This window comes from Streptococcus parasanguinis (genome assembly GCF_001073155.1).
Taxonomy (GTDB): Bacteria; Bacillota; Bacilli; order Lactobacillales; family Streptococcaceae; genus Streptococcus; species Streptococcus parasanguinis_D.
Genome location: NZ_JVEE01000032.1, coordinates 1 through 57,671, shown reverse-complemented (window position 1 = coordinate 57,671; position 57,671 = coordinate 1). Strand labels below are relative to the sequence as shown.

General features: G+C 42.5%; 57 protein-coding genes, 2 tRNA genes and 1 pseudogene (1 of these 60 running past the window's edge). 3 read left to right on the top strand and 57 right to left on the bottom strand.

What is annotated here, in order from left to right; translation table 11 throughout:
• From sufD to ADH92_RS05385, 6 genes are all read right to left on the bottom strand, one after another.
• Positions 1-152, bottom strand: partial view of a Fe-S cluster assembly protein SufD gene (sufD, locus tag ADH92_RS05410; protein ID WP_049497678.1) — the beginning only. It extends 1,111 nt beyond the left edge of the window; 152 of the gene's 1,263 nt are visible here — the first part of the coding sequence; the start codon lies at positions 150-152; its stop codon lies off the left edge, out of view.
• 66 nt (positions 153-218) lie between these two features.
• Complete coding sequence (gene sufC / locus ADH92_RS05405; protein ID WP_049497693.1) at positions 219-989, bottom strand: Fe-S cluster assembly ATPase SufC; 771 nt, start codon at positions 987-989, stop codon at positions 219-221.
• A 134-nt stretch (positions 990-1,123) separates the two neighbouring features.
• Positions 1,124-2,281 (bottom strand): glycosyltransferase family 4 protein, encoded by a 1,158-nt coding sequence (locus ADH92_RS05400; RefSeq protein WP_049497676.1) that lies wholly within the window; start codon positions 2,279-2,281, stop codon positions 1,124-1,126.
• The gene (mecA, locus tag ADH92_RS05395) at positions 2,278-3,015 is read right to left on the bottom strand and encodes an adaptor protein MecA (RefSeq protein WP_049473266.1); all 738 of its coding nucleotides are present in this window, start codon (positions 3,013-3,015) and stop codon (positions 2,278-2,280) included. The genes ADH92_RS05400 and mecA overlap by 4 nt, the downstream gene beginning before the upstream one ends.
• A 135-nt stretch (positions 3,016-3,150) precedes the next feature.
• On the bottom strand, positions 3,151-3,987 hold the full coding sequence (locus ADH92_RS05390; RefSeq protein ID WP_049497674.1) for an undecaprenyl-diphosphate phosphatase: 837 nt from the start codon (positions 3,985-3,987) through the stop codon (positions 3,151-3,153).
• 108 nt (positions 3,988-4,095) lie between these two features.
• A complete protein-coding gene (locus ADH92_RS05385) occupies positions 4,096-6,003 on the bottom strand; it encodes a DUF2207 domain-containing protein (protein ID WP_049497672.1) in 1,908 nt (635 codons plus the stop codon).
• Positions 6,004-6,120: 117 nt separating this feature from the next.
• On the opposite strand from ADH92_RS05385, the gene ADH92_RS05380 reads away from it, so the two are divergent.
• Together ADH92_RS05380 and ADH92_RS05375 are read left to right on the top strand one after the other, a co-directional pair.
• The gene (locus tag ADH92_RS05380) at positions 6,121-7,683 is read left to right on the top strand and encodes an ABC transporter substrate-binding protein/permease (RefSeq protein WP_049497670.1); all 1,563 of its coding nucleotides are present in this window, start codon (positions 6,121-6,123) and stop codon (positions 7,681-7,683) included.
• Positions 7,683-8,423 (top strand): amino acid ABC transporter ATP-binding protein, encoded by a 741-nt coding sequence (locus ADH92_RS05375; RefSeq protein WP_003010256.1) that lies wholly within the window; start codon positions 7,683-7,685, stop codon positions 8,421-8,423. Before ADH92_RS05380 ends, ADH92_RS05375 begins: the two co-directional genes overlap by 1 nt.
• 119 nt (positions 8,424-8,542) lie before the next feature.
• Here the strand turns inward: ADH92_RS05375 and ADH92_RS05370 are convergent, their stop codons facing one another.
• The 50 genes and pseudogenes from ADH92_RS05370 to ADH92_RS05120 form a co-directional block, all read right to left on the bottom strand.
• Positions 8,543-8,758 carry a capsule biosynthesis transcriptional regulator gene (locus ADH92_RS05370; protein ID WP_003004771.1) on the bottom strand — a complete coding sequence of 72 codons (216 nt, stop codon included), beginning with the start codon at positions 8,756-8,758 and terminating at the stop codon, positions 8,543-8,545.
• Positions 8,759-8,866: 108 nt separating this feature from the next.
• The gene (locus ADH92_RS05365) at positions 8,867-9,760 is read right to left on the bottom strand and encodes an SPFH domain-containing protein (RefSeq protein ID WP_049490463.1); all 894 of its coding nucleotides are present in this window, start codon (positions 9,758-9,760) and stop codon (positions 8,867-8,869) included.
• 110 nt (positions 9,761-9,870) lie between these two features.
• Positions 9,871-11,121, bottom strand: a complete 1,251-nt coding sequence (gene ilvA, locus ADH92_RS05360) for a threonine ammonia-lyase IlvA (RefSeq protein ID WP_049497667.1) — start codon at positions 11,119-11,121, stop codon at positions 9,871-9,873.
• 76 nt (positions 11,122-11,197) lie between these two features.
• On the bottom strand, positions 11,198-12,220 hold the full coding sequence (ilvC, locus tag ADH92_RS05355; protein WP_003004157.1) for a ketol-acid reductoisomerase: 1,023 nt from the start codon (positions 12,218-12,220) through the stop codon (positions 11,198-11,200).
• A 68-nt stretch (positions 12,221-12,288) separates the two neighbouring features.
• Positions 12,289-12,765 carry an acetolactate synthase small subunit gene (gene ilvN / locus ADH92_RS05350; protein WP_023919316.1) on the bottom strand — a complete coding sequence of 159 codons (477 nt, stop codon included), beginning with the start codon at positions 12,763-12,765 and terminating at the stop codon, positions 12,289-12,291.
• Positions 12,758-14,458 (bottom strand): acetolactate synthase large subunit, encoded by a 1,701-nt coding sequence (locus ADH92_RS05345; protein ID WP_049497666.1) that lies wholly within the window; start codon positions 14,456-14,458, stop codon positions 12,758-12,760. The genes ilvN and ADH92_RS05345 overlap by 8 nt, the downstream gene beginning before the upstream one ends.
• A 340-nt stretch (positions 14,459-14,798) precedes the next feature.
• Positions 14,799-15,398, bottom strand: coding sequence for a response regulator transcription factor (locus ADH92_RS05340; protein ID WP_049483533.1), 600 nt, complete (start codon positions 15,396-15,398; stop codon positions 14,799-14,801).
• A 1-nt stretch (position 15,399) separates the two neighbouring features.
• Positions 15,400-16,497 (bottom strand): sensor histidine kinase, encoded by a 1,098-nt coding sequence (locus tag ADH92_RS05335; RefSeq protein ID WP_049475098.1) that lies wholly within the window; start codon positions 16,495-16,497, stop codon positions 15,400-15,402.
• Positions 16,494-17,234, bottom strand: a complete 741-nt coding sequence (locus ADH92_RS05330; protein WP_049483531.1) for an ABC transporter permease — start codon at positions 17,232-17,234, stop codon at positions 16,494-16,496. Before ADH92_RS05330 ends, ADH92_RS05335 begins: the two co-directional genes overlap by 4 nt.
• Positions 17,203-18,120: an ABC transporter ATP-binding protein gene (locus ADH92_RS05325; RefSeq protein WP_049497664.1), complete on the bottom strand. Its 918-nt coding sequence runs from the start codon at positions 18,118-18,120 to the stop codon at positions 17,203-17,205. Before ADH92_RS05325 ends, ADH92_RS05330 begins: the two co-directional genes overlap by 32 nt.
• A 72-nt stretch (positions 18,121-18,192) precedes the next feature.
• A complete protein-coding gene (locus ADH92_RS05320; RefSeq protein WP_014712940.1) occupies positions 18,193-18,384 on the bottom strand; it encodes a hypothetical protein in 192 nt (63 codons plus the stop codon).
• 135 nt (positions 18,385-18,519) lie between these two features.
• Positions 18,520-19,074: an SP0191 family lipoprotein gene (locus ADH92_RS05315; protein ID WP_049497663.1), complete on the bottom strand. Its 555-nt coding sequence runs from the start codon at positions 19,072-19,074 to the stop codon at positions 18,520-18,522.
• 284 nt (positions 19,075-19,358) lie between these two features.
• Positions 19,359-21,023, bottom strand: a complete 1,665-nt coding sequence (locus tag ADH92_RS05310) for a DAK2 domain-containing protein (RefSeq protein WP_014712937.1) — start codon at positions 21,021-21,023, stop codon at positions 19,359-19,361.
• A gap of 2 nt (positions 21,024-21,025) precedes the next feature.
• Positions 21,026-21,391: an Asp23/Gls24 family envelope stress response protein gene (locus tag ADH92_RS05305; protein WP_003004393.1), complete on the bottom strand. Its 366-nt coding sequence runs from the start codon at positions 21,389-21,391 to the stop codon at positions 21,026-21,028.
• Between the two features lie 141 nt (positions 21,392-21,532).
• Positions 21,533-21,721: a 50S ribosomal protein L28 gene (gene rpmB / locus ADH92_RS05300; protein ID WP_001140948.1), complete on the bottom strand. Its 189-nt coding sequence runs from the start codon at positions 21,719-21,721 to the stop codon at positions 21,533-21,535.
• 118 nt (positions 21,722-21,839) lie between these two features.
• Positions 21,840-22,535, bottom strand: a complete 696-nt coding sequence (locus ADH92_RS05295) for a LiaF transmembrane domain-containing protein (protein WP_013904689.1) — start codon at positions 22,533-22,535, stop codon at positions 21,840-21,842.
• 4 nt (positions 22,536-22,539) lie between these two features.
• The gene (locus ADH92_RS05290; RefSeq protein WP_049497660.1) at positions 22,540-22,986 is read right to left on the bottom strand and encodes a LytTR family DNA-binding domain-containing protein; all 447 of its coding nucleotides are present in this window, start codon (positions 22,984-22,986) and stop codon (positions 22,540-22,542) included.
• 300 nt (positions 22,987-23,286) lie between these two features.
• Positions 23,287-23,598, bottom strand: coding sequence for a LiaF transmembrane domain-containing protein (locus ADH92_RS05285; RefSeq protein WP_049497691.1), 312 nt, complete (start codon positions 23,596-23,598; stop codon positions 23,287-23,289).
• Positions 23,599-23,795: 197 nt separating this feature from the next.
• Positions 23,796-23,868 (bottom strand) — tRNA-Thr (locus ADH92_RS05280).
• 46 nt (positions 23,869-23,914) lie between these two features.
• Positions 23,915-24,376 (bottom strand): annotated as a pseudogene (locus tag ADH92_RS10595) (GNAT family N-acetyltransferase).
• 38 nt (positions 24,377-24,414) lie between these two features.
• Positions 24,415-25,200 carry an ABC transporter permease gene (locus ADH92_RS05265; protein ID WP_003017328.1) on the bottom strand — a complete coding sequence of 262 codons (786 nt, stop codon included), beginning with the start codon at positions 25,198-25,200 and terminating at the stop codon, positions 24,415-24,417.
• A gap of 1 nt (position 25,201) precedes the next feature.
• Complete coding sequence (locus ADH92_RS05260) at positions 25,202-26,020, bottom strand: ABC transporter permease (protein ID WP_023919334.1); 819 nt, start codon at positions 26,018-26,020, stop codon at positions 25,202-25,204.
• Between the two features lies 1 nt (position 26,021).
• Positions 26,022-27,014, bottom strand: coding sequence for an ABC transporter ATP-binding protein (locus ADH92_RS05255; protein ID WP_013904684.1), 993 nt, complete (start codon positions 27,012-27,014; stop codon positions 26,022-26,024).
• A 361-nt stretch (positions 27,015-27,375) separates the two neighbouring features.
• Positions 27,376-28,314, bottom strand: coding sequence for an alpha/beta fold hydrolase (locus tag ADH92_RS05250; RefSeq protein ID WP_049497656.1), 939 nt, complete (start codon positions 28,312-28,314; stop codon positions 27,376-27,378).
• Positions 28,315-28,399: 85 nt separating this feature from the next.
• Positions 28,400-29,281, bottom strand: coding sequence for a class II fructose-bisphosphate aldolase (locus ADH92_RS05245; RefSeq protein WP_003004573.1), 882 nt, complete (start codon positions 29,279-29,281; stop codon positions 28,400-28,402).
• A gap of 189 nt (positions 29,282-29,470) precedes the next feature.
• A complete protein-coding gene (locus tag ADH92_RS05240) occupies positions 29,471-29,923 on the bottom strand; it encodes a hypothetical protein (RefSeq protein WP_049497653.1) in 453 nt (150 codons plus the stop codon).
• An 80-nt stretch (positions 29,924-30,003) separates the two neighbouring features.
• Positions 30,004-30,089 (bottom strand) — tRNA-Leu (locus tag ADH92_RS05235).
• A gap of 123 nt (positions 30,090-30,212) precedes the next feature.
• Positions 30,213-31,826, bottom strand: coding sequence for a CTP synthase (locus tag ADH92_RS05230; protein ID WP_021154457.1), 1,614 nt, complete (start codon positions 31,824-31,826; stop codon positions 30,213-30,215).
• Positions 31,827-31,999: 173 nt separating this feature from the next.
• Entirely contained in the window at positions 32,000-32,695 is a 696-nt protein-coding gene (locus ADH92_RS05225) for a B3/B4 domain-containing protein (protein WP_049497650.1), read from the bottom strand.
• A 261-nt stretch (positions 32,696-32,956) separates the two neighbouring features.
• Positions 32,957-33,541: a DNA-directed RNA polymerase subunit delta gene (gene rpoE, locus ADH92_RS05220; protein ID WP_003010182.1), complete on the bottom strand. Its 585-nt coding sequence runs from the start codon at positions 33,539-33,541 to the stop codon at positions 32,957-32,959.
• A 225-nt stretch (positions 33,542-33,766) separates the two neighbouring features.
• Complete coding sequence (gene tig, locus ADH92_RS05215; RefSeq protein ID WP_003017990.1) at positions 33,767-35,050, bottom strand: trigger factor; 1,284 nt, start codon at positions 35,048-35,050, stop codon at positions 33,767-33,769.
• Between the two features lie 128 nt (positions 35,051-35,178).
• Positions 35,179-35,742, bottom strand: coding sequence for a TIGR01440 family protein (locus ADH92_RS05210; RefSeq protein WP_049497648.1), 564 nt, complete (start codon positions 35,740-35,742; stop codon positions 35,179-35,181).
• 3 nt (positions 35,743-35,745) lie between these two features.
• Positions 35,746-36,216: an ECF transporter S component gene (locus ADH92_RS05205; RefSeq protein WP_049497646.1), complete on the bottom strand. Its 471-nt coding sequence runs from the start codon at positions 36,214-36,216 to the stop codon at positions 35,746-35,748.
• Positions 36,206-36,967, bottom strand: coding sequence for a bifunctional hydroxymethylpyrimidine kinase/phosphomethylpyrimidine kinase (locus ADH92_RS05200; protein WP_049497643.1), 762 nt, complete (start codon positions 36,965-36,967; stop codon positions 36,206-36,208). The genes ADH92_RS05205 and ADH92_RS05200 overlap by 11 nt, the downstream gene beginning before the upstream one ends.
• On the bottom strand, positions 36,960-37,706 hold the full coding sequence (gene truA, locus ADH92_RS05195; RefSeq protein ID WP_021154450.1) for a tRNA pseudouridine(38-40) synthase TruA: 747 nt from the start codon (positions 37,704-37,706) through the stop codon (positions 36,960-36,962). The genes ADH92_RS05200 and truA overlap by 8 nt, the downstream gene beginning before the upstream one ends.
• A gap of 289 nt (positions 37,707-37,995) precedes the next feature.
• The gene (locus ADH92_RS05190) at positions 37,996-41,532 is read right to left on the bottom strand and encodes a family 20 glycosylhydrolase (protein WP_049497641.1); all 3,537 of its coding nucleotides are present in this window, start codon (positions 41,530-41,532) and stop codon (positions 37,996-37,998) included.
• A 161-nt stretch (positions 41,533-41,693) separates the two neighbouring features.
• Positions 41,694-42,827 (bottom strand): molecular chaperone DnaJ, encoded by a 1,134-nt coding sequence (gene dnaJ, locus ADH92_RS05185; protein ID WP_003004734.1) that lies wholly within the window; start codon positions 42,825-42,827, stop codon positions 41,694-41,696.
• A gap of 153 nt (positions 42,828-42,980) precedes the next feature.
• Positions 42,981-43,613: a DJ-1/PfpI family protein gene (locus ADH92_RS05180; RefSeq protein ID WP_049497640.1), complete on the bottom strand. Its 633-nt coding sequence runs from the start codon at positions 43,611-43,613 to the stop codon at positions 42,981-42,983.
• A gap of 214 nt (positions 43,614-43,827) precedes the next feature.
• Positions 43,828-45,651 carry a molecular chaperone DnaK gene (gene dnaK / locus ADH92_RS05175; protein WP_049497638.1) on the bottom strand — a complete coding sequence of 608 codons (1,824 nt, stop codon included), beginning with the start codon at positions 45,649-45,651 and terminating at the stop codon, positions 43,828-43,830.
• A gap of 253 nt (positions 45,652-45,904) precedes the next feature.
• Positions 45,905-46,429 (bottom strand): nucleotide exchange factor GrpE, encoded by a 525-nt coding sequence (gene grpE, locus ADH92_RS05170; RefSeq protein ID WP_306790306.1) that lies wholly within the window; start codon positions 46,427-46,429, stop codon positions 45,905-45,907.
• A 24-nt stretch (positions 46,430-46,453) separates the two neighbouring features.
• Positions 46,454-47,488 (bottom strand): heat-inducible transcriptional repressor HrcA, encoded by a 1,035-nt coding sequence (gene hrcA, locus ADH92_RS05165; protein WP_003004578.1) that lies wholly within the window; start codon positions 47,486-47,488, stop codon positions 46,454-46,456.
• A gap of 167 nt (positions 47,489-47,655) precedes the next feature.
• On the bottom strand, positions 47,656-48,429 hold the full coding sequence (locus ADH92_RS05160; RefSeq protein WP_049497634.1) for a M15 family metallopeptidase: 774 nt from the start codon (positions 48,427-48,429) through the stop codon (positions 47,656-47,658).
• A complete protein-coding gene (locus ADH92_RS05155; protein WP_045759108.1) occupies positions 48,419-49,120 on the bottom strand; it encodes a histidine phosphatase family protein in 702 nt (233 codons plus the stop codon). The genes ADH92_RS05160 and ADH92_RS05155 overlap by 11 nt, the downstream gene beginning before the upstream one ends.
• Positions 49,121-49,243: 123 nt before the next feature.
• On the bottom strand, positions 49,244-49,933 hold the full coding sequence (locus ADH92_RS05150; protein ID WP_049497630.1) for a histidine phosphatase family protein: 690 nt from the start codon (positions 49,931-49,933) through the stop codon (positions 49,244-49,246).
• Between the two features lie 81 nt (positions 49,934-50,014).
• Complete coding sequence (locus ADH92_RS05145; RefSeq protein ID WP_049497629.1) at positions 50,015-51,352, bottom strand: PFL family protein; 1,338 nt, start codon at positions 51,350-51,352, stop codon at positions 50,015-50,017.
• Between the two features lie 18 nt (positions 51,353-51,370).
• On the bottom strand, positions 51,371-51,637 hold the full coding sequence (locus tag ADH92_RS05140; protein WP_003004214.1) for an ACT domain-containing protein: 267 nt from the start codon (positions 51,635-51,637) through the stop codon (positions 51,371-51,373).
• 129 nt (positions 51,638-51,766) lie between these two features.
• Positions 51,767-52,888 carry a VanZ family protein gene (locus ADH92_RS05135; protein ID WP_049497627.1) on the bottom strand — a complete coding sequence of 374 codons (1,122 nt, stop codon included), beginning with the start codon at positions 52,886-52,888 and terminating at the stop codon, positions 51,767-51,769.
• A gap of 190 nt (positions 52,889-53,078) precedes the next feature.
• Positions 53,079-53,714, bottom strand: coding sequence for a TetR/AcrR family transcriptional regulator (locus ADH92_RS05130; protein ID WP_049497625.1), 636 nt, complete (start codon positions 53,712-53,714; stop codon positions 53,079-53,081).
• Positions 53,715-53,727: 13 nt separating this feature from the next.
• On the bottom strand, positions 53,728-54,735 hold the full coding sequence (locus ADH92_RS05125; protein ID WP_049497623.1) for an NADP-dependent oxidoreductase: 1,008 nt from the start codon (positions 54,733-54,735) through the stop codon (positions 53,728-53,730).
• 184 nt (positions 54,736-54,919) lie between these two features.
• Positions 54,920-55,519, bottom strand: coding sequence for a rhomboid family intramembrane serine protease (locus ADH92_RS05120; RefSeq protein ID WP_049497621.1), 600 nt, complete (start codon positions 55,517-55,519; stop codon positions 54,920-54,922).
• A gap of 318 nt (positions 55,520-55,837) precedes the next feature.
• Between ADH92_RS05120 and ADH92_RS05115 the strand changes: the two genes are divergently transcribed.
• Positions 55,838-56,041 carry a CsbD family protein gene (locus ADH92_RS05115; RefSeq protein WP_003016236.1) on the top strand — a complete coding sequence of 68 codons (204 nt, stop codon included), beginning with the start codon at positions 55,838-55,840 and terminating at the stop codon, positions 56,039-56,041.
• 774 nt (positions 56,042-56,815) lie between these two features.
• Here ADH92_RS05115 and ADH92_RS05110 read toward each other — a convergent pair.
• The coding region (locus ADH92_RS05110) for a Spy0128 family protein (protein WP_049497618.1) at positions 56,816-57,671 on the bottom strand (856 nt) is incomplete at its 5' end.

The following is a 57,671-nucleotide window of genomic DNA, read 5'->3' as shown; positions in this document are numbered from 1 at the left end:
CCGTCCCCAAGATTCCAACGGTGGAATTTGACGCGTTCAATCGCTGGTAATTCCAACTGATCGATCTTGTCAAAAGCTTGTTTTCGTAAATCTTGCAGCCAACTTGGTTCAGCATGCAGTTCCGAAAAGAGGGTAATATTTTCAATACTCATTTTTTTCTCCTAATAAAGATACTATCTGTTTGATTTTATGACAACATTAGATCACTAGTCATCAGGTTATAGTTCTTCTTTATAGTCGTAACCGAGTTCTTCTGCAAGTTGGGCGTATCCTTCCCGTTCCAAGCGTGCAGCCAATTCTGGTCCACCTGAAAGCACGACACGACCTTCCATCATCACATGAACTACGTCAGGAGTAATATAGTTCAACAAACGTTGGTAGTGGGTGATGATCATTGCTCCAAAACCTTCACCCCGCATCGCATTAACCCCTTTAGATACGACCTTAAGAGCATCAATATCCAAACCAGAATCAATTTCATCCAAAAGAGCAAATGTTGGCTCCAACATCAATAATTGAAGGATTTCATTCCGTTTTTTCTCACCACCAGAGAATCCTTCATTGAGGTAGCGTTCTGCCATCTCTTCTTTCATGTTGAGCAATTCCATCTTTTCATCCAATTTGTTAATGAAATCACGAATGGAAATCTTCTCGTCCTCTTCTTTACCAGCATTCATGGCTGCACGTAAAAATTCTGCATTGGTAATTCCTGGGATTTCTGAAGGGTATTGCATAGCAAGGAACAAGCCCATCCGTGCCCGTTCGTCTACTTCCAATTCCAAGATGTTGACACCATCAAACAGAATCTCCCCTTTGGTCACTTCATAATTTGGGTTTCCCATAATCGCTGCTGACAAAGTAGATTTCCCTGTTCCATTTGGTCCCATGATGGCTGCGATCTCACCAGTTTTGAGGGTTAGGTTTACACCTTTTAAAATTTCTTTGCCTTCAATTTCAACGTGAAGGTCTTTGATTTCTAATGTCGACATTGCATTCCCTTTCTTTTTACTTTGAAGCATAGAAGGTTCTCAAAGTAAAGATTCCTTCATCACAAAGTATTTTTTTACCTTTCAAGTATATCAAAAAAAAGCCTAAATGGCTTTTCTTTTGATTAGAACTATTCTTATTTAGTTTTTTCTTTTCGTTTTTGACGAACTTCCTCCCGGTAGGAAGAATTCCCTATATAGCGCAGAACATTTAACAAAGGACTATGACTTGGCCCCAGAACCCCAATCAATTCTGCTAACAGCTCTACTCCAAACAAGAGCCCGATCACAAGTAAGACGCCCCCGATGCGAGTAGAGATATTAAGCAGCAAAGAGATCATCGAAAAGATCATCGAAATTCCATAGATTACCAATACGGTTCCTCGATGGGTTAACCCCAAGGAGAGCAGACGATGATGCAAGTGATTGCGATCCGGCTTGTAAAATTTTTGACCAGAAAGGGTCCGACGGATAATCGCCAAAAAGGTATCTGTAATCGGCACTCCAAGGATAATCATAGGGGTGACTACTGCAACTGCCGTCGCATTTTTTAAACCTTGCAAGGATAAAACAGAAATCATAAATCCTATAAACAGAGCACCGGTGTCTCCCAGATAGAGAATGGCCGGATGGTAATTAAAAGGAAAGAATCCAGCGATGGCTGCAACCAAGACAAAGATGGTCATGGTCAAAAAGAGATTGGGTACTGGTAGAAAGAAATAGGACACAATCCCCATTGTCACTAGAGAAATAATAGAGACCCCACTCACCAAGCCATCCAATCCATCAATCAGATTGACTGCATTGGTAATGGCAACAATCCAAATCACTGTCAAAAGATAAGAAAGCCACGGTTCAAAATGAAGTAAGGGACCACCAAATGGAATCTTGAAATCATTCAGCCGAAAATCTGTCAAAAACCAGACTAGACTCGCTGCAAGCAGGATACCGATCATCTTTTTCTTGGCTGACAACTCTTTGACATCATCAATCAAGCCTGTGAGAGCAATAATCCATCCCGCTCCTACGACCGGCAAGGTATAGGATAGGTAACTTTTGATTGGGGCAGTGGTGGATGTCAGCATAGGAATAAAGATGAGAGTCGCAATTGAAAAAGCGATCACAATAGACAGTCCACCCGCGCTTGGCATGGGCTTGGTATTGATCCGACGCGCATTCGGATAATCCACTGCATCAATCTTAAAGGAGAATAAGCGAACCAAGGGCGTCAATACCAAGGCAATCATAAAAGTCCCAATCAGCACCAGAACAAATTGCAAGGAAAAGGACATCATAAGCTAGCAACTTTCTTCAAATTCTCAATCGCACCAGACACCATTAGTAAGTGGCCATGTTCCTGCAGAACGGCTCGTGTCACTTCTGAATCGTCTGCATACTCCCGAATGATGGCCAGTAACCAGGTCGGATATTGAGTTGGTTGATCCTCTGTATCGATCAAGACGGTTAAATAATAATCGGATCCCATTTTGTATAATTCAGAGGTATCCACTGGAAAACTGACCATTTTTGAAAAGGCAACTGCTTGCTGGATATTTGAAAAACGCAAAATGTAATAAATATACTGACTTACTGGTGCTTCAGATGTAGGATCTTGTTCTTGATTGTCACGTAACTCTTCTTGTTCCAAATGGTGAATAGCTTCTGCATCCCCTTTTGTCTTATCAGAGATTGTTTTTTCCAAGGTTTTGATAAATTCATCTGGCGTCATGCGCGACAACTCTTCCATATCAGGAAGATCTGACAAATCCTCAAAATCCAATTGTTGATCAATTTTTGATTTGGTAACAAAAACATCCAATTTATCCGGTTTTGGTGTCACACGAAAGCTCAGCATCCCGCTATCCAGGAAGCTTTCTGGCATTTCGAGTTCATCCAAAATGGCATAGAAAAATTCTTCTGTTTTTTCTTGTGGGACAAGGAAATCAGCAATTTCCATTCCACGTTCTTCTAAGTCTTCTAGTTGGATCGTGATCTTAATTGTTGAATCACTAATTTGCTTCATCTTCATAGCATAACCTCATACTTCTAGTCTTACTATTATACTAAAAAAATGGATAGAATTCAAAAAAAGGATGCATAGAAAAGAGGTCGGGACAAAAGTCTCCAACCTCAATAAACAATTTGATCGAGTTCAACCGTTCTCTTAGAAAATTACACGGAAGAGACCATACAATAACAAGATGGAACCAAGAACAATACGGTATTTCCCAAAGACGGTGAAATCATGGTTTTTCACATAATCTGTCAAGAAGCGGATGGCGTACATGCTGACTACGAAGGCCACTCCCATCGCTACCAGTAGAATAAAGAGTTGCCCTAGTGCAAGTGAATGCCCGCCAAAAGCGAATTTCCCAACCTTTAAGAGACTAGCCCCAAACATAGCCGGGATACCCAGATAAAAGGTAAACTCTGTCACCACTGGACGGCTAACACCATTGATCAAGCCTCCTACAATCGTAGCACCTGAACGGCTTGTACCTGGAAATAGCGATAAGACTTGGAAAAGTCCGATATAAAGAGCGGTTCGATAAGGTAGCTTATGCAATTCCGTCACTGCAGGTTCGACTTGTTCCCGTCTTTCCAAATAGATAAAGGCAATCCCGTAGGTGATCAACATAATTGCAACGGAAATCGAATTGTGAAAATGCGCCTCAAACCAATCATCTAATTTAAAAACAAATACAAGAGGGAGGGTTGCAACTGCAACTTTTGCCCATAATTGCCAGGTCCGACGTACTTCTAGTGGAGATTTACCAGGTTTGAAGGGGTATAATTTATCAAAATAAATTACCACAACCGCTAGGATCGCACCCAATTGAATTACAACATTGAACATCTCCATAAAGGCTGGATCTTGGTTTTTAAACTGCACAAAATCCTGTAGTAGAATCAAGTGACCTGTACTTGAGATCGGTAGCCATTCTGTAATCCCCTCGACAATTCCAAAAAGGATCGCCTTGATTAATTCGATCAGAAACATCTTTTTCTCCTAAACTTACATTTGCTCTATTATATCATAAATCTATGGACTGGACCAGGCCTTCCAAACTAGAAGGGAAAGAGAGACTAAGACCATTCTTAGTACTGCTTAGAAGGCACCAAAGCCTCCTCCGCCTCCTCCGCCAGAGAAGCCTCCTCCACTACCAGAAGAAACTGTGAAATGACTAGCTGTCGATGCTGTCGATCCATAAGTAGACATGGCATGACTTGAGTGGGTCACATCATGATAGAATGGGGTGTAAACGAAGGCGTTTAAGGCTTGATTTTCTAACTGAATATTCCGAAGTTTCATGACCTTTGTGACCTGATCGGCTACACCATACAAGGCCGCATAGACCAATAATCGGTTCCATAGGACAAGAGACTGCAACTCTGCATCGTTGAGGTGAGCAATCTCTTTTAACATCCGACCAAAACTATCCCAGTAATAGCGTTGCTCCGCACCCGCAAGATTGACAACCCCATCTCGTAAGCATGCTTTAAAGACACCATTGAAGCGCACTGGCATAAACCAAAGTATGAGGATCCCTATCAAACAAGGAACCGAGAACCAACCCATCCCAAAGATGGCAAAGATTTCTGCTCCAAGGGCGATAAACCAAGCAGCCCAACCAAAGAAGAGGCTTCGTCTAGCTTGCGCTTCTTCATTTGCCTCTAAAGGGCGATAGTAGCTTGGCAAATGGAGATCTTCCACCTTGCGATGAACATCTTTGGCTACCTGGTTGACAGCAGCATCAAAGCGACCCTGAGCCCTACTTCCTAGCGAACGAATAGCATCTTGATCTGCTTTTTTGGCATGTTTGTATACGTCATCACTAAATTCATAATTCTTAAAGAGATCTTTAACGGTACAGGAAACCTGATCCCCAAAAGCCATATTCATAAAAGAGCGTTCAAAATCATCCACATGTCCATGAGACTTCCTGGTCAAAACGACTTCATTTCCTTGTTGCTCGTAGACAATCACTCCACGATCCATCAAATCCAGCAAAGTGGCTTGAAGCATTTTTTCAAATGTAAATACCGGAGGAGTCGCCTTCTCTTTATTGGTAGGGGAAGCCTCATCTAGTTCAGCTGAATAAACAACCGAACTCATAATCAGAGGTGCAATGTCCTGTGGAATCTCATAAAGACGAGTATCGGTTGGGTAGGTAACACCAGGCCAGATCATTTTTTTGAACCGATTGCGACCCAAGAGAGAAAGAAGCCAGAGTGCAATAATTAAGGCTGGCAAGATCCATTTCCAAAACATGCGTGTCCAGTATTTTTCTTGTTCAATTTTGGCTTGGTTCTTATGAAATTCATCCAATTTGGTCAATCCTGTATTTCGACCAGAATCATACAAAGTAGATAAGTCTGACTTCAACCAGTATCCATACAACTCCACCGCTTTTCCCTTGCCTAAGTTATAGAAAGTAGCAGAATAGATTCCATCTTCTTTTTTTACAGTCACATCTGGTCCCATAAAGGCTGTATGGATATACAGTTCCGATTGGGCATTGGCTGGTGCGAACTTAGGAATGACACGAAATTGAACTTCATCCACCTTCTGATCGCCATCTGTGATTGGTTTCCAGTTTAACTGCAAGATATCCTTGTGTGAATAAAGAAGATTTTTTAATTTCCATGTGACTTTAACCTTGACTGTATCTGTCGCTACCCCACCGTTATAAATTTTCACTCGGTAGCCATCACCTAGATTCGTAATCTCGGGTTCTCTTTGAAGATCACGGCCTTCCACCTCAACCTTTGGTGGCATCTCAATTGCGAAGCCTTGTGGCATATTCCCCGCCGTTCCTAGACTAACATACTGCCCTCTGTAAGAATCTTTGAAATAATAGACCAACTCCTCCTCATAGGTGGCGTCGTCCCAGTTGTCCAAGGTCAAGGTTCCACCATAGTACAATACATCATAAGAGGGGCTAGATGCATGGACGTTCTGACTGACAAAAAGGCAGGCCAGAAAGGCGAAAAAAACATACAAATACTTTTTCATTTGATCACGCTCCTTTGTATTATTATAGCATTTTTTAAATAAAAAGAGGAGCATGCTTGAAATGCAACCTATTTTACCGTACAATAGGAGGAGTTAAAATAAGGAAGAGGAGAAAAAATGAAAAAAACATTATTCGCGCTCTTAACAGGGCTTTTCATTTGCCTAGGCATCACACAGGTTGCTCATGCAGATGACTATTTACGAATCGGAATGGAAGCGGCCTACGCTCCTTTCAACTGGACCCAGGAAGATGATTCAAATGGAGCCGTGAAGATTGATGGTACCAACCAATATGCCAATGGGTACGATGTCCAAATCGCCAAAAAAGTTGCTGAGGATTTAGGTAAAAAACCTTTGATCGTGAAAACATCTTGGAACGGTTTAATTCCAGCACTCACATCTGGTAAAATTGATATGATTATCGCCGGGATGAGTCCCACTGCTGAACGTAAAAAAGAGGTCGCCTTCTCTAATAGCTACTATACCAGCGAGCCGGTCATGCTGGTCCGCAGAGACGGAAACTATGCGAATGCTACTAGTCTAGATGACTTTAAAGATGCAAAGGTTACCTCTCAACAAGGGGTCTACCTCTACTCGCTCATTTCTCAACTCAAAGGGGCAAAACAAGAAACCGCCATGGGAGACTTTGCTCAAATGCGTCAAGCGCTTGAATCCGGCGTCATCGATGCTTATGTTTCCGAACGACCAGAAGCCCTAACCGCTGAGTCCGCTAATTCAAAATTTAAGATGATCCAATTCAAAAAAGGATTTGAAGTTGGAGAAGAAGATGCGACCATCGCTATCGGGATGAAGAAGGGTGATACTAGACTTGACCAAGTCAATGCCGCACTAGCTAAGATTTCGTCTGAAGACCAAGTCAAACTCATGGATGATATGATTAAGAAGCAACCAGCTTCCAGTGATGCTAGTGATGATAAGCAGACATTCTTTAGCCAAATGATGAAGATTTTAAAGGATAATGGCCCACAGTTCTTACGGGGAACTGGAATGACCCTCTTAATCTCTATGACTGGAACTATCGCTGGGTTGATTATCGGTTTGTTAATCGGTGTCTTCCGAACAGCTCCGAAGGCTAAAAATAAATTCCTTGCTGGATGTCAAACTGCCTTTGGTTGGTTCCTCAATGTCTACATTGAAATCTTCCGTGGAACTCCGATGATCGTTCAATCCATGGTCATTTTCTATGGTTCCGCTCAAGCCTTCAACATTTCCTTGGATCGTACCTGGGCCGCCATCTTTATCGTATCAATCAATACCGGAGCTTATATGAGTGAGATTGTTCGTGGTGGGATCTTAGCAGTGGATCCAGGTCAGTTTGAAGCAGCGACTGCTCTAGGAATGACCCATGGACAAACCATGCGCAAGGTCGTCCTTCCACAGGTTGTTCGCAATATCTTGCCAGCAACAGGGAATGAATTTGTTATTAACATCAAGGATACATCTGTTTTAAATGTTATCTCTGTAGTTGAACTGTACTTTACAGGAAATACGGTCGCAACTCAAAACTACCAATACTTCCCAACCTTTACGATCATCGCTGTGATTTACTTCGTTCTCACCTTTACCATCACACGAATTCTTCGCTACATCGAACGTCGCTTAGATTCTGATACTTATACTACAGGTGCCAATCAAATGCAAGTCAATGAGGTGAAATAATGGCAGAAAAAATTCTTGAAATCCAACATTTAAAAAAATCTTATGGTCAAAATGAGGTTTTGAAAGATATTTCCCTTACGGTTGAAAAAGGAGAGGTGATCTCCATCATCGGGAGCTCTGGTAGCGGAAAATCAACCTTCCTTCGCTCCATCAATCTTCTAGAAACTCCTACAGCTGGAGAGATTCTCTATCGTGGACAAAATGTTCTTGATCCTGAGTATGATCTTACCCACTACCGCGAGAAATTAGGAATGGTGTTCCAAAGCTTTAATCTCTTTGAAAATTTAAATGTCTTAGAAAATACGATCGTTGCACAAACGACCGTCCTCAAGCGTGATCGTGAAACCGCAGAAAAAGTTGCCAAAGAAAATCTTGAAAAAGTCGGTATGGGATCTCAATATTGGGCTGCTCGTCCGAAACAACTTTCAGGAGGCCAAAAACAACGGGTTGCTATCGCGCGTGCCCTTTCCATGGATCCTGATGCTATCCTCTTTGATGAACCAACTTCCGCCCTGGATCCTGAAATGGTTGGGGAAGTTTTGAAGATCATGCAGGACCTCGCTAAAGAAGGTTTGACCATGATCGTCGTAACCCACGAAATGGAATTTGCCCGCGATGTCTCTAGCCGTGTCATCTTCATGGACAAGGGGGTCATTGCTGAGCAGGGAGATCCAAAAGAAATCTTTAGTAATCCCAAAGAAGAACGGACCAAGGAATTCCTTCAACGCTTCTTACACTAATCTCTTAAAACAGTTTGCTTACCAGTATGGAAGCAAGCTGTTTTTTGTACCTCCTCTTCTTTTAAGGCATAGAAAAAAACCAGAGAGGAAACTCTCTGGTTTTCAATTGGAACAACAAATTAATCTTCGAATTTTTGATGATTTTTGTCATAAAAATCAATCAATCCGAGTGCAGTTTCAAACGAGATGTTTTTCACTTTTGCACGTCCTTGAGCCAAGGCAATGATAGACATTTCACGGGCATTTGTTTCTTTACTGATACGATATCCCGTAATTTTCTTATCGCGTACCCATCCAACAACTGATTCTACTTTTTCAAAGTTCGATTTAGCCATGATCTTTCTCCTATATTATTATTTCCAATACTAATATAAATTGTTTTGCACATTTTGTCAACTAAAATCGCTGAAAATACGAACCTTTTTTAAAAAATGAGAAAAAGTTTACTTTGCTTTCAGGGCTGATAATATTTGTGTACGAATGTTTTCGACGCCATCTGGGTTAGCTGGTAGGAAAATCGTATTATTCCCTTCCTTATCTGCAAAATTATTTAAGGTATCTAAGTACTGATTGGTTAACAGAATAGACATGATTTGCTCTTCGGTCAAGTCTACATTGGCTCCTTTTAACTCTTTAATAGAGTCTGCCAATCCATCGACAATAGCCTTCCGTTGCTCGGCAATACCGACCCCGTGCAAGCGGTCTTTTTCCGCCTCAGCTTCGGCAGCAGTAACGATCTTGATCTTGTCTGCTTCTGCCAATTCCTGAGCTGCCACGCGTTTTCTTTGCGCCGCATTGATCTCGTTCATGGATTGTTTCACTTCGGCATCTGGCTCAACTTTAGTGATCAGGGTTTTTACAATAATATATCCATAAGTTGACATTTCTTCTGCCACTTGTTTTTGAACTTCAAGGGCGATTTCATCTTTTTTCTCAAATAATTCATCCAAGGTCAACTTGGGAACAGAAGAACGCAAAGCATCTTCAATGTATGATTTAATCTGTGATTCTGGACGCATCAACTTGTAGTAGGCATCCTTTACGTTGCTTTCGTTCACTCGGTATTGCGTCGCCACATTCATGGTAACGAATACGTTATCCTGAGTTTTTGTTTCAACCACGATCTCACTCTGCAAGACGCGCAATTGAACTCGTGCTGCAATTTTATCGATACCAAAAGGCGCTCGCATATGAATGCCACTATCGCTAATTTTTTGATAACGTCCGAAGCGCTCGATGATGGCAACGGATTGTTGCTTGACCACATATAGTGAGCTAATCACAATTAATCCTGCAACCAGTAGCAAGAATAAAACAAAGATAATAAATCCAGGCATAAAAAGTTCCTCCTTTTAATTTACGCATATCATATCACAAGTGTTGATAAAAAAGCAATATATTCCTTAAAAATATATTGCTTAAATGGTCGATTGTTTCTGTATGATACTCAGACGAGCATATTATAGAGTGTTTCATTGCCGTTCAAGTTAATGAAAGACGGATCAAAACGCTCGATACGGTTGACCAAGCCTGCATAGTCATGTTTATTGGCTAAAGCAACCCCAATCAAGACAGGGCCTGTTCCCTTACTAGCGCGCTTGATGTATTCAAAACGTGTGATATCATCATTTGGCCCTAAGATATCATTTACAAACTCGCGAAGGGCTCCTGGACGTTGTGGGAAGTTTACGATAAAGTAGTGTTTCACTCCATCGTAGATCAAGGCACGTTCTTCCATTTCAGGCATGCGGTTAATATCATTATTCCCACCTGAGATAATACAACAGATCGTTTTTCCCTTGATGTATTCGCGCAAGATCTCTAGAGATGCCACACTAGCAGCTCCCGCTGGTTCAGCTACGATCCCCTGCTTAGAATAAAGATCAATCAAAGTCTCTGAAATCAAACCTTCATCGACCCCAACCAGAGTTTCCACATGCTGGCGGGTTACTTCATAGGTTAATTGTCCTACTTTTTGCACGGCAATCCCATCTGCAAATTTATCAATTTCTGGTAATTTGACTGGGCCCCCTGCTTCAAAAGCAGCCTTCATGGAGCGCGCCCCTTCGGCCTCTACCCCAATAACCTCAATCCTAGGCTCTGTTTCTTTGATATAGGTTGAGACACCTGAAATGAGGCCTCCTCCACCAACAGGAACGAGGACTGCATCAAAAGCAATCGATTCTTTTCGAGCTTCCTCAAGGATTTCATAGGCTACTGTCCCTTGACCTGCCTGTACATGTGGATCGTCAAATGGGTCAATAAAGGTTCGTTTTTCTGCAAGCGTAAATTCTTGTGCTGCCTTAGCTGAAGCATCGAAAGTATCCCCGACCAACTTGATCGTTACATAGTCCCCACCAAAGAAGCGGACTTGTCCAATCTTTTGTTGCGGTGTTGTAATCGGCATGAAGATAGTCGCAGGAATCTTCATTTCATTACAAGTATAGGCAACCCCTTGGGCATGGTTTCCCGCTGAAGCACAGACAACCCCACGCTCACGCTCCTCTTTTGATAGTTGAGAAATTGCAAAATACGCTCCACGAATCTTGAAAGAACGAACGCGTTGGGCGTTTTCTTTTTTCAAATAAATTTTTGCCCCATATTTTTCTGATAAATAGTGGTCATATTCAAGGGGCGTATTAACAACGACCCCTCTTAATATTTTATGGGCCTTAGTCACATCTTTTGCTGTTATCATTTCATACCTCTGTTGCTGTGTTTTGATGAAAAAAGCAAGCCAGGGTGTCCCAACTTGCTTAGTCTTCTACAGACAATTAGTTGTAGATTTTGAAGGCGTCATCGTCGTTTTGACCAACGAATGGCATTGCTTTACGCAATTCAGCACCAACTTTTTCAATTTCAAGTTCTTCAGCTTGTTTGCGGAAGGCTTTCAAACGTGGGAAACCAGCATCGTGGTCTTCAACGAATTCACGTGCAAATTTACCTGATTGGATATCAGCAAGGGCAGCTTTCATGTTTTCTTTTACTTCTGGACCGATAACACGAGGACCAGTTACAAAATCACCAAATTCTGCAGTATTTGAACATGATTGACGCATTTTCTTGAAGCCACCTTCGTAGATCAAGTCAACGATCAATTTCATTTCATGAAGGACTTCGAAGTAAGCCAATTCAGGTGCATAACCAGCTTCTGTCAAAACTTCAAATCCAGCTTCGATCAAGCTTGTCAAACCACCCATAAGAACAGCTTGTTCACCAAACAAATCTTCTTCTGTTTCTTCTTTGAAGGTTGTTGAAAGGAGACCAACACGTGCTGAACCAACACCTTTTGCCCAGTCCATTGCGATGTCTTTCGCGTTACCAGTAGCATCTTGGTAGACAGCGTAAAGTGCTGGTACACCAAATCCTTCAGTGTAAGTACGACGTACCAAGTGACCTGGTCCTTTTGGTGCAACCATGAAGACATCTACGTCTTCAGGAGCTTTGATGTAACCAAAGTGGATATTGAAACCATGGGCAAAACCAAGAGCTTTACCAGCGCTCAAGTTTGGAGCGATTTCATCTTTGTAGATATCTTTTTGGATTTCGTCTGGTGCCAAGATCATGATGATATCAGCCAATTTAGTTGCTTCTGCAACTGGGTAAGCTTCAAATCCATCTTCTTTTGCTTTATCGAATGATTTACCAGGACGCACACCGATGATGACATCGTGACCTGAATCACGCAAGTTTTGTGCGTGAGCATGACCTTGTGAACCATAACCGATTACGGCGATTTTTTTACCATCAAGTGCTGGTACTTTAACGTCTTTTTCGTATTCCATTTGAACTGCCATAAGTAAAATCTCTTTTCTATTTTATTATTTGCCTTTTTAAGGCGGGGTTAACAATGTTAAGGCGAGAATTAATCTCGAGTAAATCCGGTTGCACCGGTGCGGGCGATGTTTTTAATCCCATAAGGTCGAATAACACGAATGAGGGCTTCGCTCTTTTCTGCATTTCCCGTCATTTGAACGGTGATAGAGCTAGGAGCTACATCGACCACAGTCGCACGGAAAGGTTGAATAATGGCCAAGATTTCCGCCCGCTTCTCAGCAGGTGCAGAAACTTTCACCAGAATCACTTCGCGCTCCAAGTGTGGTTTATCTGTGATATCACGAATGCGAATCACATCAATCTGGCGGTTGAGCTGTTTGATGATTTGCTCTACTTCATCGTGCGAAGCAACATCAATGATAATGGTAATCCGCGATACATTAGGGTTTTCAGTTGCGCCAACAGAGATACTTTCGATATTGACTTGACGTCTCGACAAGACTCCAGTAAAGCGGTTCAGAACACCTGAGCGGTTTTGAAGTTTGGCTGTTAACATTCTACGCATTAAACTTCACCCCCAACATCTCATGATTACTCTTACCAGCTGGTACCATCGGTAAGACATGCTCTTTCCGAGAAATGTCTACTTCGATGAACATTGGTACATCTTCTGTGATGACTTCCAAATCCTTCTCTAGGGTTTCAGGATTATCAAATTTATAATTCTTGATCCCGTAAGCTTGCGCCATCAATTGGAAATCCGGAAGACTATCAAAGACTGACTCTGACGTCCGACCATCATAGAAGGCTTCTTGCCATTGACGGACCATTCCAAGCGAGTGGTTGTTGAGCATAACGACCTTGATCGGAACCTTATAAATATTTAAGATCGCCAATTCTTGGTTGGTCATTTGGAAACCACCATCTCCGACAAAGAGAACAACTTCTTTATCTGGATTGGCAATTTTCGCTCCGATAGCTGCAGGAACACCAAATCCCATCGTTCCTAGACCACCAGATGTTACCAATTGGCGCTCATTTTGGTAAGGATAGTATTGAGCTGCCCACATTTGGTGTTGTCCAACGTCTGTGACGACAATAGCGTCCCCCTTGGTCAACTCTCCAATGCGTTCAATCACAGCTTGTGGTTGCACAACCCGTTCCTTCTTATCGTAAGAACGAACCCGGTTCTTATCTTGGGTCACCTTTTCGATCCACTTTTCAGTGTTGTTATGAACCGTTGGCTCTGCTAGCAACTGTTGCAAGGCTTTCTTTGCATCGCCAACCACAGGAATGTCGATAGCAATGATCTTCCCAATCTCTGCAGGATCAATGTCGATATGGGCAACCTTAGCATTTTTAGCGAAAGTCTTTGGATTCCCTGTCAAACGGTCGTCAAATCGACAACCAACACTGATCATGAAATCCGTCTCTGTCATAGCGATATTGGCCGCGAAGGATCCATGCATTCCTCCCATCCCTAGGAAAAGAGGATGACTGGTTGCAATCGTTCCTTGACCTAACAGACTGGTCACTACTGGAATCTGATAGCTCTCTGCTAGAGCAATCAACTCTTTTGCGGCTCCAGCGTAACTCACTCCACCACCAGCAAGAAGAACTGGTTTTTTAGCCTTACTCAATTGCTTCAAAATCTTTTTGATCTGCAATTCATTGGGTTCAATAGTAGGCTGGTAGCTTGGAAGCTTCACACTTGGTTCATAGATAAAATCTGTCTCTAAAGCAGACACATCCTTTGGAAGGTCAATTACCACCGGACCAGGGCGTCCAGTCGTCGCAATATGGACAGCTTCGGTGATAATTCGCGGAATATCTGCCGTCTCACGTACTTGATAGTTGTACTTGGTGATGGGCATGGTAATTCCCACAATATCTGCTTCTTGGAAGGCGTCTTTCCCGATCCCAGCACGATTGACTTGACCAGTGAAGACTAATAGGGGAACGCTATCGCTCATGGCATCTGCAATCCCTGTAATGGCATTTGTAGCCCCCGGTCCACTAGTGACGACTGCGACACCCAGCTTTCCAGTTGATTTAGCGTAGCCTTCAGCCTCATGCAAGCATCCTTGTTCATGACGACCCAAGATATGCTGGATACCCTCAAAGCTATAGATGGCATCGTATAAAGGCAAAACCGCTCCACCAGGATAACCAAAAATCGTGTCAATACCCAAATCACGCAGGGTTTCAAGAACGAGCTCTGAACCGGTTTTTGCAGTTTCTAAGGTAATTTTCTCCATGTCTCTCCTTTCCAGTACTTTGTATATCAAATTAGCATGCTACTATCATACCATTTTTAGAAAATATTTCAAGGAAAAATAGTAAATTTTCTGAATTTTCTATCCAAATCCGAATAAGAAGAGTTTCTCTAGAATTGCTATGTCTATCACAAAAAAGAGGCTGGGACAAAAGTCCTAGCCTCTTTTTTGTTTTTGGATTGTCGAGCAAGACGCAGTGGTTGAGTGGGCTCTACTACGCTGATTTCATCAGCTTTTACAKYCCTACTCAACTGTGCGGAGGTGGGACGACGAAATCGAATTCTAACGAATTACCGATTTCTGTCCCACTCTCTTTTCTTCCTTATAACCAACCCTTTTCTTGGGCAATTTTTGCTGCCTCGGTCCGGTTTTCCGCATCCAACTTGGTCAGAATGGCTGACATATAATTGCGGATGGTCCCGTTTGAGAGGAATAAGCGATCAGCAATTTCTTGGTTAGAAGCCCCTTTTGCGACTTCTTTTAAAACTGCCTTTTCTTGAGGGCTCAGAGGATTGGGATGGGTCAAGATCCCTTCCATTAATTCAGGCGAATATTCTTTTTGCCCTGCTAAAACTGCATGAAGAGTGGCCATCAAATCCGTAATGCGGCGTTCTTTTAAGACATAGGCATCGACTCCAGCCTTGAGGGCCCGCTCAAAATAGCCCGGTCGCTTAAAGGTGGTAACGATGACGACCTTGAGCTGGGGTTGTTGACTTTTAGCCCATTCCAACACTTCTAACCCTGTTTTGATGGGCATTTCGATATCTAAAATCGCAATATCGGCTGGATGTGTTTCGAGTAAACGAATGGCCTCTTGTCCATCGCCAGCCTGCAAGACATCTTCCACATCCTCTTGCAGGAGCAAGAGCTGGCAGAGAGCATCGCGCAACATACTTTGGTCTTCAGCAACTAATAAGCGCATCTTATTTCCTTTCTTGATAGGGGATCCGTATTTCTATCCTGGTCGGCTTGTGTTGATGACTGATCTCCAGCTCTCCTCCCAACAAGGCAATCCGTTCGCGAATCGAGTGCAGGTCTTTATCGGAGACTGTGGCAAAGCCGATGCCATTGTCTTCTGCGACCATTTCCACTCCTGTCTCGGTAGAGCGATAAAAGAGAAGGGCCTGTGTCGCTTTGGCATGTTTGATCATATTGGTGGCTAATTCCAGAGACACCATGGCTAGAGCAGATTCTAGGATCGGCGAGATGCTGGCTGTATCAAGCTCGTTCTGAATCTCCACTTTGATTTGAGCTACTTCCAGCATTTGCTTGACGGTTTCTAGCTCTCTTGCCAGGGTTCGCTGCTTCAAATTCTCCACAATCTCACGGACTTGGTGCATGGACTCTTGACTGATGGCTTGAATCTCTTGCACCTGCTCCTGGGCCTTCTCAACCTGACCCAATGCCAAGAATTGATCAGCTAGGTCCGCCTTGACACTGAGCATGGCAAAGGTGTGTCCTAGACTGTCATGCAGATCACGGCCAATCCGATGGCGCTCGTTTTCTGCCAGCAAGAGATTGATCTGGGCGTTTTGCTTGGCATGGTCAACTTTCAACTCTTCCATCATCTCCATCCGAACCATACTAAAGGTCATAACCGCGATAAACAAAGAGACGATCAGGACAAAAAGCCAATCATTTTCTCTCATCTCCCTATTAAATAATAGAGCTCCAAAAAGGATCAGTAGTGATCCAACAGCCGTCCAAAGAAAGGGCGAGCGAAAATCGCGAATCCCAAAACGATAGATCAAAATATTGCTCACATAATAGTAAAACCAACAAAAGCTAGTTCCAACAAAAAAGGTATTTCCTGCAATATACAGCAGAAGATAAATCCAAAAAAGCCAGGTCAGTTTCTTATTTTCAGTAATGAGGATACCTAGATAGCTTATCATAAAGAAGATGGCTAAAAAGAAATGCCACCAGGGAATCTGCCCTAAGAAAATAGAAGCAAAGGGAAAGGCCATAAAGATTAAGCCTACGTAAAACATATGGTGAATATGTTTGAGTTTTTCAATCATGAACGAACCTCAGAATGACGACGATAAACGATAACAAGGGCAAACAAGACCAGGGTAAACAAGGTTAAATAGACACTCGCAAAGACATTGACCTGTCCCTTGTTTAAAAAGGTCTTAATCAGTTCCATCAATTGATAGGTTGGAAGGCATTTGCCAATGGCTTGCATCCATTCTGGAAAGAGACTAATCGGCATCCATAGTCCACCCATGACAGCCAGCCCCATGTAAAGGAGATTGCCCACAACAGACATCAATTGACTGGAAGGAAGCAGGGTCAAAACCAGACCGAGAGCCACAAACGCTAGACTTCCTAGGATGAGAATAAAGGCTGCTAAGACCCAATCCTGTAGGGGCATATTCACATGCCGCACCACATGGCCCACGGTAAAGACAACTCCAATCGATAGGAGAAAATCGACAAAGAGACCCACAACCTTTATTAGATAATATTCTACCATAGATACGGGGGTATGGCGCAAGACTTTTTGCCAATTATTGAGTCGATCGGTTTCAAGAACGGTTGGAAAAGAAAAGATAGCCGTAGACATCATAGAAAATGCCGTCATAGAAAGGAGATAATCCCTCATAAAGTGAGCAGGTGCTCCTGGTGTTTCCTGGTACATCCCTGAAAAGAAGAGATAAAAGGCCGTGGGCATCCCAATTGATAACAAGTAATAAATAGCTTGGCGACTGGTCAAATGCCACTCAACCACGCCGAGAGCTTTCATGCGTTTCATCTTCTCTACCTACTTCCTTTGTATTTTCAAAAATAGAATCCAATAAACTTCGATTGGTTACTTCGATTTCTTGGATCGAACATCCTTCTTCTTGTAATCGACTCCACAAACGATTAGCATCCCGTGTCACAACCTGAAGGGCATCGGGTTTAGCGACCACTTCACCAATGTCTTCCATTTCTGCCACTAGAGCTTGGTAGCGCAAGGGCAGGGTGAAATGTTTTTCTACCTCTTCGCTTCTCATAGCGAGAGGTGTCGTATCCCGAAGCAAATGCCCCTGATGCAAGACCAAAATTCGATCTGCCGTGTGCTCTACTTCCTCGATGTAATGCGAAGAATAGACAATGGTCACACCTTCTTCCTTTAAATGCCCAACAATCTCCCAGAAGCGTTGGCGAGTGGAAGTATCCATTCCCGCAGTCGGCTCATCTAAGAAAAGTAAGCTAGGACGACCAATCAAGGTTAGAACAAAGGATAAGAGGCGCTTTTGACCACCAGACAACTTACTAGCCAATTGTTTCTTTTGTTCTGAGCTAAAACGTAATAAATCATCAATTTCTTCCCCTGTTAAGGGGTGGGGATAAATAGAGCGAAAGAAGTTGATCAGTTCCTGCACGGTTAACTTTTGAACGATGGCATTCTCTTGAGGGAGATAGGACACACTAGCCTTTAACTGAGGATGACCAGGCGCCTTCCCCTCTACTTCAATAATCCCAGAAGTCGCCTTCATATCTCCCAGAAGACAGTTCATCAAGGTTGTTTTCCCAGCTCCGTTTGGCCCGATCAAGGACAGACAATCCCCCCGTTCAACTGCAAAAGAAAGATCTTCTAAAATGACTTTTCCTTTGATACTTTTTTTCAAGTTCTCTACTCTAATGACGCTCATGATACTCTCCTTTCAACCAGGCTTAAACGGCCGGAATGATGGCAAAAACAACCAGGGTTACTCCCGTTGTTTTCATTGCTCCATCTCCTTTTTAACCGCCTTGATCATTTTCAATCCTTCTTGAACCGCCCAGCTCATGATGCCAATCCCAGCAAATAATTCCCAAGGAAAATGGTAATAGAGACTATCATCCTTTGAAAAGATCAAATAGACGACCATCCCCACCACTGTTAACGTAAACACTTTATAGAACCATTGTTTCATTTTTCCTTACCTCTTACTTTCTGACTATATTATAGCGAAAGAAAATAACAGCCACTAGATAATTTTGTCACTCGCTCACATGACAAAAGTCACTAAAAAAAGCCAAGTGACTTCACTCGACTTTTTCTATTCTTCTTACTGACCTTCTTCTTTCATGCCATGCAGTTTCAAGGCCTTGACCAAGGCATCTGCCTTCATGTTTTTCAAATCATTGAGACCAGCATCTTTGAAGTAAGAAATTTCTTCTAGAGACTTGGCATCAATTTGGTTGAGGTCAATCACACTGGTTGAGAGCAATTTCTTTTCTGGTGTGACTGTGTATTCCAAACTAAAACCGGGAACGGTTTTTAGCTTCTTATAGTCTTCATTTTGCTCCAGCAAAGCTTGAATGGCTGCCGTGAGCTCTTCAGGTGACTTCTCTGCTGCGATAGTTCTAAGTTGTTGGGGCAGATCAGCTGTCACTTCGATACGAAGGTTTTCAACCTTATCTCCCTTAGATTTGATGATATCCCGGTGTTTTGTTCCATTGATATCTCCTACTAAGGTTGTGGTTTTTTCTTCATTTTTTACTTCTTTTTTAACAGAGGAACTGCTAGATGAGCTAGCGGTTGTAGTTTTCTTTGTTTGGGATTGCGAACAACCAGTCAATACCAAAATGGCTAGCCCAAGGGTTACAAAAAATTTCTTCATTTTTATAACTCTCCTTTCACATACTGATACCAGTATAACATATCGCGTCTTTCTTGTCTAAAAACTCCACTGCTCAAACCATTTCCCCCTCTTTTCAAGCTCTTCCATTTGAATAAAAATCTGATGAATGTGAGACTTTTTGCAGAAACCCCTTTTTCTCACGAATAAAGCTTCCGTGTAGGGGTCGCTTCAATCTCAATCCCTCTGAATCACGCTGCTTTCATAGGGAATCTCCTCGTTTTTCTATATACAAAAAAAGGTTCCGAAAGGAACCTTCTGTTCAATTATTCTACACTAAACAAGTATGGGTAGACTGGTTGGCCACCTTGGTGGATTTCCACTTCTACATCTTCGTATTTTTCAGCAAGGGCTTGGGCCAATTCATTTGCCAACTCCTCACTGCCGTCTTCACCGACATAGATGGTCACAATTTCACTGTCTTCATCCAACATATGAGCGAATGTTTCTTCCAAGGTTTCCATCATATCTGGATTTGAAACAACGATTTTGCCATCGACCATTCCAAGATTATCATTTTCATGGATTTCAAGCCCATCAATAGTGGTATCGCGAACCGCTGTTGTCACACTACCAGACGCAACATCACCCAATGAAGCGCTCATGCGTTCGTAGTTTTCTTCGATCGATTTGCTTTCATCAAAGGCAAGAAGACTAGTCAATCCTTGAGGGATAGTCTTGGTCTCAACAACTGCTGCAGGTTGATCAATCACTTCTGCTGCAGATTGAGCCGCCATCAAGATATTTTTGTTGTTTGGCAAGATAATGATGTTGCGCGCATTCAACTCTTCAACCGCTTTGACAAAGTCTTCTGTTGATGGGTTCATGGTTTGACCACCAGAGATGATGTAATCAACTCCTTGCGCTTTAAAGATATCAGCCAATCCGTCACCAGCAACTACTGCGATGATGGCATATTCTTTTTCTTCAACTGGCTTCGCTTGACGCTCTTCTTTTTCAACTTGCGCTTCGTGTTGGTTACGCATGTTGTCGACTTTGACCTTGACCAAGCTTCCGTACTTAAGACCTTCTTGCATGACAAGACCTGGATCTTCTGTATGGACGTGAACTTTGACAATCTCATCGTCATTCACCACCAATAGGGAATCCCCAAGGTTGTTCAAATAGTTACGGAATTCATCGTAATCGAAGTCTTTGACATAGGTTGGACCTTGTTTCAAAGCGACCATGATTTCTGTACAGTAACCAAACTTGATGTCTTCAGTTGCGACATGGCCAGCGACTGACTTGTGGTGTTCTGCATTGATCATTTCTGACATGGTTGCAGGTGTTGCTTGGAACTCTTCAGAAGCGATGAATTCACCTGTCAAGGCTGACAAGAATCCTTCATAGATGAAGACCAACCCTTGACCACCAGAGTCTACCACGCCAACTTCTTTCAAGACCGGCAACATATCTGGAGTCTTAGCAAGAGCTGTTTTAGCACCTTCAAGAGCTGCACGCATGACTTCTACTGCATCGTTGGTAGATTCTGCTTTTTTCTTGGCACCGATGGCTGCCCCACGAGAAACCGTCAAAATGGTTCCTTCAACTGGCTTCATAACGGCTTTATAAGCAACTTCTACCCCAGATTGGAAGGCTGCTGCAAGTGCTGCTCCATCCAATTCTTCTTTGTCTTTGACACTTTGAGAAAAACCGCGGAACAATTGAGAAGTGATGACTCCTGAGTTCCCACGCGCACCCATCAAGAGACCTTTAGCGAAGATCCCTGCTGCTTCTCCAACAGTTGAAGCAGAACGGTCAGATACTTCTTTAGCCCCATTTTCGATGGTCATTCCCATATTGGTTCCTGTATCTCCATCTGGTACAGGAAAGACGTTCAAAGAGTTTACATATTCCGCTTGTTTATTTAAGCGCGTAGCCCCCGCTTGAACCATTTCTTGAAATAAACTTGTAGTAATATTAGCCACGATTATTCTCCCACAATCTTGATATTTTGAATATAGACATTCACAGTATCCGTAGTGATTCCAAGTTGATTTTCCAAACTAAATTTCACACGTTCTTGAATATTTTTTGAGACTTCGCTAATTTTTGTTCCATAGCTCAAAACAGTGTAAACATCAACTGCGATAGTTCCTGCTTCCGTTGTTTTGACAACAACACCTTTAGAGAAGTTTTCTTTCCCTAGGAGGGCTTGGAAATTATCTTTGATCGCATTTTTGCTGGCCATTCCAACCACACCGAAGATCTCAGTAGCGGCACCGCCTACAACAGTTGCGATAACCTCATCAGTCAATTCAATTTGACCGTCCTTTGTATTGATTTTTACTGTCATAATTCTACCTCAAAAGTATTTTATATTCTATTTTACCATAAAAGAGATCAGCTGTAAAAGGGTAGGGATTATTCTTCTCCCGCTGTGACAGCTGTCTCTAGAGAAAAAGAAAAGAACCTCTATGAGGTTCTATATTCTTTATTAAACGCGTTCTACTTTACCAGATTTCAATGCACGAGCTGAAGCCCAAACTTTTTTAGGTTTACCATCGATAAGGACAGTTACTTTTTGAAGGTTTGGTTTTACGGCACGTTTTGTTTGGTTCATAGCGTGTGAACGATTGTTACCTGATACAGTCTTACGACCTGTGAAATAACATACTTTAGCCATTTCTGTGTTTCCTCCTATTAGATCTAATATAACGGATGTGCTAGCACCACATACCGTACTATATTACCAAAAAAAATCTCTCTTGGCAAGCTTTTGGCCAAAGTTTTTCATTTCCGACTTAAGAAAACGAATTCGCTCCGACATAGATAATTTCCAGATTTCCTAAGGAAACATCGCCCGTAATGTAGAAATCCTTGCTTGTCAGAGCACTTGGATTTTCCTGATGTTGGATCGCTGAGAGGGAATTATCCACATTTACATGGACACGCCAATCACTTGGTACATAGAGACTCAAACTTCCAAGGGAAACATCGACAACAAACTGAGCAGATGGACCCTCGATGCGGCAATTGTCAAAATAAACCGATGCTTCTCCCATACTCACATCTGCACTTCCGCGGGTAAAGTGTTGGTCATTGAGATATTTTGTCACTGTTGAAAAAGTGACATCAATGTCATTGCCATCCGACTTACTCATGGACCCAGCAGAATAGGAAGCTAGGCGGGCTTTTGTTTTCTTAGAGGGTTTAAACAAAATGTTGAGCCCAATCACAGCGAGAATTGAGGAAAGGATGACAACTGAATTTGAAACTGGGAGGAAATGGTATTGCCCATTGAGACAAAAGAGGGCTAAAAGTCCATAGATGAAGCCCCAACCAAAATGGCGTTTTAAGAAACTAGAGAGGGACAGAACGGCAAGCAAGGTAACCCAAGCTAAGGTCCAGATGCTGATGTCCCATTTTACAAAATAGCCCTGTAAAAGGATTAAGGCTGCTAAAAGGATTAAGAATACTCCAATTAATTTTTTTCTCATGATATTACCTCATTTCATTTAGTCGTTCTTTTAAGAGTTGATAGTAGCGTCTAGATACGTGAACCTGCTTATGGGTCTGGTAGAAATTGACCGTGCTGGTCCCTGAAAAAGACTTTTCTAGAGAATAGATCTGCTTTGCGTTGACAATGGTGGATTTGGAAATTCGACAAAAGGCGATGGGAAGTAGCTCCTCCAACTCATAGAGCTTCTGTTTGACCTCATAGGCCTCGTCCTTGGTGTGTCCAAAAATCTTCTCCCCGTCCGTCTCAAAAAAGAGGATCGATGCCACATCCAGAAAATACTCACTTCGATCCTTGTAGAAGGCCAAAGGAGCGACCTTTTGTTCTAGGATTCTCTCTTGCAGCTGGGTCAATTCCGGGGTCAAGCGCGGAGCTCGAATCAAGATCTCAGGCTCATCCGTTGATGGATCCAATTCGATTCTAACTTTCATAAAACTCCTTTCCCAACGTTTTGATAGTACCATTATAACAGCTGTTGAAAACAAAACAAGGGCTTTTCAGTAAGTGGCACGTTTTCCCCATCAAGAGGTCGTATTTGAGAAGTAAAAAAGAGAGTGGGACAGAAATCGGTAATTCGTTAGAATTCGATTCCGTCGTCCCACCTCCGCACAGTTGAGTAGGGCTGTATAAGCTGATGAAATCAGCGTAGTAGAGCCCACTCAACCACTGCGTCTTGCTCTACAATCCAAAGACAATTGAGAGGCTAGGATTTTTATCCCAGCCTCCTTCCTTTATTTATTGCTATTTTTATCCGGTAAAAGAAAACTAAGACCCAGGCAAGCAAACACACCTGCTGTGATGACCATACCATTTGAAACCGGCAGGACATCGTAAATCGCATTTGCGATCATAAATGCGATCAAGGCGCAGATAACACTTGCCTTGTAATCTTTTTTCAAGAGATTTTCAAGTGTAAAGAAAGCAAATAAGAGAACAGGGAACAAAGGCCAGATATTCACATCGATCTTTGGAAAGCCAACCATTCCCATTACCACAACTGCAAGAGCAGCAAGAATCAATGCAAGTCCAAGTAATTTTTTCATCATATACCTCATTTTGATTATTCGGAAGTATTTCTTCCTTTGATGATTCTATGATAGCAGAGAGCTCCTACGGAGACAAGGACTTTTGACTAAGCGGTCAAAAATGGTGCCTATGCGGTCAAAAAAAGAAACGAGACCGAACGAATATGTGATGAACATCATTCGTCGTCTCGCTCCTTCAAAGTCGTTTCTTCCTATGCCGATTGCAGGGATCGAACCTGTGACCTACGCGTTACGAGTGCGTTGCTCTACCAACTGAGCTAAATCGGCGATTACCTTCTTAGTATAGCACTCTGATAGCGGATGTCAAGCACTTTTAGTTGATCTTTTTAATCAGAATCTGACATGGATTCTGTGGATCCCATAGTTGCGGAAAAATCTCTAATTTTTTAAAACCAAGACTGCGATAAAAGACATTTGTTCGGTCATAATCTTTATTTGAACCTTCTGCGACTGTTTTGACCTGTAGGTAGGCCACTTGTTTGACTGCTTCTCTTTCTATAGTCGTAACTAATTCCCTTCCAATTCCTTGACCTTGGAATGATTTTTTCACGCCTAGACAGTCAATTTCAGCACAATCTTCACTCGAATATGATAAACTTATAAACCCTACTACATCACTTTCTTGATAAGCAGCTCAAACTCGTAAATCCTTAGCTCCTTCAATGTAGGCTTGCGTGCTTTCTGGTATTCCAAACCATTCTGGCAAATCCCTTAAAATCTCAGCGACAACTGCCATTTTTTGATCTTCACCCTTGACTTCTTTAATTACAAACATCATAAGTTCCTTTCTTGATTTTAGTCTTACTTTACCTCTTACGAACCAGCACTTTCGTAGGCATCCAATCCCCTGTCCCAAAGTTTGAGGGAAATAACAAAGAAAACAAGGGAAATCAGAATCAAACCACCAATATTAAAGAGTCCATCCTTGTCCTGCAAGAAATAGCTGGCAGGATAGTAGGCCGTAAAGGCGAAAGGTACAATAAAGCTAATTAACCAACGAAGGAGCGAATTGTAAATAGAAATAGGATACTTGGCAAAATCATTAAACATATAGAAAATGTAAATCATGGCACCTGACTGCTTGGTCCAAAAAGCGATGCTGGCTGTAGCAATTTTCAAGGAAGTATAAATCAAGGTCGCAAAAGGAATACAAACTAGAAAAATCAGGAATTTTGGAAGAGTCCAAGCAATGCTAGTCGCCGTTGTCGCTAGTAAAATTCCACCGACCAAAAGTTCACCCAAGGCATCAATCTGAAAGGTCTCAACGAGGATGTGAAAGAGAGGATTGATAGGACGAGTCAGATACTTGTCAAACTCCCCTTTTCGAACTAGTCGTTGACCTAAAGCCCAGAGATTGTCAAAAAAGAGATGATCTAGTCCCTTTGGAATTAAGGAAAATCCATAGATAAAGGCAATTTCTTGAAAAGTCCAACCTTCTAGGGAGGGAATGTGTTGAAAGATGACATTGAGAAACAAGAGGTTCAGGCCTTGAGTCAGAAAGACTCCCAACACACCAACCACAAAATCTACCTTGTATTCCATGATTTGCTTGATGTACTGTCTGATAAAAATCAGATGCATGCGTTGATATTTTTTCATACTAACCTCCCTGAATGGTGATAAATGACTGGACTCGTTTCCAAATCAACTGAGACAAGCCCACCATCACTATAAGCCAGAAAAGCTGAAGCAAAAGTGCTTGAAGAATCTGACTAGCATCGTATTTCCCAACAATAATCATGACCGGAGTGTAAATTAAGGATGAGAAAGGTAAGAAGGACAGAATATCTGAAATGACCTTTGGAAAGAAAGCCAAGGGAATCAAACTCCCAGACATAAAGGCCACTATGGAAGTCTTAAGTAGGTTGGAACCCCAAAGATTTTTAAATACAAAGGCTGAAAATCCAAAGCAGATATTAAAGAAAAAGTTAATCAGATAGGCCAGCGTTAAGCTAAAAAGATAAAGGGTAGTTAGTCCCAGCACTTCTACAATTCCTTGCCCAGACAAGATTTTCATCAAAACAATGACACTTAAAAATGGCAGTCCAACAGAGATAAAAATCAACCACCTGGAACCAAGCTCCGTAAAGAGGTAAGAAGCCGCAAAATGCACTGGTCGCAACAAGCGCATGATAATGGAACCATCCTTGACCTCATCACCAATCATAAAGGAAGAATCCGACCTAGTCAGAAGATTAGTCACAAAACTCATGATGATGTAGAGGGTGATATCCGCCATACTGAAGCCCTGAATCAAAGGCTCCTGGGAGGAATCAAAGACAGCCTTCCATAGATAAAAAGCCACAAAAGCACCCATGACATCGCCAATCCGATAAAGAATAAAGTTGACTCGATAGCTAATCAACTCCTGAATCCCTGCATTGATAAAGGGTTTATAACGTCTCCACAATTTGACCATCTTAGAGCTCCTTTCGATAGAAGCGACGGATAATATCTTCAATATCCGTATCTACCATCTTCAAATCACGGACCTCAAAATCAGATAAGGTTTGCTTGATAATATCGGCCGACTGGTAGCGGGAACTATCGAATTCAATATTGAGAGTATTTCCTTGTCTATCAATGGACATATCAGGCAAGCCCTCATAATGAGAGACGAGATGATTTTGACCTGGCGTCAGGTCAAAGGAGAGAGTCTTCATCTTTCCAAAGGTCTCCTTGAGCTGGCTAACCGTTCCATCAAAAATCTCTTGCCCCTTATCAATCATAAAAATCCGATCACAGAGTTGCTCAATATCACTCAAATCATGAGTAGTCAAGAGAATAGTTGTCTCTTCCTCCTGATTAATCTGGGTAATGGCCCGACGAATGTTGTCCTTGACCGACACATCCAAACCAATAGTCGGTTCATCTAAAAAGAGAACTTTGGGATTGTGAAGCAAGGAAGCCGCAATATCCGCCCGCATCCGTTGACCTAGTGAAAGAGTCCGCACAGGATCCTTGATAAATTCCTTCAAATCCAAAACTTCATTCAAAAAGTCCATGCGCTTATGGAAAAGCGAGTCCGGTACATCATAGATCTCTTTCAAAACCGTGTAGGTCTCTTGCAGAGCCAAATCCCACCATAACTGGGTGCGTTGTCCGAAAACGACTCCAATATCCTTGACATAATCTTGGCGATTATCCTGCGGAATCTTGCCGTTAATCCGACAAAAGCCAGATGTGGGCTTCAAAATTCCTGTCAGCATTTTGATGGTGGTTGACTTCCCAGCACCATTTGCTCCGATAAATCCTAAAATCTGCCCTTTTGGAACTTCAAAAGTTAAATCCTTGACCGCTTCAAAGGTTTGCTTTTCAGGATGAATAAAGGAGCGCAAGGCTCCCTTTAACCCCGGCTCCTTAACTGTCTTCACAAAATTTTTCCGAAGATGTTGCACTTCTATCATTGCCATATCTATCTCCCTATCGTAAGAAGCAACATTGTATTTTTGACTACAAATATTCTAAATCCTTACTTTCTACACTTACTCAATATTATTACAGAAGGCTTTATACCAACCTATTATAATCCAATAAAAAAAAGAATGCAAGCGTTTGCTTATAGATTATGAAATTAGAAATTTCTCTCTTGAAATAATGCTTTTGAGTCAGAAATTCTGGTTTAATAGTTTCCATAAAACACCAAAAAACCTGCCCTTAGGGGCAGGCTTATTGTTAAGAAAAAGAATTTTTTTAATCGAGAAAATTAACGATTCTACTGTTAATCCTTCAGCATTTAATTATTATCATCAGTCTCAATGGATTTTTAAGCCCTCAATTATTCTCTAAAAATTCTTTAATACGAGAAACAATAGCATCGCTTTGATAATGATAGAGGTCGTGAGGCACATCCATATAATCGACTTGAACATTAGACTGGTCGCTTGCAAATCTCTCTGCATAACGTTGCCACTCTGATTGGCTAAAGGTCGTGCCTTCACCGTTAGAAACCAGGAGTAAGGCTGGAATTTTCGAATTAATGCTAGATGGAACTTTCTTGGCATTTTCCTTTGCCAAACGGGATTCATGAAGCATGGCTTGTGACATCAACTGCTTATATGCTAGTAATTTATATTGTTGTCGTTCAGTTTCAGTCAGAGTTGGATTTTTTATATAAAAGGACTCAGGGAAATAGCGTAATAAGCCAATCTTACTGCTCCAATAAGCCACAGTAAGCAAGGCCTGATTATCCTTTAAATCTTCATAACTCGCTGGCAAGGCCCAATCCAGGCCAATCAAAGCCTTCACTTCATTCGGATATTTCTCTTGCCAAGCAAGACTCTCTAAACTAGCCATAGAATGCGAAATAATCACATAAGGACCTGAAACATGAGCTTGCGCCAAAGCTTGACGGGTCTCAGAAAGGACCTCCATCACATCTCTTGAACGATCACTATCTTCACTAAAACCATATCCTGCTCGCTCCACGACAACAACTTTGTATTTTTTGGAAAGGGAATCTGATAGATTCTTAAAGTCTAGGATAGGAGAGGCAATCCCTGCACCTGAAAGAAGAACGATTGTTTCAGACCCTTCTCCTTTAACAGAGACATTCATTCGATGTCCATTGACTGTAACTTGTTTACCAATGGGTGTGAGAAGCTTACTTTCATTTCGTAAACTGAATTGATGAAAAACAAATGTAGCACCTAAAAAGAGCAGGAGAAAGCCACAAACGATCCAGCTCCACAGTTTGAATTTTTTCATAGGCATATTGTACAAAAATTAACCTCTGGAAGCAACCTTTCCCAAACAAAAAAACAAGATCCACATGGGACCTTGCTTTCCTGTTTTTTAATTAAGCTTTGCCTTCTGAACCGAATACGTCGATACGTTCTTCAACAGCTGCTGTAATTGCTTCGAAACCTGGTTTCAAGAATTTACGTGGGTCGAAGAGTTTCTTCTTGTCGTATTCTGCTTCGTTTGCATCGTATTCACGTACGAATTGACGAGTAGCATTTGCAAATGCGATTTGGCATTCAGTGTTCACGTTAACTTTTGCAACACCAAGTTTGATAGCTGCTTGGATTTGATCATCAGGGATACCTGATCCACCGTGCAATACGATTGGGAATCCTGGAACAGCTTCAGTCAATTTTTGCAAGTGGTCAAGGTGAAGACCTTTCCAGTTTGCTGGGTAAGGACCGTGGATGTTACCGATACCTGCAGCCAAGAAGTCGATTCCTGTAGCAACCATTGCTTTAGCGTCTTCGATTGGTGCCAATTCACCGTCACCGATGATCCCGTCTTCTTCACCACCGATAGTACCAACTTCAGCTTCTACTGAGATACCTTTAGCATGAGCTTTTTCAACGACATCTTTCGCCAATTTAAGGTTTTCTTCAACTGGAAGGTGTGAACCGTCAAACATGATTGAAGTGTAACCAGCTTCGATACATTCAAGAGCATCGTCGTAGTGACCATGGTCAAGGTGAATAGCAACTGGTACAGTGATACCCATTGATTCTACAAGGTTTTCAATAAGGGCTTTACATACTTTGTAACCACCCATGTATTTAGCAGCACCCATAGAAGTTTGGATAAGTACTGGAGCTTTCTTAGCTTCTGCTGCACGCAAGATAGCTTGAGTCCACTCAAGGTTGTTTGTGTTAAATCCACCAACTGCATAACCATTGTCACGAGCTGCTTGGACAAATTTTTCTGCTGAAACGATTGCCATTAGTCATAGGCCTCCTATATATTTTTGTGGGGTTAATCCCACTTACATTGTTTATTTTATCACTTTTTAGATGAAATTGCTAGTTTTTCCTGTGCCTTTAAGCGATTTCTTACGATAAATGAGGAGGAACCCTCTCTCTCCTAAGACTTCTATCCTATTCAAAAAGCAAAAAAGGGGCGCAAGCCCCTTTCAATCCTTCTCTTTAAAATTTTTTAATGAAAGGAGAAAAGCAATCCCGCAAATCACAAGGAGTCCACCTGCGACCCATTGAGAATAGAAATAAGCAGCAAATAACTGACTGTCGGTAAACATTTTCCCAAGAAGTCCGTTTACCAATCCCTCAAGAAAGGGAATATTCTCACACACAGCAAGGATTGAGGCAAGAAAGAGAATACTGCCCGCTATCAGAAAAAGATAAAGAATCCATTTTTTGATTCTTTTTTCATCTCTGAGCAGATACTTAGAAGCAATCGCCACTAAAAAAATGAAAACATTCCATATGTTTAAGGCGATAAAATATCTAAAAGTATCCTTGTATGCGCCTATCCCCATCGCTAAAATCAGGATAGGACCGAAAAAATTAATGGCACTTCCCAATAGTGCAAAGAGGCCATCGACCAAAACCAGATACTTCTTCTTCATGTTCTCACCTCATCTCACACCTATTCTACCACAAAGAGATTTGAAAACAAAAAAAGATAGCCGAAGCTATCTTGATCCGATGCGGAGAGAGGGACTTGAACCCTCACGACCTAAAGCGGTCACAGGATCCTTAGTCCTGCGCGTCTGCCAATTCCGCCATCCCCGCGATTGAGTACTTTACTAGTATATCAATCAACGACTTTTTTGTCAAGATTTTTTTCAAACTTTTTTCAGAGTTTGTCATTTTTTCACAAAAGGGAGCAGGTCCTTCAACCTGCTCCCTTGATTTTTATTTGCTATCGTGGTTTTCAACTGCCGCTGTGATAAAGGCTGTGTAAAGTCCTTCTGGGCGGTTTGGACGGCTTGACAATTCTGGGTGGTATTGGCAAGCAACAAAGAATTTGTTTTCTGGGATTTCAACGATTTCGACCAAACGGTTGTCTGGTGAAACGCCTGAGAAGACAAATCCTGCTTCTTCGAACTGTTCACGGAAAGCATTGTTAAACTCATAACGGTGACGGTGGCGACGTTGTACCACTTCTTGATTGTCATAGGCAGCTGCTGCTTTTGAGCCTCGTTTGAGTTTAGATGGGTAAAGACCGAGACGGAGCGTTCCTCCCATGTCTTCCACATCGATTTGGTCCCGCATGATATCGATAATCGGATACTTGGTTTCTGGATCCAATTCGGATGAATTAGCCCCTTCCAAGCCTAAAACGTGACGGGCAAACTCGATACAAGTCAACTGCATCCCCAAGCAGACACCCAACATTGGGACGTCCTGTTCACGCGCATACTTGATGGCTTGAATTTTTCCTTCTGTTCCCCGTTGACCAAAACCACCTGGGACAATGATCCCATCCGCGTCTCCAAGGAGTTCTGCCACGTTATCAGCAGTCACATCATTGGCATTAACCCAATTAATCTTGACTTCTGCATCGTTGGCATACCCTGAGTGCTTCAAAGCCTCAACGACAGAAATGTAGGCATCTTGCAATTCTACGTATTTTCCAACCAAGGAAATCTTGACCTGTTTCTTGAGGTTCATGACCTTGTCGACCATCGCAGACCATTCTGTCATATCTGCTGCAGGAACATCCAATTTCAAATGGTCACAAACGATTTGGTCCATATTTTGTGCTTGCAAGTTCAATGGGATTTGGTACAAATGTTCCACATCCAGTGATTCGATGACAGCTTCTGGTGCGACATCACAGAATTGAGCCAACTTGTTCTTAATTCCTTGACCAGCTGGTTTTTCTGTACGGATGACCAACATATTTGGTTGAATCCCAAGACCACGCAATTCTTTCACAGAGTGTTGCGTCGGCTTGGTTTTCATTTCTCCCGCAGCCTTTAAGTAAGGAAGAAGGGTGGTGTGGATGTACATAACATTTTCAGCACCAACATCTGCCTTCATTTGACGAAGAGCTTCAAGGAATGGAAGGGATTCAATGTCTCCAACTGTTCCCCCGACTTCTGTGATGATGACATCTGAATCCGTCGTCGTCGCTGCTCGTTTGATCTTTTCTTTCAAAGCATCTGTGATATGAGGAATAACCTGTACAGTCGCGCCCAAGTATTCTCCACGACGTTCCTTTCGAAGGACTTCGCTATAAATTTTCCCTGTTGTCACATTTGAGTACTTATTCAAATTGATATCAATGAAGCGTTCATAGTGACCAAGGTCCAAGTCTGTCTCTGCGCCATCGTCTGTGACAAATACTTCCCCGTGTTGGTAAGGACTCATCGTCCCTGGGTCAATATTGATATAAGGGTCAAATTTTTGGATGGTCACTTTCAATCCACGATTTTTGAGCAAGCGACCAAGACTTGCTGCGACAATCCCTTTCCCGATGGATGATACGACACCACCCGTGACAAAAATATATTTTGTTGACATGTGCTTTCCTCTTCTTCTAATGTTGTAGAGGCCATTCCTCTTTGCAGAAAAAACAAAAATAGCTCCCTAATCCTTAGGGAGCTCCGACCTCAAAATGAGGTGCCCGAACAATATCTTACCGCAAATGGTCTACTTTGTCAAATTGAAAATTTCATGAAAATAATTTTCGCTGTTTACACGACCTTTTCCACTCCATTTTGTGTGACGAGAAATTTCTCAAATTGAAGCTGAGGCATGCAAAGAGCAAGGTCCTTGTGGATTCGTTCTAGCGCTTCTAAACGCATCTCGACTGACGTCTCGGTATTTCCTTGGATGACAAAGAGGGCGTTTTGCGTAGTCTCCTCAAATTTGTAATGGTCACTATCGCGTACATCCAACCAAGCCAGAACTCCTTTTTGATCCCGGTAGACAGGATCTGTCGGTGCGACATGTTTTTCACTAGAAAGGATAGGGAGAAAGAGATCGTCTCTTTGACTCACTGTAAATTCAATCGGTCCCTCAATCTTATCTAGGTCATGTCCTCCGATCGCGAGAAAAGACTTCAGAGATTCGACATTATAGATATCGATGATGCTATTGATCTGAGGAAGAGCTCCTCGATGCTGGATGTTTCGGATAAGAGCTAGGACTGTTGGTGGATTTTTCTTGATGCTACGCCCTACTTTTTGCAAAAGGTCTGTATACCCTTTAATGACAGGAGATGCCACTACTTCTTCTGTCTGACACTGGAGCGCCCATTGTTCAAGCTCTTTCTTCTTTTCAAGAAAAGAAGGGAGCAAAACTGCTTGAGGATCCACATTTCTAGCAATTCCGACCACAACTGTATCAATACCAAGAGCTACTAAACTTTGATCTAAACGAAAGTCCATCTGGAACACCTCCTATTGGGAAACCTTACACGTTTATCATACATCATTTCATCACTTTTTTCAATGCAAACAAAAAGAGAGTGGGACAGAAATCGGTCATTCGTTAGAATTCGATTTCGTCGTCCCACCTCCGCACAGTTGAGTAGGGCTGTAAAAGCTAATGAAATCAGCGTAGTAGAGCCCACTCAACCACTGCGTCTTGCTCGACAATCCAAAAACAATTGAGAGGCTAGGACTTTTGTCCCAGCCTCTTCTTATGATTTATTCTTCTTCCTCGTCTTCAGAATCCTCTTCTTCGTCGTCTTCTTCGCTCAATTCAACTTCCTCACCTAAATCATCTGGTACGATTTCATTGATTTCAGCATCGTAAGCTTCGACTTCACTCTTTTCATCATCTGGATTTTCTTCATCATATGAAAGAGCTGGATCTGCTTCGTAAACTTCTTCGTCTTCTGGATCGTCGTCGTTGTAGTCGATCGCATCTTCGTCTCCATCCATGAAGGCATTGACACGTTTTTTCTTCCGTTTCTTAGGAGTTTCATCTTCATCTGTTTCTTCAAGAGCGATGATTTCTTCGTCAACTTCATCGATAGCATACCATGAACGAAGACCCCATTTGTTATCTCCAAGTGGGATAAAGCTTCCATCTACATTCAATTCTGTGTAGAACAATGGGAGGGCTTCACGGATCTCGCTGTTTGATTTTTCAAGGTAATTTTGAATTTCATTTACAAGATCGCTAAAGTACATTTCATGGTCACGTCCGCGTAATTCCAAAATCGCACGCGCCACTTCAATCATAGAAAGTTCACTTTTTTCTTGTCCAGCAAATACTTCTAATTCCAAGGGTAAATCTCCTTATGTTTCATTTCCTAAATGGAGAAGGATCCGGTCTTCAACCTCATCCTATCCTCAATGATAGATTGAAAACTACTCGTCACTAAATCTATCACGCATTTTATCGTTACACTCTATTGTACGATAAATTTCCCCTTTCGTCAAAGGAAAATTCCAGGATTCTCCATGAAATCAAAAAAAGAAGAGCCTCACGGCTCTTCTTTTTATTCTCAATTATTTTACTTTTGCTGTGCTTGTGATCACGTTCACTGCTTTCTTCACTGTGATGTCATGTTTCAACATTTCTGGTGAAAGAAGGTTGCGAACTTGTTCAACTGGCATGTTGTAATCTGCTGCCAATTGTTCGATTTCAGCGTTGATTTCTTCTTCAGTTGCTTCGAAGCCTTCTGCTTTCGCTACTGCTTCAACCACAAGGTTTGTCTTCGTACGGCTTTCAGCTTCTGCTTCGTATTGTTTGTGAAGATCTTCTTGAGTTGTTCCAGTGATTTGGAAGTACATTTCAGGTGAGATACCTTGACGTTGCATGTTTCCAAGGAACTCGTTGATTGAACGGTGTACTTCTTCGTGGATCATTTCTTCTGGAAGGTCAACGATTTCAGCGTTTTCAACTGCAAGATCGATTGCTGCTGCTTCTACTGCATCGTTGTATGCTTCTTCTTTAGCTGCTGCCAATTCTTTGCGGTATTTTTCTTTCAATTCAGCAAGAGTTTCAACTTCTTCGTCGATGTCTTTTGCCAATTCATCGTCAAGAGCTGGTACTTCTTTTGCTTTTACTTCGTGGATAGTTGTCACGAATTTCGCTTCTTTACCTGCAAGGTCAGCTGCTTGGTAGTCTTCTGGGAATGTTACGATCACGTCAACTGTTTCACCAGCAGAGTGTCCAACCAATTGGTCTTCGAAACCTGGGATGAATTGACCTGAACCAAGTCCAAGTGAGAAGTTGTCACCTTTACCACCGTCGAATTCAACACCGTCGATAGAACCTACGAAGTCGATCACAACTGTGTCACCTTCTGCTGCAGCACCTTCTTTAACAACCAATTCAGCCAAGTTGTTGCGTTCGCGTTCGATACGAGCATCCACATCAGCGTCTGTTACTTCTTTAGAAACTTCTACTGATACTTCAAGGTCTTTGTAAGCACCCAATTTAACTTCAGGTTTTGTTACAACAGCTGCTGTCAATGTCCAGTCTTGACCTTTTTCCATAGATACAACATCGAAAGTTGGTTGTGCAACAACTTCGATTCCAGCTTCTTTAACAGCTGCTTCGTATGCTGCTGGAAGAAGATCGTTCAAAGCATCTTGGTAAAGAGCTTCTTCACCAAAACGTTGGTTGAAGATTGGACGTGGAATATGACCTTTACGGAATCCAGGTACGTTCAAAGTTTTCTTAACTGACTCAAACACACGGTCCAAAGCAGGTTTGATTTGCTCTTGGCTGATTGTGAAAGTCAATACACCGTGGTTAGTTTCTTTGTTTTCAAATGATACAGACATTCTGTCTCTCCTTAAAATAATATAGTCATTCCTTATAATTTTACCACAAAACTTTGAAATTGCAAGTTTTAAAACGTTTTTGCCTCTCTTTTCATCCAAAAAAACTAGCCCTTAAAAGCTAGTTCTGATTATGATTTTCGGATGGGATCATCGAGGTAGAGAGCACGGGCGCCACCGATCAATTTTGGCCGACTGGCGAGGGCTGTGACATGGGCTCCACCTAGTTCACGCAAGATAGGGCGAATTGGAACTTGCACGTGTTTGACATGCATCCCTACTGAGGTATCTCCGATGTCTAACCCCGCTTGAGCTGTGATAAATTCCACCTCCACAGGATCCTTAAAATACTTGAAAGCTGCGAGTTGTCCAGCCCCTCCTGCATGGAGACTCGGAAGGACATTGACGATTTCTAGCTCCTTTTTATCTGCCAATTCTCTTTCGACCACCAAGGCGCGATTGAGATGCTCACATCCTTGTACCGCCAGATAAATGCCTCTTGGATTCAACTCATCTAGTAAGGTCTGGACAATAGCTTCAGCAATATCGATGTTGGAGGCCTTTCCAATTTGCCCTCCTGCAACTTCGCTTGAAGACATCCCTAGGACGAGGATTTGTCCTTGGCGGAGACGACTTTTTTCCAAGACATCTACCAGGATTTCTTTCGTATCCTTCTTCAGTTGCTCCAGATCCATGAATTAGCTTCCTTTCTTTTGAAATGCATAATAGACCACATAGCCTAAAGCCATTCCAACAAAATTCTGAGCGAGGTTATTCGGAATATCCGAGATAGCAGCACCCCAACCATTGCCTAAAAAGAGAGCAGAAGCTAGTGCGTAACCGCCTACCATGACGACTGTCGCAAGGAGCAAGCCTAGGTAACGAGCTTTGCCCTTGAAGCCAGCGAAATAGCCTTGTCCCCCGTGAAAGAGGAGGCTAAAGAACATCCACTGAGGATAGCCTGAAATCATATCGAGTAGGAAGGCTCCGACACCACCTACAATAGCACCTTCCTTGCGTCCAAAGTAGAAGGCTGTAAAATAGGCACCAAGATCTAGCAGGGTGACAATCCCTGTAGGGGTTGGAAGTTTTGTATAGTAGCCAAGTACAACTGTCAAGGCTGTCAAAATAGAGAGGCGGGCAATGAGTTGAGTTCGATTAGATGTCATATTGTACTACTCCATACTGGTCTGAATGTTGAATCGCTTGGAAAACAAAGTCTTTAGAGGCTTTAACAGCTTCAAGTGGAGATTTTTCTTTTACCAACTGGCTGGAAATGCTAGATGCAAAGGTACAACCAGCTCCTGTATTGTTCTTTTCTAAGACTGGCTCTTCAATGACGGTGAAGTCTGTACCATCATAAAAGACATCAATGGCCTTTTCTTTATTGAGACGATTGCCTCCTTTGACCACGACATTCGCTGCTCCTAATTCGTGGAGCTTACGCGCTGCCGCCTTCATATCGTCGAGCGATTGAATCTTGCTTTGGGTCAAGATCTCAGCTTCTGGCAAGTTTGGCGTGATGATGGTCACATAAGGGAAGAATTTGATCAATTCGTCTCGAAGAGCTGAAACTTCTACATCATGGCTTTCCTTGCAGACCAAGACAGGATCTAGTACCACAGGGATCTCCGCATGGGCTTTGACATAGTCCAAGGCCAAGTCTGCCACTTGGACATTTGGTAAAAGACCGAGTTTAATAGCAGAGAAAGGAACATCTTTGAGGGAGTTGAGCTGTTGAGCAAAGGTCGTCGGATCCACCGGAATCACTTCAAAACCGTGCTCCGTCATGGCGGTCAAACAAGTCACCGCTACAAAACCATGCTGTTTGTTAGTCGTATAGGTTGCAAGGTCTGCGTGAAGACCTCCCCCACTAAAAATATCATTTCCTGAAATAGCTAGAATCAATTCATTACTCATAACGGATCTCCTTTAAATATAAGCCATTTGGCGCTGCTGTAGGACCTGCTAGATTGCGGTCCTTCTTTTCTAAAATTAGATCGATCTGCTCGATCGGCATCCGATCATTTCCAATCTTCAACAAAGTTCCCACCATATTGCGGATTTGCTTGTAAAGAAAGCCATTGCCCGAAAAGGTAAAGACCAGGCGATGATGTTCTGCATCCTCGACCAAGCGAGCCTCTGTAATCGTACGAACCTTGTCTTCCACACTGGTTCCTGAAGCTGTGAAACCGGTGAAATCATGGGTTCCCTCCAACTTTTGGATGGCTGCTTGCATCTTTTCCACATCCAAAGGATAAGGATAGTGGGTGGCATAGTGGCGCATCATGGGGTTCTTGGGACGACCATAATCCACGATGAATTCATAGGTCTTGCTGTGCTTCTTGTAGCGTGAATGAAAGTCATCTGCTACTTGCTCCACTCGGATGAAATCAATATCCTCTGGGGTTTGGGTATCGAGGGCAAAGCGAAGCTTCTCCTCGTCCCGCGCTTGGGGGAGATCAAAATGAATCACCTGGCCAAGAGCATGGACACCTGAATCCGTCCGCCCCGCTCCATGAACGGTAACAGGGGTTCCTTGATTGAGACGCGTCAAGGTCTTCTCGATTTCCTCTTGCACACTACGGGCATGCGGTTGGCGTTGAAACCCTGCAAACAAGGTCCCGTCATATGAAATGGTTGCTTTGTATCGTGTCATAGTTTTATTTTAGCAGGATATAGAAGGGGTTACAAGAGTGAAAAAACCAAACTGTCCGGGTACAGTTTCGCAAACACAAAAAGAGGCTGGGACAAAAGTCCTAGCCTCTCAATTATTTTTGGATTGTCGAGCAAGACGCAGTGGTTGAGTGGGCTCTACTACGCTGATTTCATCAGCTTTTACAGCCCTACTCAACTGTGCGGAGGTTGGACGACGAAATCGAATTCTATCGAATTACCGATTTCTGTCCCACTCTCCTAACTTCGACCTGTTACAAATCAACTAGGTCTCAGTCTCTTTTTTTATTTTTCAAGTCCATTCCTGCTGCTCCTAAGATCGCTCCTAGTAAAGCGAGCCCCAGAGCAGATTCCACTCCTGTTTCTGGAAGTTGCTTGTTAGAAGATACTGCTTCTGAACGAACCTCTTTTTCCACAGCTGCTGGAATTGGCGTTGGTGTATTTACTGGTGCCACTAGTTGATCCTTCGAGATCACTTGAGGTGTTGAAGGATCTGGAACCATTTTGTTCACAAGCACGTCTGACTTCACTGGTGCTTCTACTGAAGGGCTTGTTGGGATCACAATTTCTTTGGTACCGACTTCAACAATTTCTGCAACTGGCTCTGTTGCTACTTCTGTAGCGATCACTTTTCGACTTTGATCAAGTGCCGAAACCTCTACATACTCAAGACCTTGCCCTTTAACCCCAGCCTGGATCACTCTGCGTTCTCCTTTAGCGAGATCTGGATTGGTCCGTTCCACAAGGTCAAAATCAAGTTCTTTCTCCACGATGTCAAGACTTGGTTTGTCTTCCACTAGGGCTTTGACGTCATTTTCAGCCAAGCTACCTACTTGCGTGATTGGCTTGAGCCCCGTAAGGGCTTGAGTCAGAGCAGCCACTTCTTGATCCACCTGATCTTGATGAGCACGGCTCACATTCCAATTCAAGCTATCTAAGACTTTCGCAAGTGCTGCGCGAGATTCTGGTGTGTAAATGGCTAGATCTGTTGGCACCGTAGCAACTGCTTTTCTAAGAGCAGTGAAGTCTGCCTTGAAATAGTCCTTGTTGTGGTTGGCAAAAGCTTCCATAACCTGGAAGACTTCTTCTTCCTTGTATTCATTGGCCGGCTCATCAGCCCAAATTCCCAACATACTTCCGGATGTCGGTAATTTGACATCAGGGTACTTGGTTGAAGCTAACTGTTCAAATGGAACAGTTTCTGTATTTTGGATAGCTTTTTCGAGCGGATAACTTTGATCACCTTTGTGGCCCAAAACATAGTACCAGTCTCCGTTGGTGTTAAGGAATTTATACCCCTTATCTGCCAAATACTGTGGAGATGCGAGGTTATAGCCCCACCATCCCTTAGACCAATATGAAATCAAGACGTCCTTGTCAAAGGCGACATCATCTTCATCTCCATAATAGAAGCCATCGTTAAAGGCCATTGGCTGCAAGCCTTTTTCACGCGCCATGGCTGCAAGACTATTGGAATACTCCGCAAATTTACCATAGAGGTCATACCACTTGAGGTAATACCAACCTTGCGCACTGGTAGCGTCATTGGCATATTCATCTGTTCCGTAGTTAAAGATCTTAGACTTGTCTTTGAAGTAGTCCATGTACTTGCCAATCAAGGCTTTGGTAAAGTTGACTGCTGCTTCATTGGTCAAATCCATGGTTGTTTTTGAAACCGTATCAAAGCTGGCTTGTGGATTTTCAATGCCCAATTTTTCCATGACCACCAACAAAGCATCCATGTGTCCAGGACTATTGACTGCCGCAATCAAGCCGATTCCTTTCGCAGTCGCATAAGCATGGAGTTCATCCATTTCCGCTTGGGTCAAGGCTTGACCATTTGGATCATCGTAATAGGCCTTGGTGCCTTCTAAAATGGCCTTTTTCACATCATCACTGGCATAGGTTTTGCCATTGGCTTCCACCGTCATATCATCGAGGACGAAGCGCATACCATCGTTTCCGACAAGGAGGTGCAAGTCAGAATAACCCAACTCACTGGCCTTATCTACGATCCGTTTCAATTGATCCAGTGAGAAGTATTTGCGGCCTGCATCGATCGAGATGACCTTCTTCATGGCAAGTTTTTCTTCCGCTTCTTTTGCTGCAACTTCTTTCGCGTAGCTTTCCGTATACACCAAAGCATCTTGAGCTGCTTTGAGATTGTCGATCAAAGTTTTGGCCTCTGCTCGAGTCGTGTCTGTTCCTGCCCCTTCTAATGCTTTTTTAGCTGCCGTAAAGGCTACTAGAGATTCCGGTGTATAGTGATCCAAATCAGTTGGAGCTTCTGAAAGAGCTTTTCCGACGACTTCAGGATCTGCAACAAAGTAGTCCGCATTCTTGTCCGCGAAGGCATGCATGAGCTTAAAGAGAAGGTCTTTTTTGTAGGTTGCGGATGGCGTATCTGCCCAAGCAGCTACCATGCCACCGATGAAAGGTACCTTAGCCCCATCATTTTTTTGAACCACATCAATCGCTGACTTGGAAATTCCTTCGAGACCTTGATCGAGGTTGTACCAACCAGATCCAGCCTTGTCCCGTCCAAGCACATAATACCAAGCATCATTGGTATTAAGAATCTGATGACCTAGTTCAGACAAGAGTTTTGAAGAAGCGACATCATAGCCGTTCCAGCCACCTGTCCAGTAGGAGACAATGATATCCTTGTCAAAAGTGCCATAGGAAGTATCACCATTGTAGTAGATTCCGTCATTAAAGGCCATTGGTTTCATCTTGTGTTTTTTCACAATAGCTGCTAGATCATTGGCGTATTGAATGAATTTTTCATAGCCTTTTTCTGGATAGCCTTCACCTGGCCAATGCTTGCTGGCTTGGAGAACCTGCCAACCATGGGCATCTGTAGCATCGTTGGCATATTCATCCAAACCGATATTGAAAATATCTGCCTTGCCGCTGAAATAAGCCGCATACTTGTCTACCAAAGCCTTGGTAAAGTCTAAGGCTTTTTGGTTGTCCAAATCAACTGTCCGGGCTGATTTTTTAGTGCCAAAGTAATTAAAGTGAGGGTTTTCGATCCCCAATTGTTCCATGGCTGTCAGAATCGCATCCATGTGACCTGGACTATTAATGGTTGGGATGACACCTACTTTCTTCGATTTGGCGTAGGCTAAAATATCATCCATTTGAGCCTGGGTCAAGGCTGTCCCGTTCGGATCATCGTAATAAGCCTTCGTCCCTTTTTCAACCGCATCTGTCACGGCTTGGCTAGAATAAGAAGTATCTCCCACTTTCAAAGACATGTCATCCAGCACAAAGCGCAAACCATCATTTCCAACTAGAAGATGCAAGTCTGTATAACCCGTCTTACTTGCTTCATCAATGATTTCCTTGATTTGGTCTGGTGAGAAGTACTTGCGACCGGCATCAATCGATACAATCTTTTTCTTGGCTAATTTTTCTTCCTGATCAGGATCTTTAGTAGGTGTTTCCGTCGCTGCTGTCGCTGGTTGAGCTGCCACATCCGACTCTGCGACAGAACTTGCTTCTTCGCGAATCAAACGGTCAAGATCTGATACCCGCAATTCACGATCAGGCAGTGTCGGTTGACTTTGATCGACGATTGGGGCAGGAGCCGTTGGTTTTTCTACTGTTGGCTGAGAAGCTTCCTCATTAAGAGAAATCGTTGACTCACCCTCGCTTGGCTGCGTTGGAACTGTCGTTGAAGGACTGTCTGTAACGCTCGACGTATCTGCCGCTACAACATGAGCACCAGCAAAAAATCCTATGAGCACCGAAGCAGCTCCTACTGCATACTTGCGAATCGCATAACGTGGTTGATGTGATTTCATCAGGACCTCCTAAATCGTCTTTGTAATCGTTTTCTTAAATTTACCACGATATCTTAATAAATTCAATGAGGCTTCTCATTATTCTTTAATTAGGAGAGGAAGTTCTTGGATTCGATCCAAAATAAAACGAGCCCCTTACTCAAAAGGAAACTCGTTCATTCTTATAAATCATCTAAAGCATCTTTGACCTTGTCAAAGAACCCTTTTTTCTTTGGGTTGACCTTCAAATCACTTGCTTCCGCAAAGGCTTGAAGGGCTTCTTTTTGCTTGTCATTTAAACCAGTTGGGGTGACGACATTGACAGATACATATTGATCTCCCATCGCACCACCACGTAAGCTTGGAGCCCCTTTCCCACGGAGGCGGAATTTCTTACCGGTTTGGGTTCCTTCAGGAATGACCAAATCGACATCTCCGTGAACAGTTGGCACATGGACCGTATCTCCAAGAGCTGCTTGGACAAAGTTCAAGTCTAACTTGTAGTATATGGTTGAGCCATCTCGTTCGAAGCGATCGCTCGGCTCAACATTGACAACGACATACAAGTCACCATAAGGTCCACCGTTAAAGCCAGCTTCTCCTTGACCAGCTAAGCGGATTTGTTGACCCGTTTCAACTCCGGCAGGAATCTTGACATTCACGCTATGAGCTTGTTTTTCATGACCTGTTCCACGACAAGTCGTACATGGATCTTTGATTTCTTGACCACGACCATGACAGACATCACAGGTCACTTGACGGCGCATCATACCAAGAGGGGTCTGCGTATCCACATTGATGACTCCAGAACCATGACAGCGTCCACAGGTCACCGGACTAGTCCCTGGCTTAGCCCCAGAACCATGGCAGGTATGACAGCTAGCTTCCCGATGGTACTTGACTTCTTTTTCTGCACCAAAAATCGCTTCTTCAAACTTGAGATTGACGCGGTATTGGAGGTCATCCCCTTGACGAGGTGCATTTGGATTACGACTTGCACCACCACCAAAGAAGCTAGAGAAGATGTCTTCAAAGCCACCAAAACCAGCACCATCAAAGCCACCAAAACCACCTGCTCCGCCACCGAAGCCACCATTGGCACCCGCAGCACCATATTGGTCATAAGCAGCCCGTTTTTGTTCGTCACTCAAAGTCTCATAAGCTTCTTGAACTTCCTTGTACTTTTCCTCAGCACCAGGCTCCTTGTTGATATCTGGGTGATATTTTTTAGATAATTTCCGATAGGCTTTCTTGATCTCATCCTGAGATGCATTCTTTGAAACGCCCAAACGGTCATAAAATTCAGTATTGTTCATACAAGATACTAAGAGCGAACAGAAAGCGACTGAAATTTAGGAAACCGACAAGAAATCCTGATTTCTTAGGCGGTTTATCTAATTTCCAAGCTTTCCGCTCGGGTTCAATTCCCCGAACACTCTTTGTTCCTTTCTATAATTTTCATGTAATCTTTAGAGGCTGTTTTCTATACTTCGCTTCACTTGATCAAACTCTTGGTCTGATAGAGTAAATATCAAATCCTCTTCTGAGTAGTCGTTTCGTTCTTTAAAATAGTTGTCCGTATTAGCTGCCAAGCCTAAACTTAGAATCACTCTTCTTGCATACTCTTGATGGGCAAAACCGATAGCCGTAATGATCTGTTTATCTTGCACAACCAGTTTGGGCTGGAAATTCTCACGTGGAAGAAATTCAAAATAATCAAAGAAGTTTTGCCAAATTCCACCTGTAAATTTCGTGGCCTTCAACAGACCTGCTTTCGCTAATAAAAGAGGCGCTGAAGAAATGGCTGCAATTAGGATATCTTGCTCACCAAGGTCCCTCAAGAACGAAATCAATTTCTCATCCTGTAGGGCAGGTCCTATGTTGACCATTCCTGGCAAAATCACGCAAGAATACTCTTCAATACGGATTTGATCTAGTGTTTTCGTTGGTTGACAGGGTAAGCCATCCTCAGAGACCACCATCGAATGATCTGAAGCAGCATAATCAATCGTAACATTAAAAGACAGAGCTAAAGTACTCGTTAAAGCAGTTATCTCATAAAGAGAAAAATTAGGATAAATGATACAAAGTACTTTTTTCATAAGCAACATCCTCTATTTTACCGAAAAACAGAGGCTGGGTTGCAACCTCTGGATTTCTTTTTATACTTACTAGTTTAAGTTTTAAAAATCAAACTAGTAATGCTGAATTGAGCACGCCCTAACCTCTTGGTGAAAAAGATAAATCTTTCTAGAAACTAAAGTTTCTGCGTCAGATTTCCTATTTTCACTGTGAGGTTTTAACGGACTTTGCATCTTATTTTTCTGTAAACTCTCCGTCTACGACGTCGTCGCCTGCGTTGCCTGTTGCTTGTGCGCCTTCTGCTCCTGCTTGTGCTTGTTGCGCTGCTGCAGCTTGTTCGTAAAGCTTAACAGCCAATGCTTGTGCTTTTTCGTTCAAGGCTTCAAGTTTCGCTTTCATTTCTTCAAGGTTACCTGATTCTTGAGCTTTCTTAAGATCATCAAGTCCTGCTTGAGCTGCGTCACGTTCTGCATCAAAGCCTTTGCCTTCAGTTTCTTTGATGGTTTTTTCAGTCGCAAAGATAGCTTGGTCTACTTCGTTACGAAGGTCAACTTCTTCTTTACGTTTCTTATCTGCTTCAGCGTTTGCTTCTGCATCTTTCATCATGCGGTCGATTTCTTCGTCTGTCAAACCTGAGTTTGATTGGATAACAATTGTTTGTTCTTTTTGAGTTCCAAGATCTTTCGCTTTAACAGATACGATACCGTTCTTGTCGATGTCAAATGTTACTTCAATTTGTGGGATACCACGAGGTGCAGCTGGGATATCAGTCAATTGGAAGCGTCCAAGAGTCTTGTTATCTGCTGCCATTGGGCGTTCCCCTTGAAGAACGTGGATATCAACGGCTGGTTGGTTATCTGCTGCAGTTGAGAAGACTTGTGATTTAGATGTTGGAATGGTTGTGTTGCGGTCGATCAATTTTGTGAAGACTCCACCCATTGTTTCGATACCAAGTGACAATGGCGTTACGTCAAGAAGGACAACGTCTTTCACGTCACCAGTGATCACACCACCTTGGATCGCAGCACCCATAGCCACAACTTCGTCAGGGTTCACTGATTTGTTTGGTTCTTTACCAGTTTCAGCTTTAACAGCTTCTACAACGGCAGGAATACGAGTCGAACCACCGACAAGGATGACTTCGTCGATATCTGACAAGCTCAAACCTGCATCTGAAAGGGCTTGACGAACTGGAGTTTTTGTACGTTCTACAAGATCACGAGTCAAATCGTCGAATTTCGCACGAGTCAAAGTCATTTCCAAGTGAAGAGGTCCAGCAGCTCCTGCAGTGATGAACGGCAAGCTGATTTGAGTTGAAGTCACACCAGAAAGGTCTTTCTTCGCTTTTTCAGCTGCGTCTTTCAAACGTTGAAGCGCCATCTTGTCTGTTGACAAGTCGATACCATTTTCTTTCTTGAATTCTTCAACCATGTAGTCGATGATTTTTTGGTCAAAGTCGTCACCACCGAGTTTATTATCCCCTGCAGTCGCCAATACATCAAAGACACCATCACCCAATTCAAGGATAGATACGTCGAATGTACCACCACCAAGGTCGAATACCAAGATTTTTTCTTCTTTATCAGTCTTATCCAAACCGTAAGCAAGAGCTGCTGCTGTTGGTTCGTTGACGATACGTTCTACTTCAAGACCAGCGATTTTACCAGCGTCTTTAGTTGCTTGACGTTGTGCATCGTTGAAGTAAGCCGGAACTGTGATAACAGCTTTGGTTACTTTTTCACCAAGGTAGTCTTCCGCGTAACCTTTCAAGTATTGAAGAATCATCGCTGAGATTTCTTGTGGAGTGTATTCTTTCCCGTTAGCAGAAACTTTTTCAGAAGTTCCCATCTTAGACTTGATAGAGATCACTGTATCTGGGTTTGTTACTGCTTGACGTTTTGCAGCGTCACCAACGATGATTTCACCGTTTTTAAAAGACACTACAGATGGAGTTGTACGGTTTCCTTCTGGGTTTGCGATAATTTTTGATTCAGTTCCTTCAAGAACTGCTACTGCTGAGTTTGTTGTACCTAAGTCAATACCGATAATTTTAGACATATGTTTTTCTCCTTGTTGATTTTTTCTTCTTTTTTGATATTTCCCTTAAGTGGTGGGGACGTGAGCAACTCCCTTCGGGATTTCATCACTTATTTTTGAGCCTACTGTCTCAAAAATCCCCTGTTTCAGTAGCATGAGCTACTGAAACTTTCACCACAGCGGGAAATATCTTCCTTGCAAGCCTCCGGCTTGCTTTTTATCATTCTTTCATAGTTTATTGTCGTTTCGGACAAGATTTTTCAAGTTTTCTAGCCTAATTGTAGACAACTACCATGGCTGGGCGTAAGATGCGGTCATGGAGTTTGTAGCCTTTTTGGAAGACTTGTGCGATGGTGTCTGCTGGATGTTCATCATCTGCAGGTAAGGTTTGGATGGCCATGTGGTAGTTATGGTCAAAGGCTCCGTCCGCTGGAATTTCTTCGATTCCTTCTTCTTTCAGGGCATGTACCAAACTTTCTTGGACCATTTCCAAGCCCTTCTTCACATCATCTGTCAACCCTTCTACGGCAAGGGCACGTTCGAGGTTGTCAAGTGATGGTAAGATCGCTTTTGCCAAATCTTGGCTACGGTATTTTTGTAATTGTTGACGTTCTTCATTGGCACGGCGCTGAATGTTTTGCATTTCTGCATGAGCACGAAGGTATTTATTTTCAAATTCTTCGGCACGCGCTTGTGCTTCTTCTAACTCAGAAGGTTGGTTGCTTTCCTCTACAACTTCTTCAGCTGTTTGGGCAACTTCCTCTTCTTTCACGTCTTCTTTTTTGATATCTTCTGTCAAGGCATACACCCCTTTCATTTGATCTTAATTTACTTCATAATGGTTGCTGTTGAGGTAACGGTAGTAATCCGTCAACTTCATAACCAGTACCCGTCCGATGACATTGACCAGGCTAATCACACGCCTGTAGTCCATCTCTACGGGACCGATCACATGCATGAGGGCCATCCCACGATAAGGAACCAGGAACTTGTGACTAATCACCGTCACATTTTTCAAGGCCTTCTCTTGGGATTCTGCAACTAGGATCTGGGTCATTTGGTCTTCTGGCATCCCCCCTCGCAACTCCAAGGCTACATGTTGGGGATTATCTAAGAACTGATAGGTCTGAAGATCGGCGTAGGTTAATGATGAAACCTTTCCTTCTACAAAGACCAGTTCTTGAAACAGTTGCGAGAAGACGTAATCAAAGAGATCCAGCACATTGTCTGTCGTCTTGAAATAGCGCTGTACAATCTGTGGAATCTCCGTCCGCAAGCGGTAGTGGATATCCAAGACCGTATTTCCAATGAAGCGTTCTTGAACCAGCTGGTGGAAAATTTCCAAGTCACTGGTTAAGAAATTCTTTGGTATGGCAAACTGGACGGTGACAGGCTTTGATTCATCCAAGGTCAGAACCGCCAAGGCATCGTGGTTGGATAATGGAACAATCTCAAAACCAGTCAAGCGCTGACGTGTCGGTTCAACATCCTGAATCACTGCAGTGTAACCCGTCATCTGGGCTAGTAACTTGGCCGTAGCATCCAAGATATCGTCTAACTTAAATGCTTCGAAATCAAAGGCCTTCACCACCTGGTAGACATCTTGCTCATCAATCAACTCTAGATCAAGCGAGTTCTGAACAAAATATTGAAAACCAGCTCGGCTAGGCATGCGGCCACTCGAAGTGTGGGCCTTTTCTAGTAAGCCTTGCTTTTCGAGGGCAGCCATGTCGTTTCGGATGGTCGCACTACTGGATTGAATGACATCTTGTAGCGCTTTTGAACCGACTGGTTCGTGGGTCTTGGTAAAGATATCGACAACAAGATTAAGAATCTCATTTTGACGTTCTGTAACCATGACCTCACCTCTCTTTCATTTTTAGCACTCTAAACACTCAAGTGCTAAACCATGATTCTATTATACACCCATCCAAAAGAAAGTCAAGAGAAAAAACCAAAAAATTAGCACTCTTTTTCAAAGAGTGCTAAAAATCATTCTTAAGACCTAGAGAAGTGAATCTCCTCCTATTTACCAGCTTTTTTCAATAGCTGAATATATTCTTCCAATACTAGCTGATGGTTGGCCATATACTGAGCATTTTCTACGCCAACATAACGGAAATGCCAATTCTCAAAATTCACACCCGTGATGTTGCTCTTCCCATCTGGGTAGCGAAGGACAAAGCCATATTGCGGTGCGATGGCAGCCAACTGCATGCCCAACTCATCACTTTGACCCGCTTCGACACTCATATCAATCGCAAGCCCCGTCTGGTGTTCACTCGCACCAGGGACCTGTACCTGGGTCTGCACCTGCTTTTCAGCTTCTTCGTGCGAAAGACCACTAGCCTCTAGTTGCACAACACGCTCATTATAGAGCTCTGTTTGCTCGGCCACACTTCGATAGCCTGATATCAAGGTTTCTTCTGGGGCAATTTTTCGAGCCGCTTCTAAAAATTGACGAGTTGGTTCTACAATCCGACTATCCACTTTGATAGCATCCACATCTGTCAATTGTGGGTTCAGCTCAGGCTTCACATTGTCACGATTAACCAAGATCAACTGCCAGTCTTTTGTCGAAACGGCTGGTAAATCTGATTTTTCTTTCTTTTTCTTAGAAGAAGAGGGAGTCGTTACAGCTGTTTTTTTAGCCTTCCAAAACTGAAGCCCTGAAAACAAGCTTGGCTTCGCTAAGTAAGCACCAATTCCCGATCCAAGGACCACAAGAAGAAAGAAACTCAATAGGTAAGGCCACCATTTCTTACGTTTTTTTCTTGCGCGTCTATACTTATTCGTCATGGCCACCCTCTAGAAGTTTTGCTCCAACCTTACGATAGGACAGATCCCCAATCTTTTCAATACTGAAAGCACCATCTTCATAAGCCAAAACCGTCACGCTTCCGTTGTCCAAGACCAATTCTTCGACCGCTTTTGGATCGATGAGATAAATCAAGGTCGTAATGGTCATGCCGTGGCTGACCACAATAGCATTGCCGCCGCCAGCTGCTTCTACCTCTTTTGCGATGGCTTCAAAACCTTCTTTGATCCGACTACTCAAGGCTCCCCAGGATTCAGCCCATCCCGTGGTATCCACTTCGACGATCCCTTCTGCTAACTCCATTAGGCTCAACTGATGGAAATCATCGACCTTAAAGACACGGGGTAAGACTCCCATGAAGAGATCGCCATCATAAGCACCGTCAAAACTACCAAAACACCACTCGCGGATCCGTTTGTCATAACGATAAGGGATTTTTCCTGTCAGACCAAGTTCCTGAAGAATAATTCCCATGGTTTGAATGGTGCGTCCAGAATCACTCGAAACAGCCTCTTCAAAAGAAAGCCCAGCTTCCTTGAGACCAAGTCCTAATTCTCGAATCCCACGCTCTCCTGCTTCTGTCAGCGGAGTGTCTGACCAGCCCTGTGCCCGCCCAATGGTATTAAACATGGTTTTTCCATGACGAGCAATATATAATCTGGTTTTTGTCATTGTATTACCTCCGTATGTATCTCTTTCATTATATCATTTTTTGCAAAAAGAAAGTAGGAAAGCTCTTACAAGTTTCGAGAGAAAGAAAAGGCCATGACCAAAGGGTCAGCCTTTCATTATGGACTAGGATTCTTGCAAGCTTTCACCGACCTCACGGTAACTGCTATCTCCAATCCCCTTAACCGTCAATTTTCCATCTTCATATTCTACAAGAGTAACACTACCATTTGAAAGAGGCAGATTGAGATTTGGTTTTCCTTCGACCAAGCAGACTAAGGTCTGAATGGTCCAACTATGGCTGACCACCAAGGCATTGCCTCCACCATTTTCTTCTACTTCTTTGGCGATGGCTTCAAAACCTTCTAGGATTCGGCTTTTCAAGACTTCCCAAGGTTCAGCCCAATTTGCTGTGTCCACTTGGCAAATGCCATTGGCCAAGTCTTCCAAGGTCAAGGTCTTATAATCCTCCACATCCAGCACGCGCGGCACGACACCATGAAAGAGCTCCCCTCCATAGGCACCATCAAAACTTCCAAAACACCATTCGCGGATCCGTTTGTCAAAGCGATAAGGAATCTGGTCTTTCAAGCCCAATTCATCGAGAATGATCCCCATAGTCTGAATGGCACGGCCTGAATCACTGGAATAAGCTCGAGTAAACTCCAAACCGGACTCACGCAAGCCGATTCCTAGAGCTTGAATCCCTCGTTCTCCTTCTGCTGTCAAGGGTGTATCGGACCAGCCTTGAGCACGGCCAATGGTATTAAACATGGTTCTCCCATGACGAATCACAAATAATCTTGTTTTAGCCATCTTGTCTCCTTTTGCAAGAAAAAAGTCTGGAGCTTCATCATCACAGACTTTTCTATTTTCTACTATTATACTAGATTTCTCTTAGTTTTTAAAGCTATGAACCGGAGCTGGAATTTGACCACCACGGGCAATGAAATCAGCTGACGAAGCCTTGTTGACCTTCATTACCGGAGCAGACCCAAGAAGTCCACCAAGCTCTAACATATCGCCTTCCTTGCCATAAGGAATGATCCGAACGGCTGTTGTCTTTTGGTTAATGACCCCGATAGCTGCTTCATCGGCGATCATGGCCGCAATGGTTGTATCTGGAGTATCAGCTGGGATAGCAATCATATCCAGACCAACCGAGCAGATGGCTGTCATGGCTTCCAATTTTTCCAGGTTGATATGACCGGATTGGACCGCCGCAATCATCCCTTCATCTTCTGAGACCGGAATGAAAGCACCTGACAACCCACCGACTTGGTTACAAGCCATGATGCCACCTTTTTTCACTTGGTCATTGAGAAGAGCTAGGGCTGCTGTTGTCCCGTGGGTTCCTACCACTTCAAGCCCCATCGCTTCAAGGACACGGGCTACAGAGTCCCCAATAGCTGGTGTTGGAGCAAGGGACAAGTCAACAATTCCAAACTCAACACCGAGACGTTCACTAGCCATTTGACCAACTAATTGTCCGACACGGGTGATTTTGAAAGCTGTCTTCTTGACCGTTTCAGCCAATACATCAAAGCTAGCGCCTGGAACTTTTTCGATCGCCCGTTGGACGACACCAGGTCCTGAAACCCCAACGTTGATGACGACATCCGCTTCACCGACACCATGGAAGGCTCCCGCCATAAAGGGATTATCTTCTACTGCATTAGCAAAGACCACGAGCTTACCAGGCCCCATTGGATCTGCTTGGGATGCTTCTTTAATGATACGACCCATATCTCGGACAGCTGTCATATTGATCCCTGTCTTGGTCGATCCAATATTGACTGAAGAGCAGACAAAATCCGTCTCTGCAAGGGCGCGAGGAATAGAATTAATGAGGATTTCATCCCCCTTTTGGTAGCCTTTTTGAACCAGAGCTGAGAAGCCACCGATAAAGTTGACCCCAACTTCTTTGGCCGCACGATCTAGTGCCTTGGCAAAGGGTACATAATCTGTCGCATCTGTTGCAGCTCCGATAATAGAAATCGGAGTGACTGAAACCCGTTTATTCACAATTGGAATGCCAAGTTCTGCCGCGATCTCATCCCCCACAGCTACCAAGTCTTTGGCCTTTGTCACAATCTTATGGTAGACTTTTTCTGCTGCCTTTTCGATATCCGGATCAATACAATCTAGAAGCGAAATCCCCATGGTGATAGTCCGAACATCGAAGTTCTGCTCCTCAATCATGGCAATGGTTTCTGTTACCTGTTTAATGTCCATATATTTTCAACCCCTATCTTACAAATTGTGCATGGCATCAAAAATCGCTGCGCTTTGGATATTGATTTTTACATGAAGAGACTGACCGAATTCTTCCAACTCTGAACGGAGCTGGGTGAAATCTTTTTTCTCATCTGACGATACGACCGCCATCATGGTAAAGTATTCATCCAATACAGTTTGAGAGATATCATCGATATTGAGTCCTAATTCTGCCACTTTCGTTGCAACACCCGCTACGATTCCTTTTTGGTCTTTTCCAACGACTGTAATAATTGCTTTCATTTCACTGCTCCATTCTATCTATTTGCTTCCATTGTAGCACAATCCCCTTAAAATCGCCGTTCTCAACTGTGCGGAGGTGAGACGACGAAATCGAATTCTAACGAATTACCGATTTCTGTCCCACTCTCTCTAATTTGACGATTCAGTTTCATCCTTTAGGATCTCTTTCTTCACGCGCACCGTACTCTCATACTCAACCCCAGCTAGACGATCAAACGGAAAGCGACGATTGAGCAAGACGATAGCAAGAGTGAGAATCAGGTACAATAAAAGCATAAAGAAGAGCAATAAAATCATGGACAGGGTTAAGAGGGAATTGTCCGTCAAATCGCTATTCAAGAGCGAAATCAAATAGAACAACCCTTGAGGAATCAGATAGAAATAACCTACTACCAGGATTCCCCTCCAGATGGTGCGAAGCCATTTTTGCTTGTCAAAATGCAAGCGGAATTTCAACAAAGCCATTCCCAAGGTTTTGCCACGCCACAAAGGAATCAAGGCAAAATAGACAACCAAAACCGCTACATAAGGAATCGTCTCTAAACGCTCGATTACCGCGTAAAGCAAGGATAGCATCACAAAGTCGATCAAGAAGGCAAGACCTATCCGGAAACCAGATACTCTGGTTCCTACTCGGAAAGAATGCTCGTCAATTTCGTCTCTTGTCGGCAATAACCAAACCAGGAACCAACCGAGAAAATAGCCTACTCCACCACCAGTGGTATTTTGAATAATATCATCGACATCTGCTAGGCGGTAAGGACCCGGATACAGAAAATAGAGACCTGATAACTGGGTCAGTTCCAAAAAGAGACTAAAGAGGGCTGTTAGGAGAATCGTTTTCTTAAAACCACACTTGAAATAATAGCGTAGATACATCCCAAAAGGAATCAACATCAGGACATTAAAGGCAGGCACATAAAAAGTTGGATGCTTAAGGGCTTGAATCCAAGTACCAGTCTGCGCTAAATCAAAGGGGCTCTCCTTGAAAAAATCCACCACAAAAGCAAAGGGATGGAGATTGACCATTTCCGAGTAGCTAGTATGAATCTTACTTGGATCCGGCAGAGGCAAAATCACCAGCAGATAGACCGTCATCAAGTAAAGCATAAAAGAATAGAAAATCAGCACCCGCAATTTATTGACCGAACCATATTTTCGATAATTCAAAATCATGTAGGGCAAGGTCAGCAAAAATGCAAAAAAAGGAAAGAGCTGAACAGCTGTTTTGATTGTAGAGATATACCCCATTGTGTCTCCTTTTTTCGTTATAAAATCACCCTTTGCACAATGACAAAAGGTGATTTCTTCATTGATATAGAATATTATACGGCCTGGTAGAGGAAGAGTCAAGGAAGAGGAGTTCATTTCATTTTTTGAGCTCCTTATTGAACTAAAATCAGAATTCTCTCACTGTAACATCCTTAGTATAAAATAGGAATCACAAGACTATCCTATTCGCTAGAATTTCAATCATCTCATCTGAAACTTTTCCCACATCAATTGCTTTACTATTTAGTATGGATGGCACAGCATAAGATAGCATTAAGGAGATAATATTACGAATGATTCGTTCGTTAGGCCAATTAACCAGCTCCCCTTTCCCCTTATAGTTATCTAAAATAGGATTGAGTGGCGTTACAATATTGTTCTGAACGATACTCCCTGTTTTTTCAAACAAAGATGAATCAATTAAACACCTTGAAAAGAGAATTTTAATAATATCTCTATTGTTGATCAGAAAATTTAGTCGATCTTCGAACATACTCCGAAAAAAAACTGTAACACTTTCATCGTTACACAGAACTTTTTGATCAGTAAACAATTCAATTGTTTCAGGTATGACCTGATCAAAAAACAAGAGAAGAAGCGTATTGAGTATACCTTCTTTTGTTTTAAAATAGCTAAAAACAGTCCCTTCTGATACTTCCGCTCGGCGTGCAATGTCAAGCGATGTAGTTTTTTCAAAACCGATTTCGGAAAACAAGGTTAAACTGGCAATTAGAACACGTTTTTGTTTATCACTCAATCTCATGAGTTGAATATGACGAACACAAGCTTGATTTAGATCAACCATTTTCCTTTCCTCCTCACTCCTCTTGAATCACAATCACACGTTTTCCTCTGGTATGCCCTTTTTCAAGATCCTTGTATGCTTCTTTTATTTCGGGTAATGAAAATGGATAGATTTTATCCAAACGAACTGAAATTTCCCCTTTGGAAACAAGCTCTGCAAGCGATAGGAAGTCATCATATTGTGAATGCCGTGGGCCTGTAAATTGAGCTCCTTTCAAGATAGCAGAAGGAGATGGAACCAGGGTAGCAATTTGATCACCTCGTAAACCCAATTGGAAGCCTAATTTTACATAGTCTCCCCCGTAACAATCCAACATCTTGGTAACAGTTACTCCTGAAAGTTCTTGAATTTTTTTTTTGATCGATTCATGATAGGAAATCGGGATGGCACCGATCGATCTGAGGTAGTCCGCATTACCAGCACTAGCTATTCCAATAACTCTGGCACCTTTTGAAACAGCATATTGTACTGCAATCGATCCAATTCCTCCAGATGCACCTGAAATGACAATTGTATCCTTAGTTCCAATATTAATTTTTCGAAAAGTTCCTCCTACCGTTAAGGAACTAACCCCCAAGACTGAGCCATGCAAAAAATCAATATTAGATGGCATAGAAGCGATCTCCGTCTCCTTCACACAAATCTCAGTTGCTAATGCTCCTCTTTTTGAACCAAGACCAGGTGCACTTATAATCGTCCCAAAGACTCTATCTCCTACCGAAAACTGAGTCACACTCTTACCTACTTCAATGATAGTCCCAGCAAAATCACGTGCAACTCCTCTAGGGAATAAAGAAGAAGCTTTCTCAAACCATCTACTAGGATGCTTTAGTTTCATTAAAAGGGATAACATCCGAAGCTGTTTAACACCCTCAAAAATTTTATAATCCACCGGATTTAATCCTACGGCAGCTACCTTGACCCTCACTTGATTTTCCTTTAGTGGTTCTGGTTCTACTTCTGCTAATTCTAAGACATCTATATTACCAAATCGGTGAAATTGAACCGCTTTTACAGTCATACAATACATACCTCCATCACAAAATTGAGTGATCACTCAATTTTTGATTATTATAGCATACAACTAGACACTATTCAATGATAGCTTCAATTAAAAGAATGCAAAAAATTTTTATCAAAAAAAAGCGCCCAAGATTCTCCTCTTGAGCGTCTGTTAGGAATGACCCTACCCTGCATTTACTATATCAGGAACTTTTAACTCTCCCCTTCAAGATATTACTTCCGATAAAGACCAATAGATAACTCACAATCCCTGAAAGATGCAATAGCGTTGAGATCCATCCGGTGATTGCTGGTAAGATCATGAGGCCAGATAGAAAAATTAAGAATAGATAAAGCCATTTTACGGTACGTGAAAATTCTTTCCACACGTTTGGCAGGATCATAACCCCTCCGGTCACAAAGGCGTATCCGACAGCAGAGATCCCTGTTGCCTGAATGTCCTGCTCCTGGGTTAAAAAGTGAAAAACGATGGAAGAGAGGACTGTCGCCGTCATAAAAACGATTAAGACTTGTCTGGAGCCTCTTTTTCTTTCTAGCAGTCCTCCGAAGGGAAGGATCATGAGTCCATTTAACAACAAATGGACCCATAAAAACCAGATAGGGGCTCCTTTACTACCGTGCATCAGGGTCCCACTGACATATTGCCAACCATACACCGGCTTTGAATGAAAAGCCAATAGGTCATACATAGTTTCCCCATAAAAGGAAGTCAATAGGCCGAGCGATAAACAGATTAGAGCTAAAGTACTGATAACAGGGTAGGTTGTAAGGATTCTTTTCATATTTATCTTCTCTTTTTCAAAAAACAGCGTTACGATGTCTCCATTCACGACCATTATACCATTTATTTCATTGGAGACAGAAAAGTTTTTGCTTCTTTCGTTTCAACTCTTTGATCGAAAAACTAAATGTCCTGACTGACTGGTCGCTCATCATTCGCAATCGGATCAGGAGGCAATCCTGTATTTAGAATACCGTAGCAAAAATTTGACTTTCCATTTTAAAAAGAATATACTCATTCTAATCTGAGACGAATATTTTTTTAAATCAACAGTATTGCATTCAGAGAAATAAACGACTAACTTCATGGAGGTGACGCTATGTCATTAGAAGAAAAATTGAACCAAGTAAAAGGCTCTGTTAAAGAAGGCTTCGGTAAATTAACCGGCGATAAAAAAACAGAAGCTGAAGGCACTGCTGAAAAAGTTGCTTCAAAAGCAAAAGAAGTTGCTGAAGATGCAAAAGAAGCTGTTGAAGGAGCTATCAAGGGCGTTAAAAATATCTTTCATAAAGACGACAAATAGTCTTTAACATCCTAGACCCACTCTATTTTCTACAGTCATGTTTGACCGTGGAAGATAGGGTGGGTTTTTGTTTGCTTCAAATTCAGTTATACAAAAAGAACACCCCCGAAGGGTGTTGGGTGTTCTTTGTCATGTTTGTTATTCTATTGAATGGACGTAGGACTCTGACATTTAGAAGTCCATCTTTGCTTATATGGTAACTTACTAGATCAGCTATCAAACAGGTAGGTGGAGTTAGCCCAATTAAAATTTTTCTCATACATTTCCCTTACTGTGTACCTTAAATCCTCACTGCATAAAAACTTACACTTCTCTCTGATACAATCTATTCAGTCTATCGAAATTGACGATTTTGTAAAATATCACCAATCTTTGCAGGCCCAAATTTGGTTAGATCATCTATTGATGTTATACTTTAATATCCTCTCCAAGAAAAAAGCACTGCTTTAATTATTTCCTATTATAGCATAAAAAACGAACCATTTTTGGTGCATTTAGAATGCATACAAACCTTCTCAAAAATAGTAATATCGGAGCTTTAGATATTTGACGACTACACGATGGAACTCTGATAAGTACTGCTATTATGCGGTTTCCCATCGTTTTAAAATGTTTAAGCGAAACAAAAAAAGACATCCAAGAGAGTTCTCTTGAATGTCTATAAACGTTGATATATCTCTATTAATCAAAGATTAGAAAACTGTATAATATAGATTTTCAAATATGAACATCCATTTTTGACTCTTTAATTAATTTATAGGGATCATATCAACTTTAATCTTCAACTTTTTTGCGTTTCACAATCCCCACAAGACCAACCATACCAAATGCAGCACCTAACAATACAGCAGATGCTGATTGTACTTCACCAGTTTCAGGGAGTGCCGGAGCTGGTGGCGTTGGTGATGTTGGTGGTGTTGGCGGTGTTGGTGATGTTGGTGGTGTTGGTGATGTTGGCGGTGTTGGTGGTGTTGGCGGTGTTGGTGGCGTTGGCGGTGTTGGCGGTGTTGGCGGAATAACAGTATTATTAAACTCTGTATCTTCTGGTAATTGAGTCGTCGCTGTCAACACTTTACCATCTTTCTTCACTGTGATACCTACAGTAGCGATCATGTGATCAAAAATGACACCGGCTTCAGTACCTTTCACTTCTTCTACATGATAAACATAAGTACCTTCTTCACCACGTTTAAATGTAAGAGGTGAAAATTGGATCTTACCATCCGCATTATTCGTTACTGTTTCGATCACATTTCCTTTTTCATCCTTAAGAACAAAGCTGAATTCACCAGCCTTCAATTCACGACCTTCCAATTTCTTGGTGAAGTTGAACTGTGCTTTAACTGGAGCTACAAAGTAATTATTGAAAATTGTGTCATCAGCACCAGTTGCTTCCCCACCTGTTGAAGTCATTTCAGTCTTAGCACTCAAAAGACCTGTAGTAGTGTCTTTCGTAACAGTTACTTTAACTGTGGTAGTCATGCTATCGTAGTCAATGTCTGTATCTGTTCCGACTACTTCGCGAACTGTATAAGTATGAGTTCCTTCTGTTGCATATGAAATGGCGTCAAATTGGATCGTTCCATCAGCTTTATTCTTCTTCGTTTGAATGACATGGCCATTTTCAAGC

Bases quoted from the DNA above. Each gene is read 5' to 3' on its own strand.
- ilvA (WP_049497667.1), bottom strand. From the start codon at position 11,121: ATGATAACAGCAAAAGATGTGACTAAGGCCCATAAAATATTAAGAGGG.
- ADH92_RS05115 (WP_003016236.1), top strand. From the start codon at position 55,838: ATGTCATTAGAAGAAAAATTGAACCAAGTAAAAGGCTCTGTTAAAGAA.
- ADH92_RS05365 (WP_049490463.1), bottom strand. From the start codon at position 9,760: ATGCCTGGATTTATTATCTTTGTTTTATTCTTGCTACTGGTTGCAGGA.
- sufC (WP_049497693.1), bottom strand. From the start codon at position 989: ATGTCGACATTAGAAATCAAAGACCTTCACGTTGAAATTGAAGGCAAA.
- ADH92_RS05260 (WP_023919334.1), bottom strand. From the start codon at position 26,020: ATGGTCAAATTGTGGAGACGTTATAAACCCTTTATCAATGCAGGGATT.
- ADH92_RS05155 (WP_045759108.1), bottom strand. From the start codon at position 49,120: ATGACAAAAACCAGATTATATATTGCTCGTCATGGAAAAACCATGTTT.
- ADH92_RS05190 (WP_049497641.1), bottom strand. From the start codon at position 41,532: ATGAAATCACATCAACCACGTTATGCGATTCGCAAGTATGCAGTAGGA.
- ADH92_RS05200 (WP_049497643.1), bottom strand. From the start codon at position 36,967: ATGAGTAATGAATTGATTCTAGCTATTTCAGGAAATGATATTTTTAGT.
- mecA (WP_049473266.1), bottom strand. From the start codon at position 3,015: ATGAAGATGAAGCAAATTAGTGATTCAACAATTAAGATCACGATCCAA.
- ADH92_RS05325 (WP_049497664.1), bottom strand. From the start codon at position 18,120: ATGAGCGTCATTAGAGTAGAGAACTTGAAAAAAAGTATCAAAGGAAAA.
- ADH92_RS05180 (WP_049497640.1), bottom strand. From the start codon at position 43,613: ATGAAAAAAGTACTTTGTATCATTTATCCTAATTTTTCTCTTTATGAG.
- dnaK (WP_049497638.1), bottom strand. From the start codon at position 45,651: ATGTCTAAAATTATCGGTATTGACTTAGGTACAACAAACTCAGCAGTA.
- ADH92_RS05210 (WP_049497648.1), bottom strand. From the start codon at position 35,742: ATGGATCTGGAGCAACTGAAGAAGGATACGAAAGAAATCCTGGTAGAT.
- ADH92_RS05255 (WP_013904684.1), bottom strand. From the start codon at position 27,014: ATGGCAATGATAGAAGTGCAACATCTTCGGAAAAATTTTGTGAAGACA.
- ilvN (WP_023919316.1), bottom strand. From the start codon at position 12,765: ATGCGTAGAATGTTAACAGCCAAACTTCAAAACCGCTCAGGTGTTCTG.
- ADH92_RS05385 (WP_049497672.1), bottom strand. From the start codon at position 6,003: ATGAAAAAGTATTTGTATGTTTTTTTCGCCTTTCTGGCCTGCCTTTTT.
- ADH92_RS05380 (WP_049497670.1), top strand. From the start codon at position 6,121: ATGAAAAAAACATTATTCGCGCTCTTAACAGGGCTTTTCATTTGCCTA.
- ADH92_RS05345 (WP_049497666.1), bottom strand. From the start codon at position 14,458: ATGGAGAAAATTACCTTAGAAACTGCAAAAACCGGTTCAGAGCTCGTT.
- ADH92_RS05225 (WP_049497650.1), bottom strand. From the start codon at position 32,695: ATGGACTTTCGTTTAGATCAAAGTTTAGTAGCTCTTGGTATTGATACA.
- ilvC (WP_003004157.1), bottom strand. From the start codon at position 12,220: ATGGCAGTTCAAATGGAATACGAAAAAGACGTTAAAGTACCAGCACTT.
- ADH92_RS05265 (WP_003017328.1), bottom strand. From the start codon at position 25,200: ATGAAAAAATATCAACGCATGCATCTGATTTTTATCAGACAGTACATC.
- ADH92_RS05130 (WP_049497625.1), bottom strand. From the start codon at position 53,714: ATGGTTGATCTAAATCAAGCTTGTGTTCGTCATATTCAACTCATGAGA.
- ADH92_RS05245 (WP_003004573.1), bottom strand. From the start codon at position 29,281: ATGGCAATCGTTTCAGCAGAAAAATTTGTCCAAGCAGCTCGTGACAAT.
- ADH92_RS05150 (WP_049497630.1), bottom strand. From the start codon at position 49,933: ATGGCTAAAACAAGATTATTTGTGATTCGTCATGGGAGAACCATGTTT.
- ADH92_RS05290 (WP_049497660.1), bottom strand. From the start codon at position 22,986: ATGAAAGTTAGAATCGAATTGGATCCATCAACGGATGAGCCTGAGATC.
- ADH92_RS05335 (WP_049475098.1), bottom strand. From the start codon at position 16,497: ATGATTGAAAAACTCAAACATATTCACCATATGTTTTACGTAGGCTTA.
- hrcA (WP_003004578.1), bottom strand. From the start codon at position 47,488: ATGGTTACAGAACGTCAAAATGAGATTCTTAATCTTGTTGTCGATATC.
- ADH92_RS05125 (WP_049497623.1), bottom strand. From the start codon at position 54,735: ATGACTGTAAAAGCGGTTCAATTTCACCGATTTGGTAATATAGATGTC.
- ADH92_RS05285 (WP_049497691.1), bottom strand. From the start codon at position 23,598: ATGAAAAAATTACTTGGACTTGCATTGATTCTTGCTGCTCTTGCAGTT.
- ADH92_RS05140 (WP_003004214.1), bottom strand. From the start codon at position 51,637: ATGAAAGCAATTATTACAGTCGTTGGAAAAGACCAAAAAGGAATCGTA.
- ADH92_RS05315 (WP_049497663.1), bottom strand. From the start codon at position 19,074: ATGAAGAAATTTTTTGTAACCCTTGGGCTAGCCATTTTGGTATTGACT.
- ADH92_RS05205 (WP_049497646.1), bottom strand. From the start codon at position 36,216: ATGACATCTAATCGAACTCAACTCATTGCCCGCCTCTCTATTTTGACA.
- ADH92_RS05295 (WP_013904689.1), bottom strand. From the start codon at position 22,535: ATGAGAAAAAAATTAATTGGAGTATTCTTAATCCTTTTAGCAGCCTTA.
- ADH92_RS05145 (WP_049497629.1), bottom strand. From the start codon at position 51,352: ATGGACATTAAACAGGTAACAGAAACCATTGCCATGATTGAGGAGCAG.
- ADH92_RS05375 (WP_003010256.1), top strand. From the start codon at position 7,683: ATGGCAGAAAAAATTCTTGAAATCCAACATTTAAAAAAATCTTATGGT.
- ADH92_RS05230 (WP_021154457.1), bottom strand. From the start codon at position 31,826: ATGTCAACAAAATATATTTTTGTCACGGGTGGTGTCGTATCATCCATC.
- ADH92_RS05135 (WP_049497627.1), bottom strand. From the start codon at position 52,888: ATGGGGTATATCTCTACAATCAAAACAGCTGTTCAGCTCTTTCCTTTT.
- rpmB (WP_001140948.1), bottom strand. From the start codon at position 21,721: ATGGCTAAAGTATGTTATTTCACAGGTCGTAAGACTGTATCAGGTAAC.
- truA (WP_021154450.1), bottom strand. From the start codon at position 37,706: ATGACACGATACAAAGCAACCATTTCATATGACGGGACCTTGTTTGCA.
- ADH92_RS05305 (WP_003004393.1), bottom strand. From the start codon at position 21,391: ATGACAGTAAAAATCAATACAAAGGACGGTCAAATTGAATTGACTGAT.
- ADH92_RS05390 (WP_049497674.1), bottom strand. From the start codon at position 3,987: ATGTTTCTGATCGAATTAATCAAGGCGATCCTTTTTGGAATTGTCGAG.
- ADH92_RS05160 (WP_049497634.1), bottom strand. From the start codon at position 48,429: ATGACGAATAAGTATAGACGCGCAAGAAAAAAACGTAAGAAATGGTGG.
- ADH92_RS05370 (WP_003004771.1), bottom strand. From the start codon at position 8,758: ATGGCTAAATCGAACTTTGAAAAAGTAGAATCAGTTGTTGGATGGGTA.
- ADH92_RS05340 (WP_049483533.1), bottom strand. From the start codon at position 15,398: ATGCGCTTATTAGTTGCTGAAGACCAAAGTATGTTGCGCGATGCTCTC.
- dnaJ (WP_003004734.1), bottom strand. From the start codon at position 42,827: ATGAACAATACTGAATTTTATGACCGTTTGGGCGTTTCAAAGAATGCA.
- ADH92_RS05250 (WP_049497656.1), bottom strand. From the start codon at position 28,314: ATGCCTATGAAAAAATTCAAACTGTGGAGCTGGATCGTTTGTGGCTTT.
- tig (WP_003017990.1), bottom strand. From the start codon at position 35,050: ATGTCTGTATCATTTGAAAACAAAGAAACTAACCACGGTGTATTGACT.
- ADH92_RS05330 (WP_049483531.1), bottom strand. From the start codon at position 17,234: ATGAAACGCATGAAAGCTCTCGGCGTGGTTGAGTGGCATTTGACCAGT.
- ADH92_RS05120 (WP_049497621.1), bottom strand. From the start codon at position 55,519: ATGAAAAGAATCCTTACAACCTACCCTGTTATCAGTACTTTAGCTCTA.
- ADH92_RS05240 (WP_049497653.1), bottom strand. From the start codon at position 29,923: ATGAAGAAGAAGTATCTGGTTTTGGTCGATGGCCTCTTTGCACTATTG.
- ADH92_RS05400 (WP_049497676.1), bottom strand. From the start codon at position 2,281: ATGATGTCCTTTTCCTTGCAATTTGTTCTGGTGCTGATTGGGACTTTT.
- ADH92_RS05320 (WP_014712940.1), bottom strand. From the start codon at position 18,384: ATGAAACAATGGTTCTATAAAGTGTTTACGTTAACAGTGGTGGGGATG.